Genomic DNA, 57,671 nt, shown 5'->3' on the forward strand with positions numbered 1-57,671 from the left:
GATGGTGTGCTGGTCGCGCGGGATAATCGTCAAAGGGCGTCTATCCTCTGGTGCCGCCACCACGGTTTCCCGGTTCAGCACCTTACGGCAGAAGTTGGCTACTCGGGTAAAAATAGTACACCTCAATAGTAACAAATAAACGGGAGCAACAAAAACAGCGGCTAATCATAGCTCACCCCGGGTGTTTTGAGAACGTTTGGGCGCATGTCGTGCTCGATGGCGAAATCGGTATGGATGCCAGGGACCAATGCATAATAGCCCAGTCTAACATACTCTCAAGGGTCAAATCCCGCCACCCTTGCGCTACCGGTTGATTTAAAAACGCTAATGCGTCGGCAAGCGTTGGCCGCGGATCGCCTTCGGGCAACGGCGGCGCATGATTCTGCTTGGACAGTTTGGCGCCCGTGGGCGTCAGCGCCAGCGGTAAATGAATATATTCCGGTTCTTTATAACCTAATTGACGGTACAGTGCCAATTGCCGCACGGTAGGCTCGATCAAATCGGCCCCGCGCACGATTTCGGTCACGCCGAGCGCCGCGTCATCCACCACCACCGCCAGATTATAGGCGAACAGGCCGTCGCGGCGACGGATGATAAAATCCTCGCGGGCAAGAGCCGGGTCGGCGTGGATATCACCGCGCAAACGGTCGCGAAATTGTACAACGGGGGCCAGTTGGCGCAGACGGATGGCCGCGTTCCGCGCCGGCAGGTCGAGCGCGCGGCAATGGCCGTCGTAAATGCCGCCCAGAGCCTGAATGCGGGCGCGGGCGCAGTGGCAATAATAGCTCAGCCCGCGCGCGCGCAGATCTTCCAGGACGGAAAGGTAAGCGGCGTGGCGTTGGGATTGGTAGCAGACGGGACCGTCCCAGTGCAGGCCATAATGGGCCAACTGGCGTAAAATGGTATCGGCGGCGCCGGGAACTTCGCGGGGAGGATCGATATCTTCGATACGCACCCGCCACTGCCCTTGGGAGGCGCGGGCCTGGAGAAAACTCCCCAAGGCCGCGACCAGCGAGCCGAAATGCAGGGCGCCGGAAGGCGAGGGGGCAAATCGCCCCATGTAGGTGCTGTGCGCAGCCATATCTCGGGAAAGGCGAATCCGTACAGTTACCGCGACGCCGTGGCCTGTTCCATGGGCAGCATCGCGGCAATCTGGATTGATTTTACCCTGCCATCTGCTTTTCGCGGATTTCAGCCAAGGTCTTGCAATCTATGCATAAATCAGCGGTGGGCCGCGCTTCCAGGCGGCGAATGCCGATTTCCACGCCGCATGAGTCGCAGAAGCCGAAATCTTTGTCCTCTACTTTTTTCAGCGTTTTTTCGATCTTCTTGATCAATTTCCTTTCCCGGTCGCGGTTACGCAGTTCAAGACTGAATTCCTCTTCCTGCGCGGCGCGGTCCACGGGGTCCGGGAAGTTGGCCGCTTCATCCTGCATATGCGAAACGGTACGACCCACTTCATCCCTGAGCTGGTTGCGCCATGCGTCGAGGATGCGCTTGAAATGCAGCAACTGGGCCGCATTCATATACTCCTCGCCCGGCTTCTGCTGGTACGGTTCCACCCCGGCGATGGCGAGAATGCTCAAGGAGGATGTCTTACGGTCTTGCCCTTCTTGCATGTTGCTTCTCCTTCATAACACGCACTATCGATCCCCAACGTGGGGAAAAAAACAGGCCGCTATAAATAACAGATGACGTTAAGGTTAGCAATTATTCCTGACGCCCTCTTGACAAGAGTGTGAAGAAAGGCGTATCCGGCCGGCGATTAAGCTAAGGAAAAACCGGATGATTTATCCTTTTTTCCCTAAAAGCCGCCTATGAAATAAATAACGGTACAGCATTTTTTAACACGATACCGTCAGGTGATAATTGCGCGCCATAGCAAAGTACTTCCACGCCATGCTGCTGCGCCTGCAATACCAAATCAGCGTAATGGGGATCAATGTGCCGGGCGGGCGCCACCCGGTGTATTCCGGAGTGCAACACCGCGAAAAACAGTACGGCACGGTGACCCATTGTTGCCATTGCTTGTAGTTCTCGTAAATGTTTTTGTCCGCGTATCGTTACCGCATCGGGAAAATATCCCCACTCCTGTTGCAGTAATGTGACGGATTTCACCTCAATATAGCAGTTTGCGCGATTTTCCGCTGCTAATAACCAATCAATCCGACTATTTTCTACGCCATAACCTACTTCGGCGGTAAGCGTAGTATAGCCCGTCAGCTCGGGAATGGCGTCGGCGCGCACCGCCTCCGCCAGCAGGGCGTTGGCGCGCAGAGTATTCACGCCTATCCATTGACCACCGGCGGTTTCAGTTAGTTCCCAACTGTGCGGATATTGACGTTTACGATTATCGGAGGTGGAATACCACACCGTATCGCCGGGAACGGCGCAGCCGGTCATGGCGCCGGTATTGGCGCAATGAATGGTCATCTCCCCGCCGTCCGGGGTGACAACGTCCGCCAGGAAACGTTTGTAGCGCTGCACCAGGCGGGCGGGTTTTAATACCGGACTGAAATGCATAACATTACCCCTAAGCGCCAAGCGGTTTAATCCCGCCCGTCCGTCTTGGCGAGCGGCCAGCTATCGAGAAGCATATAGCGGGCGCGCCCGTTGTCAAATAGCGAGGCGTACAGGCCGAAACTCCCGACGGTTATTTCCCATCCCGGCGCGCCGGGCGGCAGCGCCACCGCCTGATGGGCCTGGCGCAGCAGCGTGACGTGCGGATGGTACGGCAGCGGGCTTTGATAGCAGCCGTTGCGGGCCGCCTGCGCGCGCAGCCACTGCGCCAGTTGCAACAATCCGCGCGGCGCGCGTTTCATGCCGAGCCACACCACGCCGGAGCCGGGCCAGTGTCCGCAATCGTCCAGGGCAAGGGTAAAGGGCTTTTGTTGCAATCTCATGGCGGCGGCGCGCAGGGCCTGTTCTTTGCCGGCGCCCACCTCGCCCAGGAACGCCAGGGTGATATGCAGGTTGGCCGCCGCCACCGGCCTGCCGGTTTCATGAGGGAACCGGGCGGCGCGCCAGTCGATCACGTCCTGGCGCAGGGCGTCGGGCAGCGCGATGGCGAAAAACAGGCGACGGGTGGATGGCATGGCGGTCCCGGCTGGTAGCGTGGGTGATTCGCCGTTTCCCATGGTCAACCTCAGGTCGCCAATGGCGGGGAAATGCGGCGAGGATTCTGATCTTCGATCAAGCGATGCTACAATGCCCGGCGCAGAATGTTAATCTTTAATGGAGCCGTCGTGACGTCTTTACCGGTCGCCGCCGTAGTCGATGAGTTATTGCACGCGTTGCAAGGCGCCGCGCAGGTTCTGTTGCACGCGCCCACCGGCGCGGGAAAATCCACCTGGCTGCCGCTGGAAATCCTGCGGCGCGCCGGCCTGCCCGGGCGTATCCTTATGCTGGAGCCACGGCGTCTGGCCACCAAAAACGTGGCGCTGCGCCTGGCCGAGCAGCTTGGCGAAACCCCCGGCCAGACCGTCGGCTACCGCATGCGCGCCGAAAGCCGCGCGGGGCCGCACACCCGGCTGGAAGTGGTAACCGAAGGCATCCTGACGCGCATGCTGCAGCAGGACCCGGAGCTGTCCGGCGTCTCCCTGGTTATCCTTGATGAATTCCATGAACGCAGCCTGCAGGCCGATTTGGCGCTGGCGCTGCTGCTGGAAGTGCAGCAGGGACTGCGCGACGATCTGCGGCTGCTTATCATGTCCGCCACCCTGGATGACCGGCGCCTGCTGGCGCTTCTGCCGGACGCGCCGGTCATTCGCTCCGTTGGCCGCGGTTTCCCGGTGGAGCGGGTTTTCCGCCCGCTGCCTTCCCAGGCTCGTCCCGACCAGGCGATTGCCGCGGCGGTGAACGAGATGCTGCTATCCCATACCGGCTCGCTGCTGTTGTTTTTACCCGGCGTCGGGGAGATTCATCGCGTGCTGGCCTTGCTGTCCCAAAGGGTCGGCGCGGAGGTCGATCTTTGTCCGTTGTATGGCGCGCTGACCCTGGACGAACAGCAGCGCGCCATCCGGCCGGCGCCGGCCGGCCGGCGCAAAGTGGTGCTGGCCACCAATATCGCCGAAACCAGCCTGACGATAGAAGGCATTCGCCTGGTGGTGGACAGCGGGCTGGAACGGGTGAGCGATTTCGATGCCAGAAGCGGGCTGAGCCGCCTGGTCACCCAGCGCGTCAGCCAGGCGTCCATGGTGCAGCGCGCCGGCCGCGCCGGCCGCCTGTCTCCCGGCGTTTGCTGGCATCTCTTCAGTCAATCCCAGGCGGAACGCGCGCCGGAACATAGCCGGCCGGAAATCCTGCAAAGCGATCTCAGCGGTTTTTATCTGGAATTACTGCAATGGGGCTGTACCGACCTGGCTAAGCTCAGCTGGCTGGACCTGCCGCCGGAACCCATCCTGGCCGCGGCCCGCCGCACCCTGCGCCAGCTGGACGCCGTCGATGGGGCGGAGCGTCTGACCACCCTGGGGCGTAACATGGCGCAACTGGGCTGTGAACCGCGCCTGGCGGCCATGCTGTGCCATGCGCGGGACGATGACGATAGCCTGGCGACCGCCGCGCTGCTGGCGGCCATTATCGAGGAGCCGCCTCGTGCCGGTTCGCCCGATTTGCGCGACGCGCTGGCGCGCCCGCAGTCCCACTGGCTGCGGCGCGCCAGGCAACTGGCCCGGCGCCTGTCGCCCCGCTGGGGCAAGCCGGACGGCGCGCTGGCGCCCGCCATACTGGCCTGCGGCTTTCGCGATCGCATAGCCCGGCGGCGCGATGCCGCCGGGCGTTATCAACTGGCCAATGGCCTGGGGGCGGCGTTGGCCGCCGACGACGCGCTGACGGCGATGGAATGGCTTATCGTGCCGGGGTTGATGCAACTGGGGCAAAACGCCGATGCGGCCATCCGGCTGGCGCTGCCGGTGGATATCGCCGCGCTGGTGGCCGCCCGCCCCGATTGGCTGACGGTCGCCACCGCCATGCGCTGGGATGAGGAAAAGGGGACCCTGCGCGTGCTCAGGCGCGAGCAGCTTGGGCGACTGATTTTACGCGAGCAGCCGCAGGCCAGACCTTCCGGCGAACTGATGCAACGGGCGCTGCTCAACTGGATTGGCGAGCAGGGTCTGGCGGTGCTCAACTGGGATGGCCCGGCGCAGCAGCTGCGCCAGCGCCTGCTGTGCGCCCGCGACTGGCTGCCGGAAGTGGACTGGCCACGGGTGGACGACGAGGCGCTGCTGGCGGCCCTGCCGCTGTGGCTGCAGCCGTCCCTGCCGGGCGTGCATGACGTGCGCGCCCTGCGCCAGGTCAATCTCGGCGAGGCGCTTTTGCGCCTGCTGGACTGGCGATTGCGTCAACGACTGGATACTGCGCTGCCCAGCCACTACACTGTGCCCACCGGCAGCCGGCTGCCGGTGCGTTACCAGCACGGCGAGCCGCCGGTGCTGGCCGTAAGGATGCAGGAAATGTTCGGCGAACAGGCCAGCCCGCTGCTGGCCGAAGGGCGCGTGGCGCTGGTGCTGGAGCTGTTATCGCCCGCGGCCCATCCGTTGCAGATTACCCGCGACCTGGCGGCGTTCTGGCAGGGAGCCTACCGCGAGGTGCAAAAAGAGATGAAAGGCCGCTACCCCAAGCATGTTTGGCCGGATAATCCGGCCCTGGCGGTACCGACCCGGCGCACCAAAAAGTATCAGCAGGGTTGATTTCAGAGGTTTCCTCTTCCGGTTAAGATGGGAGAGGAACAGAGTGGGCGGGGAATCCGTCGGAAGTATGGAGAATCACAACGATGTCTGGGGATGATCGCGAACCTATTGGACGCCATGGCAGGCCGTCCGGACGTAAAGTGACAAATAAGCCGCCAGTGCGACGTCACCGGGACGACGACGAAATCAATGAAGATGATCAGGATGACTATGACGACCAGGAGGACAACCTAATGCCGCCACGTAAGCCCCCCGCTAAAGGCAAAGCGCGCCCGCCGCGCAAAAGCGGCAAGCGGCGCCTGCTGGCATTGCTTATCAAGATTTTCCTGGTGGTGGTGATTTTGCTGGTGATCTACGGTGTTTACCTGGACGCGCAGATCCGCAGCCGCATCGACGGCAAGGTCTGGCAACTGCCGGCGGCGGTGTATGGCCGCATGGTAAACCTGGAGCCGGGCATGCCTTACAGCAAAAGCGAAATGGTCAACCTGCTGGAAGGGATGCAGTATCGCCAGGTGACCCGGATTACCCGTCCGGGGGAATTCAGCGTTCGCGCCAACAGCATCGATATGCTGCGCCGCCCGTTTGATTTCCCCGACAGCAAGGAAGGGCAGATCCACGCGGTGCTGACCTTCGATCGCGACCATCTGCTGCAAATCCAAAACCAGGATACGCAGCGCAGCTTCGGTTTTTTCCGTCTTGATCCGCGCCTTATCACCATGCTGCAATCCCCCAACGGCGAGCAGCGGCTGTTTGTCCCGCGCGCCGGATTCCCCGATCTGCTGGTGGATACCCTGATTGCCACCGAAGACCGCCATTTTTACCAGCATGACGGCATCAGCATCAGCTCCATCGGCCGCGCCTTCCTGGCGAATATTACCGCCGGGCGCGCGGTACAGGGGGGGAGCACCCTGACCCAGCAATTGGTCAAGAACCTGTTTCTGACCAATGAGCGTTCCCTGTGGCGCAAGGTAAACGAAGCCTATATGGCCGTGATCCTCGATTACCGTTACAGCAAGGATCGCATACTGGAGCTGTATCTGAACGAAGTCTACCTCGGCCAGAGCGGCAGCGAGCAAATTCGCGGTTTCCCCTTGGCCAGTCTCTATTATTTCGGCCGGCCGGTGGATGAACTGAGCCTGGACCAGCAGGCCATGCTGGTGGGCATGGTCAAGGGCGCGTCGTTGTACAATCCCTGGCGCAATCCGCAGATGGCGCTCGAGCGTCGTAACCTGGTGCTGAAGCTATTGCAAAACCAGCAGGTTATCGATGAGGATTTGTATAATATGCTGAGCGCGCGTCCGCTTGGCGTGCAGCCGCGCGGCGGGGTGATTACGCCGCAGCCGGCCTTTATGCAGATGGTGCGCCAGGAGCTGCAGGCGAAACTGGGCGATAAAATCAATGACTTGTCCGGCGTGAAAATTTTCACCACGCTCGATCCGATTTCGCAGGACGCGGCGGAAAAAGCGGTGGAAGCCGGTGTGCCGGCCCTGCGCGCCGGAAGGGGCGTGAGCGATCTTGAAAGCGCCATGGTGGTGGTTGACCGCTTCAGCGGCGAAGTGCGCGCGATGGTGGGCGGTTCGGATCCGCAGTTCGCCGGTTTTAACCGCGCGATGCAGGCGCGTCGTCCGGTGGGGTCGCTGGCAAAACCGGCTACCTACCTTACCGCCCTGAGCCAGCCGGATAAATACCGGCTGAATACCTGGATCGCCGATGAGCCCATTTCGCTCAAACAGCCGAACGGGCAGCTGTGGGCGCCGAAAAACTACGATCGCCAGTTTCGCGGCAAGGTGATGCTGGTCGACGCGCTGGCCAACTCGCTTAACGTGCCGACGGTGAACCTGGGGCTGGCGGTGGGCCTGCCGGATATCGTCGCCACCCTGCAAAAGCTGGGCATCCCCAAAGAGGTGATCAATCCCGTGCCGGCCATGCTGTTGGGGGCCATCAGCCTTACGCCGATGGAAGTGGCGCAGGAATACCAGACCATTGCCAGCGGCGGCAATCGCGCGCCGCTGTCGGCTGTGCGCTCGGTGATAAGCGAGGACGGCAAGGTGCTTTACCAGAGCTTCCCGCAGGCGGAACGCGTGGTGCCGGCTCAGGCGGCATACCTGACGTTATACGGAATGCAGCAGGTGGTGGCGCGCGGCACCTCGCGTTCGCTGGCGGTGAAGTTTCCCAATTTCCATCTGGCCGGTAAAACCGGTACCACCAACGATTTGCGCGACAGCTGGTTTGCCGGCGTGGACGGTAAAGAAGTGACCATCAGTTGGGTCGGGCGCGACAACAACGGCCCGGCGAAGCTGACCGGCGCCAACGGCGCGTTGACCCTCTACCGCCGTTACCTGGAAAACCAGGCGCCGCTGACGCTTAACGTCATCCCGCCGGAGGAGATCAACCAGATGTCCATCGATTATGCCGGTAATTTCGTTTGTAACAGCGACAGCAGCATGCGGGTGATCCCGGTCTGGACCGACAGCCCGCAGGCGCTGTGCCAGGCCAGCCAGGCGGTGGCGCAGCAACCGGCGCAAACGCCGCCCGACCAGCAGCAGTCAGGCCAGCCGCAGCAGCAACAGCCGGAGAGTAGCGACGGCGTCGCGGGCTGGATCAAGGATATGTTCGGCAAATAAATGTCCCGCCGCGGATTGCCCGGGGGCGATAGGTCGCCCCCGGGCATAAACCCGCCGGCGGCCGCAAGCGGTATCCCCGGCAATCCGGCACCGGCGTGGCGTTTTTTTATTCAGCGGCAATCGCCTGGCTTGAATTCCCTTGCAGTCGCCGCAGTCTTCCGCCTATTATTGCTTTTTTGAATAATTATCATTTGCTTTATTGGGCTTATGCAAGATTTCGCGACAGCTTCAGATAACCATTCCTCCGCCACCCAGAATGCGACCTTTGCCTTGCAACGGGTGGAATTTTCGGTACCGGGACGCCTATTGCTCCAGCCGCTGACCTTCACTTTTCCCCAGGGCAAGGTCTGCGGCCTCATCGGTCATAACGGGTCGGGCAAATCCACCCTGCTGAAAATTCTGGGCCGCCATCATCTGGCCAGCGGCGGCGTGGCGCGCCTGAACGATAAACCCCTGGCGGAGTGGGAGAGCAAGGCCTTTGCCCGGCAGGTGGCGTATCTGCCGCAGCAGCTGCCGGCGGCCGAAGGCATGACGGTGCGCGAGCTGGTGGCCCTGGGCCGTTATCCCTGGCACGGCGCGCTGGGCCGTTTCGGCAGCGCCGATCGCCTGCATGTGGAGGATGCCATCGAGGTGGTCGGCCTGCAATCCCTTGCCCACCGGCTGGTGGACAGCCTCTCCGGCGGCGAGCGTCAGCGCGCCTGGCTGGCGATGACCCTGGCGCAGGACAGCCGCTGCCTGCTGCTGGATGAACCCACCTCGGCGCTGGATATCGCCCATCAGGTGGACGTGCTGGCGTTGATAAAACGCATGAGCCAGGAGCGCGGCCTGACGGTTATCGCGGTTTTGCATGATATCAATATGGCGGCACGCTACTGTGATTACCTGGCGGCGCTGCGCGGCGGCGCAATGATTGCCCAGGGATCGCCGCTGGAGCTGATGCGCGGCGAGGTGCTGGAAACCATTTACGGTATTCCGATGGGCATCCTGCCCCATCCGGGCGGCGGCGCGCCGGTGAGCTTTGTGATTTAATGCGGCGTTATCAGCATCAGACCGGCCCGCGCCAAGACCGCGCGTCCCTGGACATCCCGGCAAACGGCGGCTCGCATATCGACGGCGCCCGCCGCCGTTTGCTGACCGCCATGCTGCTGTCGCCCCTGGCCTGGGGTCCGGCGTTCTGGGGGGCCCAGGCCTGGTGTGCGACGGATGCCAGTGCGACGGATAAAGGCGCCACGGACCCGGCGGCAACGGCCGGTTCTGGCCAGGCGAAGTCGTACAAACGCATTATCGCCCTGGAATGGCTGCCGGTGGAGCTGCTGTTCGCCCTTGGCGTGACGCCGCTGGCCGTCGCCGGTAGCCAGGATTACCGGCTATGGGTGCGGGAACCGGTGCTGCCGGCCTCTATTGTCGACGTCGGCCAGCGCACCGAACCCAATTTTGAACTTATCGCCGATCTCCAGCCGGACTTAATCCTCTACTCCCAGGGCTATGGTCCGCGCCCCGAACAACTGCGCGCCATTGCACCGGCCATGGGATTTGGTTTTACCGACGAGCGGGGACGGCCGCTTGCCACCGCGCGCGCCGGGCTGCTGGCCCTGGCGCGGCGCCTGGACAGAATGCCCGCCGCCCAGGCCCATCTGGCGGCTTTTGACCGCGAACTGGCCGAGGCCGGATCCCGGCTGGCGTCATATCGCCGCCAGCCCCTGCTGATGTTTTCCCTTATGGACGACCGCCACGCCCTTATTATCGGCGGCACCAGTTTATTCGGCCAGGTAATGGACCAACTGGCGATAGCCAACGTCTGGCAGGGAGAAAATAATTTCTGGGGCACCGCGGTGGTGGGCATTGAACGCTTGGCGACGTTGCCCCTGGCGCGGGCCATTTGCCTGGACCACGGCGATGCGGCATTAACGTCGCGCGTGGCCGCCACGCCCCTGTGGCAGGCCATTCCCTTTGTGCGCCGGAAAATGTTGCGCACCGTGCCGGCCATCTGGATTTATGGCGCGACCCTGTCCGCCCTGCGCTTTTGCCGCATGCTGCAACAGGTGGAAGAACAGTGGTGAGGCGATGAACCGCGCCGGCGGATTTATTTGGCTGCTCGCGCTGGCGCTGGGCGCGCTGGCGCTCAGCGGGCATAACGCGCTGCAGGTGCTGCCGGGCCGGCTATGGATCGGGGCGCTGTGGCGGCCCGATATGCTGGATATCCGCCAGGTCATTTTCCATTACAGCACCTTGCCGCGCCTGGCGATAGCGCCGCTGGTGGGCGCCGGGCTGGCGCTGGCCGGCGTGCTGTTCCAGCAGGTGCTGCGCAATCCGCTGGCGGAACCATCGACCCTCGGGGTAGCCAGCGGCGCGCAGTTGGGAATAACCGTAACCACGCTGTGGCTGTTGCCTGGCGGACAAATGGCCCAGCAACTGGCCGCGTTGCTGGGCGCGCTGGTCATCGGCGCGCTGGTATTCGGCGTGGCCTGGGGCAAGCGCATGTCGCCGGTGACCCTGATCCTGGCGGGCCTGGTGCTTAGCCTGTACTGCAGCGCCGTCAATAGCCTGCTGGCCATTTTCCACTATCAGCAATTGGAAAACCTGTTTTTATGGAGCAGCGGGGCGCTCAACCAGCAGGACTGGCATCAGGTATGGTTCCTGCTGCCGCGGCTGGGGCTGGGGCTGTTGCTGGCCTTGCTGCTGATTCGTCCCATGACCTTGCTGGGCGTGGATGATGCCGTGGCGCGCAATCTGGGTCTGGGGCTGTCCAGCGCCCGTCTGGCGGCGCTGGCATTGGCCATCGTGCTCAGCGCGCTGCTGGTTAACGCGGTGGGGGTGGTGGGCTTTATCGGCCTGTTCGCGCCGCTGCTGGCGAAATTGCTCGGCGCCCGGCGTCTGTTGCCGCGCCTGCTGCTGGCTCCGCTTATCGGCGCGCTGCTGCTGTGGTTTACCGATCAGGTCATGGTCTGGCTGTCGCAGGTGTGGCGGGATGTGCCCACCGGCGCGGCCACCGCGCTGATTGGCGCGCCGATCCTGCTCTGGCTGCTGCCCCGGCTGCGCCATGCCGTGGCGCCTGCCGCGGCGGACCCTACAGGCGCGTCTCGTCCGGAGCGCGCCGGCGCCGCGCTGTGGGCCGCGGGCGGGTTGGTGCTGCTGCTGATCGGCGTGTGCGTGGCGCTGGCGTTGGGCCGCAACAGCCTGGGATGGTCCTGGGCCGGCGGCGATGAGCTGCTGCGCCTGCTGCCCTGGCGCTGGCCGCGTACGCTGGCGGCGCTAAGCGCCGGGGTCATGCTGGCCGCCGCCGGTACCCTTATCCAGAAGCTGACCGCCAATCCCATGGGCAGTCCGGAAGTGCTCGGCATCAGCGCCGGCGCGGCTTCCGCGGTGGTGTTGATGATGTTTTGGCTGCCGGGGGATGTCTTTATCTGGCTGCTGCCGGCGGGCAGCCTGGGGGCGGCGTTGACGCTGGCCGCCATCCTGCTGGTGGCGGGGCGGCGGCATTTTTCCACCCAGCGTATGCTGCTGGCGGGCATCGCCCTGGGCACCGCCTTTACCACGCTGGTGACCCTGCTGCTGGCCAGCGGCGATCCGCGTCTCGGCGGCCTGCTGACCTGGATTTCCGGTTCGACCTATGGCGTGCGCCCGTCACAGGCGATAACCAGCGCGGCGACGGCGCTGGTCCTGTTGCTGCTGGTGCCCGGGTGCCGCCGCTGGCTTGACGTGCTGCCGCTGGGCGGGGAAACCGCGCGATCGCTGGGCCTGCCGCTGGCGCGCGCCCGGCTGGTTATCCTGCTGCTGGCGGCGGTGCTGACCGCCGGCGCTACGCTGACCGTCGGCCCGTTAAGTTTTATCGGCCTGATGGCGCCGCATATGGCGCGGATGCTCGGCTTTCGCCGGGCGATGCCGCAACTGGTGATGGCCGCGCTGTTGGGGGCGATGCTGATGCTGCTGGCCGACTGGGCCGGGAGAATGGTGATGTTTCCCAACCAGATCCCGGCGGGGCTGCTGGCGACCTTTATCGGCGCGCCGTATTTTATCGTGCTGCTGCGCCGGCAGGGACGCTGATGTATAGGGATGATATGCCGCGCCGGGATGGACGATAGCCGGGCGGCATGGCCGGCGCCGGAGTCGTCCCCGCGCCAGGGGCGGCAGGCGCCAAAGCCATGCCGCCGCCCGCACTACCGCCGCCATCGGCGGCCGGGACCGATTACAGCCGGGCGAAGCTGCGCCGGGCGGCGGCGATCGTCTGCTCCAGATCGTCGTCGCCGTGGGCCAGCGACATAAACCCGGCCTCAAAGGCCGACGGCGCCAGGTAGATCCCCTCGTCGAGCATCATATGGAAAAAGCGTTTAAACCGCTCGACATCGCAGGCCATCACATGCTGATAGCAGGTGACGGCGGGCGCGTCGGTAAAGAAGATGCCGAACATGCCGCCGACGTGATTCACCACCAGCGGAATATTTTCCGCATGCGCCGCCGCCAGCAATTCCCGCGCCAGGCGATCGGTCCGTTCGGTCAGGGCCGGATAAACGCCGGGCCGTGAAATTTCGGTCAGGCAGGCGAAACCGGCGGCCATGGCAATCGGATTGCCCGACAGCGTGCCGGCCTGGTAAACCGGACCGGTGGGCGCCAGCGCCTGCATCACCTCGCGCCGCCCGCCGAACGCCCCCACCGGCATGCCGCCGCCGATGATTTTGCCCAGGCAGGTCAGGTCCGGCACCACGCCGTAATAGGACTGGGCGCCCGCCAGCGCCACCCGAAAGCCGGTCATCACTTCATCGATAATCAGCAGCGCGCCGAACTCATCGCACAGGGCGCGCAGGCCGGGCAGGAACGCCGGCAGCGGCGGAACGCAGTTCATATTGCCGGCCACCGGCTCGACGATAACGCAGGCTATTTCCCGCGGGTACAGCTCGAACACCTGCCGCACCGTATCCAGATCGTTAAAGGTGGCGGTCAGGGTATGTTTGGCGAAGTCCGCCGGCACGCCGGGGGAGCTGGGCTGGCCGAGGGTCAGCGCGCCGGAGCCGGCCTTGACCAGCAGGCCGTCGGCGTGGCCGTGATAGCAGCCTTCGAACTTGATGATTTTATCGCGCCCGGTATAGCCGCGCGCCAGGCGAATGGCGCTCATGGTGGCCTCGGTGCCGGAATTGACCATGCGCACCATATCCATGGACGGCACCAGCGCGGTCACCAGGGCGGCCATCCTGACCTCTATTTCCGTCGGGGCGCCAAAGCTCAGGCCGCGCCCGACCGCCTCGATAACCGCCTCGCGAATCGCCGGATGGTTATGGCCCAGTACCATGGGGCCCCAGGAACCGACATAATCGATATAGGCTTTGCCGTCCACATCATACAGCCTGGCGCCGTCCGCCCGTTCGATAAACAGCGGCGTGCCGCCGACGCCGTTGAACGCGCGCACCGGAGAATTGACCCCGCCGGGGATAAGCTTTTGCGCCTGGGCATACAGCGTTTCGGAATGACTCATGAATCGGCTCCTGAAGGGAAAAATAAAACCTTGACCCCGATAGTGTAATAAACTGGCCGGCAATATGACATCTTTGTCGGCGACAAAGACGCAAACGCGCGGCGTGCCGGGCCCACCGCGCGATCGCACTTAGCGGTAAACAAAATATCGCCAACGCGCAATACTTGAACGTAATTGACGAGTAGCGGATAATGAATGTTCACATCGGGTTGGTGGCTTAAGCCCGATGACCTTGGTTGGGAGCAGAATTCTGGAGTAGAGTAATGAGTGAAACTGCGGTACTGCCACTACAATTCACCGACTCAGCGGCGAAAAAAGTGAAGCATCTGATTGCGGATGAAGAGAACCCGAACCTGAAGCTGCGGGTCTATATCACCGGCGGTGGCTGTAGCGGCTTCCAATATGGTTTTACCTTTGACGATAAGATCAACGAAGACGATTTAACCATTGAAAAACAGGGCGTTGCATTAGTGGTGGATCCCATGAGCCTGCAATACCTGATCGGCGGTTCGGTGGATTACACCGAAGGGCTCGAAGGGTCGCGTTTTGTCGTTACCAACCCCAATGCCAAGACCACCTGCGGCTGCGGGTCGTCGTTCAGCATCTGATTCCCGGGCGGAACAGGCTGCCAATGTTACCGGTACGGCATGCCGCGCCGGTATTTTTATGCGCGTAATTTACCCTGGCGCCGATAGCGGCGCCAAAGGCCCGTCGTCCCGCGGGTCGTGGCTGTCGATGCCCTGCTCGTCGATATTACTCCTTGCCTTCCAGTTCAAACGTCGGCAGTTTCAGATGCCAGCGGATCGCCGCCAGCCGGATGCCAAGCGTAATCGCCATGCCCAATACCGACGCGTGCTGGGCGTCGACATGAAAGACGTGGAAGGCGGTGGTATGCGCGATGCCGCCGATAATGCAGGCGGTGGCGTAGATCTCGGTACGCAGGATCATCGGGATCTCCCGCGCCAGCACGTCGCGGATGATGCCGCCGCCCACGCCGGTAATCACCCCCATGCACACCGCTATCAACGGACCGGTGCCGCTGGCGAACGCCTTGTTGACGCCGATGCCGACAAACACCGCCAGGCCGATGGCGTCCAGCACCGGCAGGATCCATTTTGGCAATTGCCGGGGTTGCCTTATCACCAGTATGGCGACCAGACAGGTGACCATCGCCACCACCAGATCGGTGGGATCGCGCACCCAGAACACCGGCCCGCTATTCAGCGCCATATCCCGAATGGTGCCGCCGCCCACCGCGGTAACCACCCCCAGCACCAGCACCCCGAACGGATCCATGCGCAACTTGCCGGCCAACAGCACGCCGGACACGGCGAATACCGCCGTGCCAAGCACATCGAGAAAACCCAACATCACTGCGCTCCTGTATCAATACGCCGTATACGGCGGGCACCTCAATACACCCCGACCTCAGTGCGCTTTCGTGATGGACATATCCGCCAACTGTTGGCACAAGGCCTGCGCCGCCAGCAAAATGCGCGGCCCGCTGCGGTTAAACCAATCTTCGTTAAGCGCGATAACCGGCACCGCCAGCTGCGGCTGCCAGAAGTCCCTGATGGCGGTGATGCGCTCAGGGTCGCCGGCGACCACGATCACCTGCGGCTTACGGCTTAGCACCTGTTCGCGGCCTACCTGTGGCCAGGGCACCGGGCTGTCGGCAAAAATATTATGCGCCCCGCACAGCGCCAGGACCTGGCTTTGCAGCGTCTGTTTGCCGGCGGTAAACAGCGGCTGGACGCCAAATTGCATAAATACCCGCGCCGGCGCATTGCCGGCGTAGCGGCGTTTCAGGTCCGCCGCCTGCTGGCGCACGGCGCGCGCCGCCTGATGAGCCTGCTCGGGATGGGGGCTGTAGCGCGCCAGGCCATCAAGGGCGCGCGCCATATCCTCCACGCTCAGCGGATCGATATAGACAATGGGGATACCGAAGGCGGCCAACTGGTCCAGCTCACGCTGCGGGTTGCCGCCGCGCCATGCCAGGATAAGGTCCGGCTTCAGCGCCAGCACCCGCTCGACGTTGATGCCTTGCCAGGAGGCAACCTGCTCAAGCTTGCGCGCGGCCGGGGGATAATCAGACCAGCTGCTCGCCGCCACCATCACCTCGCCCATGCCCGCGGCATAGGCCATTTCGGTGGCATGGGGCGCCAGGCTGACCACCCGGTGGACCGCCCAGGCCGGCGGGGCGGTAAACAGCGCCAGCAGCAACAGCCATCCCCGCGCCGCCCTGCGGGTCGACATTACTGCCGCTGTCCGGCCAGGCTTTGCAGCATGGCCGCCACCACACGGCTGGACTGTTCGGCCGCCACAGTCAAAAACTCGTCGAAGCTCAGATGGGACGCCTGGTCCGCCACATCGGAAATAGCGCGCACCACCACGAAGGGCACCGCGAACTGATGGCACACATGGGCAATGGCCGTGGCCTCCATTTCCACCGCAACGGCCTGGGGGAACAGGGCGCGGATACGGTTCAGCGGCTCCGCGCCGTTGATAAACGCATCCCCGCTGACCACCAGGCCGCGCACGGCGTGCTGATCCAACCGGCCGATGCAGCTTTCCGCCAGGGCGATCAGGGCCGCGTCCGCCGCGAAGGCCGCCGGGCACTGCGCCATTTGTCCCGGCTCGTAACCGAAGGCGGTAACATCCACATCGTGATAACGGACTTCGGTGGAGACGACGATATCCCCGACGCTTAGGGATGAGGCCAGGCCGCCCGCGGAGCCGGTATTGATCACGTTATCGGGATGAAAATGATCCAGTAGCAGCGTGGCGCCCAGCGCGGCTGAAACCTTGCCGATACCGGATTTCACCAACGCCACCTCGACGCCATGGAGCCGGCCGCTGTAAATTTCGCATCCCGCCTGCCGCCAGGTGGTGCGACTATCCATCTGGTCGCGCAGCAGCGACACTTCCTGTTCCATCGCGCCGATAATGCCAACTCTCATCTGGTTGTCCTTCTGGTTGAGAAACAGTTGATAATAAATAGTGAATAGTAAACTGGCCGTTTAACCGGCGCCGCCATTCTATCACGGCTGCGGCCCGGAAATAATGACCGCCGCTGTTGCATTTAGCGGCGGGTATGGGTATCACGGTATAAGAAATCATCCCGGGGAACATGATGTCCGTAATCGACTTTAGCAAGAAGCTCAGTTTTCAGCGCCCGTTTAGTCAGCCCATCGTCGCCGAGGATGAATATAGCGTCATCCGCCAGTTTGAAAGCGATCGCGGGCGGATTATCAATTCCGCCGCCATTCGCCGCCTGCAGCAAAAAACCCAGGTTTTTCCCCTGGAGCGCAACGCGGCGGTGCGCTCCAGGCTGACCCACTCCATGGAGGTGCAGCAGGTCGGGCGGCATATCGTCAAAGAGGTCTTTCACCAGCTCAAGCGCGAGCAGCGCATCGCGCCGCTGGGGCTGGAACTGCTGGAGGCGCCGTTTGAAAGCATCGTGGAAATGGCCTGCCTGATGCATGATATCGGCAATCCTCCGTTCGGCCATTTCGGCGAGGCGGCCATCAACGACTGGTTCGGCCAGCGTCTGGACATCGCCGGCCTGGGCAACGAGGCCCAGGGCAACGATCGTTGCCGGGTGGAGGTGCTGCGCCTGCGCGCCGGCGAGAACGACGATAACGCGCTGCGCAGCCGTATCCGGCTCGATCTGTGTCATTTCGAAGGCAATGCCCAGGCCATCCGCATGGTGCATAGCCTGCTGAAGCTCAACCTGACTTATGCCCAGGTGGGCTGTATCCTCAAATACACCCGTCCGGCCTATTGGCGCGGCGCGATACCGGCCGAGTTTAGCTACCTGATGAAAAAACCGGGCTACTACCTGGCCGAGGAAGAGTATGTCAAAGCGTTGCGCGAGCAGCTGGCGCTGGGGGAATTCCATCGCTTTCCGCTGACCTACATCATGGAAGCCGCCGACGATATTTCCTACTGCATCGCCGATCTGGAAGATGCGGTGGAAAAAAAGATCTTTACCGTCGAGCAGCTTTATAACTACCTGCAACAAGAATGGGGCAGGGTGGATAAAGGCGATTTATTTGAAAAAGTGGTCGGCCAGGCGTTTGATAAGATAATGCGCAACCAGGGACTGCGCAGCGGCGATCAGTTTTTTATGTATTTACGGGTAAATACCGTGGCGCGTCTGGTGCCCCATGCGGCGAAGCGGTTTCTCGACAATCTGTCGCCGATATTCGAAGGCTGTTTTAACCAGGCGCTGCTGGAGGACTCCAGCCCGGCTTACCGGTTATTGAAAATATTCAAAGGCGTGGCCTTTAAACACGTGTTCAACCATCCGGAGGTGGAACAGCTGGAATTACAGGGCTACCGGGTCATCAGCGGCCTGCTTGAAATCTACAATCCCTTGCTGGAAATGCCGCTGGCGGCGTTTCGCGAGCTGGCGGCGCAGGATTACCACCGGGATTACATGATCCCCACCCGCCTGTTTCATAAACTTTCCACCAAACATCGCCTGGCTTATGGTGAAGCGGTAGCGCAATTAAATCGCTATCCACCGCGCCAGCAGCCCATGATGGAATTTTATTATCGGGCGAGATTAATTCAGGACTATATTAGTGGCATGACCGACCTGTATGCCTGGGACGAATATCGACGTTTAATGGCGGCGGAGTAAAAGACGGATAACGCAGCTTTTGTAAATAAGTCCAACACTTTTTTACTATTATGGTTTTTTTGCAAATGAACTTCGGGTTATTTGATTAATCTCACAGATACGACCACAGCTATGGGTCCGCATCATTACCTGATTCTTACAGTTGAGATAATGTTAAATGAAAAAAACTCCTTTGGTCCTGAGTGCGCTGGCATTGTGTCTGGGTGTGGCGCTGGCGCCGCTTTCGTCGGTCGCGGCGGAAACCGCCTCGACCAACCAGCAGCTTCCCAGCCTGGCGCCGATGCTGGAAAAAGTGATGCCCTCGGTGGTCAGCATCAGTGTTGAAGGCAGCGCCGCCGTCAGTTCGGCGCGCGTGCCGGATCAGTTACAGCAGTTCTTCGGCCAGGACTCCCCGCTGTGCCAGGAGGGTTCGCCCTTCCAGGCGTCGCCTTTGTGCCAGGGCGGCGGTGAGGGCGGCGGCGCTGAAGGCGACGGCAATACCCCGCCGGCCAAGGAGAAGTTCATGGCGCTGGGGGCGGGCGTGATTATTGATGCCCAGAAAGGCTATGTGGTCACCAACAACCATGTGGTTAACGACGCCACAAAAATCCAGGTACAGCTGTATGACGGGCGCAGGTTCGACGCCAAGATCATCGGCCGCGATCCCCGCTCCGATCTGGCCCTGGTGCAACTGATCGAGTTTAAAAACCTGACCGCCATTAAAATGGCCGATTCGGACCAGCTGCGGGTCGGCGACTACACCGTGGCCATCGGCAATCCCTACGGGCTGGGGGAAACCGCCACCTCGGGCATCGTGTCCGCGCTGGGGCGCAGCGGGCTGAATATCGAAAACTATGAAAACTTTATCCAGACCGACGCCGCCATCAACCGCGGCAACTCAGGCGGCGCGTTGGTTAACCTTAACGGTGAGCTGATTGGCATCAATACCGCCATATTGGCCCCGGACGGCGGCAATATCGGCATCGGTTTCGCCATACCCAGCAATATGGTGAAAAACCTGACGGCGCAGCTGGTGGAATACGGCCAGGTCAGGCGTGGCGAAATCGGCATCCTTGGCACCGAACTCAACTCGGAGCTGGCCAAGGCGATGAAAGTCGACGCCCAGCGCGGCGCCTTTGTCAGCCAGGTGTTGCCTAAATCCGCCGCCGAGAAGGCCGGGGTGAAAGCCGGCGACGTCATTGTCACCATGAACGGCCGGCCGATAAACAGCTTCGCCGCATTCCGCGCGGATGTCAGTTCGCAGCCGGTCGGCACCAAGGTCCAGCTTGGCCTGCTGCGCGACGGCAAGCCGGTGAACGTCGAGGTGATCCTCGAGCAGAGCTCGCAGCCGCAGCTTGATTCCGGCAATGTCTTTACCGGCATCGAAGGGGCGGAGCTCAGCAACCTGGACACCGGCGGCCAGAAGGGCGTTAAGGTGGACAATGTCAAGGCGGGCAGCACCGCGGCGAAAGTCGGCCTGAAGAAAGGCGATATTATTCTGGGTGTTAACCAGCAGCCGGTGCAGAATATCGGCGAACTGCGGAAAATCCTCGATACCAAACCGCCGGTACTGGCATTAAACGTCAAACGCGGCGACACCTCGCTTTACCTGCTGGCGCAGTAGTCCTTTGCCATCGGCGCGGCTCACAGGGATGTGGGCCATGCCCACCCCCGATTTCCCGGAAGAATGTGATATCCCGCACAAAATAAGTGAGTAAGATCACGCTTTGTGCCATTGCACAATGTATGAGCGCCCAGCAGCGGGTATAATAGGGCAAAGGGCTTAACACAACCGAGGCGGGGATGGCAACGTATCATCTTGATGCGAAATTGGCGCAAGAAATTGTGGCAAGAACGATGCAGATTATCGACAGTAACATCAACGTGATGGATGCGCGTGGCCGGATTATCGGCAGTGGCGACGAAGAACGCGTCGGCGAGCTGCATGAAGGCGCCTTGCTAGCCTTGTCCCAGGCCCGGGTGGTGGATATTGACGACGGCGTGGCCCGGCATTTGCACGGCGTGCGGCCCGGTATCAACCTGCCGCTGAAAATCGACGGCAATATCGTCGGCGTTATCGGCCTGACCGGCAACCCCAGCCAGCTGCGGCAATTTGGCGAACTGGTCTGCATGACGGCGGAGATGATGCTGGAGCAGGCGCGTTTGCTGCATATGCTGGCGCAGGACAGCCGCCTGCGCGAGGAGCTGGTGCTGAATCTCATCCGCGCCGAGGAAGTCACGCCGGCGCTGATCGAATGGGCCCAGCGGCTGGGCATTGATATCAACCAGCCGCGGGTTGCGGCGGTGGTGGAGGTGGACAGCGGCCAATTCGGCGTGGACAGCGCCATGGCGGAATTGCAGCAATTACAAACGCTGCTGACCACGCCCGAGCGCGATAACCTGATTGCCATCGTTTCGCTCACGGAAATGGTGGTGCTGAAACCCGCGCTGAACAGCCACGGGCGCTGGGACGCGGAAGAACATCGCCGGCGGGTGGATACGCTGTTTTCACGCATGACCGAAAGCAGCCGCCTGCGGGTGCGCATCGCCCTGGGTAACTTTTTCCCGGGCGCCGGCGGCATCGCCCGTTCCTGGCGCACCGCGCGCACCACCATGTCGGTGGGCAAGCAGCGGCTGCCGGAGCAGCGCCGCTACTTTTATCCCGATCTGATGCTGCCGGTATTGCTCGACAGCCTGCGCGGCGGCTGGCAGGCCAGTGAACTGGTGCGCCCGCTGGCAAAACTCAAGGCCATGGACAACAACGGCCTGCTGCGCCGCACGCTGATCGCCTGGTTTCGCCATAATGTCCAGCCCACGCCCACCTCCAAGGCGCTGTTTATCCACCGCAACACCCTGGAATACCGCCTCAACCGCATCTCGGAGATGACCGGCCTGGATCTGGCCAACTTCGACGACCGGCTGCTGCTCTACATCGCGCTGCAACTGGATGACGAAGCCTGATTTCCATCATGGCAGCCTGCTTGGCCGCCGATAGGCGGTGAGCACGGCGCGCCGCGCCCACCATCATGATGTTAGCGCACCATGGCCGGCCGTTTCCGGTCAAAGGTCCAGCCGGGAATCAAATACTGCATGGCCTGCGCGTCGTTACGCGCCCCGGACGGCATGTGCTTATACAGCTCATGTTGTTTTTCGAGCTGCGCCATATCGATTTCCACCCCCAGCCCCGGTTTACCGTTGAGTTTGATCGCCCCGTCGACGATTTGCAGCGGCTCTTTGGTCAGGTGCTCGCCTTCCTGCCAGATCCAATGGGTATCCAGCGCGGTGGGCTTGCCCGGCGCGGCGGCGCCCACATGGATAAACATCGCCAGCGAAATATCAAAATGGTTATTGGAATGGCAGCCCCAGGTCAGGCCCCATTCATCGCACAGCTGCGCCACGCGGATGGCGCCCCGCAGGGTCCAGAAATGCGGGTCGGCCAGCGGAATATCAATGGCGTTAAGCTGCACGGCGTGGTTAAGCTCGCGCCAGTTGGTGGCAATCATATTGGTCGCCACCGGCAGCCCGGTGGCGCGCTTGAATTCCGCCATCACCTCGCGCCCGGAAAAGCCCTGCTCGGCGCCGCAGGGATCCTCGGCATAGGCCAGCACGCCGCGCATATCCTTACACAGATCGATGGCCTCGTTAAGCGACCACGCGCCGTTGGGGTCGATGGTAATGCGCGCGTCCGGGAACCGCTTGGCCAGCGCCGTTACGGTCTCAATCTCGCTGGCGCCGGCCAGCACACCGCCCTTGAGTTTGAAATCCTTGAAACCATAACGATCCTGCGCGGCCTCCGCCTGGCGCACCAGGGCTTCGGTGGTCATGGCCGTTTCGCGCCGCAGCCGGTACCAGTCATGGGACGCCCGGCCCGGACCGGCCTGATAAGGCAGGTCGGTCAGAGTTCTGTCGCCGACATAAAACAAATACCCCAGCACCGGCACGCTGTCGCGCTGTTTGCCCGGGCCGAGCAGTTCCGCTACCGGCACGCCAAGGTGCTGGCCCATCAAATCCAGCAGCGCCGCCTCAAGGGCGGCCACCGCATTGACCCGCAGCTCAAAGGTCCAGGCGCCCTGGGCGAAGGAATCAAAATCGTTGCTGACATGCCCCTGGTGTACGTCGTGCACTATGCGGTTAAGCGTCGCCAACGGCTGGCCCACGACCCGTTGCCTGGCCTCCAGCAGCGTGTTGAGAATCACGTCGCCGCCCGGCGCCTCGCCGACGCCGGTATGCCCGGCGTTATCGGTGAGGATGACAATGTTGCGGGTAAAATAGGCGCCGTGGGCGCCGCCGATATTCATCAGCATACTGTCATGGCCCGCAACCGGCACCACCTGCATGGCGGTCACCGTTGGCGCGCCGGAAAAATCACTGTGCTCCATTACCTTCTCCTGCTGTTGCAAACTGCTATGTCAAAGAAAATTTCACGCCGTCAACGGCTTAAGCACCAGGCGTTGAATCTTGCCCACGATAAACAGATAACTCAATATCACCACCAGGCCGTTGGCGGCGACGTAAATCAGCGCGCCGTCGAAGGATCCGGTTTTATTGAGGATATAACCGATGACAATCGGCGTGGTGATGGCGCCGATTTGCGTTACCAGGTTAAGCACGCCGCCGCTCAGGCCGACAATCTCTTTCGGCGCGGTGTCCGCGTTGACCGTCCAGCCCAGCGCGCCGATGCCTTTGCCGAAGAACGCCAGCGACATGGCCGCCACCACCACCACATCCGAGGTGGTATAGTTGCAAATCACCATGCTGGTACACATCAGCATGCCGAGAATGATCGGCGTCTTGCGCGCCACCGACAGGGAGAACCCCTTGTTAAGCAGGTAATCGGAGAAAATACCGCCGAGCACGCCGCCGATACAACCGCAGATTGCCGGTAGCGCCGCGACAAAACCGGCCTGGAGGATCGACATGCCCCGTCCCTTCACCAGGTAAATCGGAAACCACGAGAGGAAAAACCAGGTAATGGCGTTAACGCAGTAGTTGGCCAGATAGATACCCAGCAGCATCCGGCTGGACAGCAACTGCTTGATATATCCCATTTGCGGACCGGCGTCTTTTTTGTTGTTGACCGCCGCGTTGTCCATGTCCACCAGGGCGCCGCCGGCGCGTAGATAGTCCAGCTCTTGCTTGCTCACCTTAGGATGGTCAAGCGGACTGTACATGGTCTTGTACCAGACCAGCGACAACACCACGCCCACCACGCCCATCACGATAAACACATATTCCCAGCTCACTTCCTGGGTTATCCATCCCAACAGCGGGTTGAATATCACCAGCGCGGCGTACTGGGAAATATTGAATATGGCCGAGGCGGTGCCGCGCTCCCTGACCGGGAACCAGGCGGAGACGATTCTGCTGTTGGCCGGCATCACCGGCGCCTCGGCGAAGCCGACCATAAAGCGCAGCAGGAACAGCATCATCGCCGCGGAGGCGAAGTAGAGTACAAACCCCTGCATAAAGGTGAATATCGACCAGATCAAAATGGCGATGCCGTAAATCAGTTTTGATCCAAATCGATCCAGCAGCCAGCCGCCCGGCAGCTGCGCCAGGGTATAAGCCCAGCCGAACGCCGAGAAAATATAGCCCATTTGCAGCGGATCCAGCCCTAGATCGGAGGCGACGTGCGGGCCGGCGATGGACAGTGTGGAACGGTCGGCATAGTTAACCGTACTGATGATAAACAAAATTGCCAAGATCCAAAACCTGGAGCGGGTTTTGTGGGTGGCGACGGAAATTGAGTTTTCAGCCATGATTCCTCTTCCCGGTTGGGGAAAGCGATCGGAAGATCGGGTACGTAAGTAAGGCGCCCCACGTTGCTTTAATGATGGTCTTGTTATGGTAGCGCTGTCATTTTGCCGCCGGTAATATCTGGCTCGCCTGGGCAAAAGCAGAGTATAAGGGGTGGGACATGGCCGCACATTGTGCTGATGACTGAATGAAATGCGGCAAAACATAAAGTTTTGTGGCGGAAGTACAGGGTAATGTGACCGGCGTCGGGTATCAACAGGGTTTTGTGACCGGCATAACATATTTATGCCCTGTGGCGCGGCGAACCGCCGACATCGCCGTTTTTAACGCCGGCGATTGCTATTTTAATCATTCCAAGACTCAGCTCACATAAAAATAATCCTGATCGGTGAGCTCTGTCACGGCAAGGCCGGCTTAGCGGTTATTTTTGTCCAGATTAACCGCCAAGGATTATGCATACGCATAATGTCAGGGGCGCGCCATGACGTTATAGTCATTAGCGTCTGCCTTTGCGACGGATTCCCGTCCCCCTATGTTGTGCATCTAGCCAAGGAAAGAGTATGACTCCTGTTATCACCACCATGAAAGTCATTCCGGTTGCCGGCCATGACAGTATGTTGCTTAATCTCAGCGGCGCCCATGGCCCGTTTTTTACCCGTAATATTGTTATTCTCACCGACAACGCCGGCCATACCGGGGTGGGTGAAATTCCCGGCGGGGAAAAAATACGCCGCACGCTGGAGGAAGCCGCCGCGCAGGTGGTGGGCCAGGCGCTGGGCCAGTATAAAAACGTCATGAGCGCCGTGCGCCGGCAATACGCCGACCGGGATGCCGGCGGCCGTGGCCAGCAGACGTTCGATCTGCGTACCACCATCCATGTCGTCACCGGCATCGAGGCGGCGATGCTCGATCTGCTGGGCCAGTTTCTGGACGTGCCGGTGGCGGCGCTGCTGGGCGAGGGGCAACAGCGCGACGAAGTGGAGATGCTCGGTTACCTGTTTTATATCGGCGATCGCCTGCGTACCGATTTACCCTACCGCGACCAGGCGGATGATGCCTGCGACTGGTATCGCCTGCGCCACGAAAAGGCGCTGACGCCACAGGCGGTGGTGCGCCTGGCCGAGTCCGCTTATGAAAAATACGGATTTAACGATTTCAAGCTCAAGGGCGGCGTGCTGGCCGGCCAGGAGGAGGCCGAGGCGGTTACCGCGCTTGCGGCGCGTTTCCCCCAGGCGCGCATCACCCTGGATCCGAACGGCGCCTGGTCGCTGGCCGAGGCCATCGTTCTGGGTAAACGGCTGCGCGGCGTGCTGGCCTATGCCGAGGATCCCTGCGGCGCCGAGCAGGGCTTTTCCGGGCGCGAGGTGATGGCGGAGTTCAAGCGCGCCACCGGCCTGCCCACCGCCACCAACATGATCGCCACCGACTGGCGCCAGATGGGACATACCCTGGCGCTGCAATCGGTGGATATCCCGCTGGCCGATCCGCATTTCTGGACCATGCAGGGCTCGGTGCGGGTCGCGCAGCTCTGCCATGAATGGGGCCTGACCTGGGGATCGCATTCCAATAATCATTTTGATATTTCGCTGGCGATGTTTACCCATGTGGCCGCGGCCGCGCCGGGAAAGATTACCGCCATCGATACCCACTGGATCTGGCAGGAGGGAGACCAGCGTCTGACCAAAGAACCGCTGCGTATCGTCGGCGGCAAAGTCAAGGTACCGGAAAAACCGGGGCTGGGCGTGGAGCTGGATATGGAGCAGGTCATGAAAGGCCATGCGCTCTATCAACAGCACGGCCTGGGCGCGCGGGACGACGGCATGGCGATGCAATACCTGATCCCCGACTGGCGGTTCGACCCCAAACGGCCGGCCTTGGTGCGTTAACCCGGGGCGCGGCGCAAAAAAAAAGGCCGGGAGTTATCCCGGCCAAGCTATCAAAGTTCATTCATACATATCAAAGGGTGGTTCGGTGGTAGTGGTAATTCGGTGGTGGCGGCAATCAGGTCACCGGCGCCGGGTTGAATACCGACAGGGCGTTATGAATGCCCCATTGATCGGACCAGGTTTTTTTGCGGCCGCTGGCGATATCCAGGATCAGTTCAAACAATAGCCAACCCACGTCTTCAATGGTCGCCCGGCCGGTGGCGATGGATCCGGCGCTGATATCCATCAAATCAAACCAGCGATCGGCCAGCGCGTCGCGCGTCGCCATCTTGATGACCGGCACGGCAACCAAACCGTAAGGCGTACCGCGGCCGGTGGTAAATACCTGGATGGTAATGCCGGAGGCCAACTGCTGGGTACCGCAAATAAAATCACTGGCGGGAGTGGCGGCGAAAATCAGACCCTTTTTCGTCGGACGCTGGCCGGGGGAGAGTACTTCCACAATGGCGCTGGTGCCCGATTTTGCAATGGATCCGAGCGATTTTTCCACGATGTTGGCCAAACCGCCTTTTTTATTACCCGGGGTGGTATTGGCGCTGCGATCGCTTTTACCATCGTCCAGGTAGTTATCATACCAAGCCATTTCCTCCAGCATCCGGCGTCCCACCTGCTCGTCAGCCGCCCGCGGCGTCAGAAGATGGATGGCGTCGCGTACTTCGGTGACTTCGGAAAACATCACCGTGGCGCCGCAGCGCACCAGCAGATCGGAGGCAAAACCCACCGCCGGATTGGCGGTAACGCCTGAGAACGCATCGCTGCCGCCGCACTGCGTGCCCACCACCAGATCGGATACCGGGCAGGTTTGGCGCTGACGGGAATTCAGACGGCGCAAATGATCTTCCGCCACCTGCAAAATATCATCCACCATGGACTTAAAGCCCACATGCTTCTCGTCCTGTAACCGGGTGATGCTCACGCCCGGGCGCTCCACCGCGATGGGAACCTGATCATCGGTACCGGCCAGCAGGCGTTCCGGCGGCAATTTTTCGCAGCCCAAGCCGATCACCATGATTTCGCCGCCGAAATTGGGGTTCAGGGCGATGTTATGGATGGTGCGAATCGGCACCACCGCGGCGGGCGCGTTAATGGCCACGCCGCAGCCGTACAAATGGCTGAGTCCCACCACGCCGTCGACGTTCGGGTATTTTGGCAACAGATCGCGTTCAATCAGTTTTACCACGTATTCAACCACGCCGGCCACGCACTGTACGCTGGTGGTGATGCCCAGCAGGTTTTTGGTGCCCACGCTGCCGTCGGGATTGCGGTAACCTTCGAAGGTATACCCTTCCAGCGGCGGCAGTACCGGCGGCACCTTGGTGGCCAGCGGCAGGGTCTCCAGCGCCGGCGCCTTGGGCATTTCGACCAGCGATTCATCTATCCAGCTGCCCAGTTTGATATCACGCATGGCGTAACCAATCACTTCGCCATAACGTATGATATCGCCGCCGGTCGGGATATCGCGCAACGCGACTTTGTGTCCTTGCGGGACATGCTCAATTAACGTCAGGCCGTCCGAAAATCGGGTGCCGGCCGGTAAGCCATTGTTGTTCACGATAATCGCGACGTTATCGTCGACGTGAACTTTGATATACAATGCCTTTTCCGCATTGGTCATTATTGTTGATGACATACACTTCTCCGCAAATACTAATCTGTTGTTATAACCCGAACCAGGGTTCAGCCAGGATAACAATACGGGTGATGAGGATATTATAAGCGGAATGGGAAGACATCTCATTGTGCAAATGCATGATTTTTAGCGGGGATAAACGCCAGATATTTGTCATGTGTACCATAAGATGTGACAAGGCTCACCCTTCCCGCCGACCAAACCCGCCGGCAAAAAATAACGTGACGACCGTCGTGCTTTCACGTGCCCTTGTCCAAAAATATGGTTATTTTACGCTTTATTGTTGTGCTTATGCACAGTGCCATTTTTCATGATGGTTTTTATACTATGGGTGTCAGTGAAATAAGACACCAACCGGCCTGCCGGTGAAATAAAAAGACTCATACGAGAAAATATTAACTCACGATAAAAAAGTGTAACGCAAAAAATAGTGTGGTAATGATTTTTTGTGTTCCCGGAGTTTATCGCCTGATTAGAGCGTATTCCATGACCACTTCACCTCTGGTATCAAGTAAAACAAAGACGCATGTTCGTTATGTCATTTTATTAATTATCTTTCTGGTCACCGCGGTTAACTACGCCGATCGGGCAACGCTTTCCATTGCCGGTTCCGACGTCGCCAAAACGCTGGGGCTGGACGCCGGGCAAATGGGGCAGATATTTGCCGCGTTCGGCTGGGCGTATCTTATCATGCAAATCCCCGGCGGCTGGCTGCTGGACCGCTTCGGGTCCAAACGCGTTTATACCTACAGCCTGTTTTTCTGGTCGCTGTTTACGCTGTTGCAAGGCTTCGTCGGGTTTTTCCCGCTGGCCTACGGCGCGATGACGCTGTTTATCCTGCGCTTTATGCTGGGTTTTTCCGAGGCGCCTTCGTTCCCGGCCAACGCCCGCATCGTTGCCGCCTGGTTCCCCGCCATTGAACGCGGCACCGCGTCGGCGATTTTTAACTCGGCGCAGTATTTCGCTCTGGCGATATTCTCACCCATCCTGGGCTGGCTGACCTTTACCTGGGGATGGGAACATGTCTTCACCGTCATGGGCGTGCTGGGCTTTATCATGACCATGGTGTGGATCAAATATATCCAAAACCCGAACAAGCATCCGAGCGTTTCGCAGCAGGAGCTGGATTATATCTCCGCCGGCGGCGCCATGGTTGATATGGATGCGCCGAAAGACGGCAAAAAAGAAGGACCGAAATGGGATTATGTGAAGCAGATGCTGACCAACCGCATGATGCTCGGCGTATTCTTCGGCCAATATTTTATCAACAGTATTACCTGGTTCTTCCTGACCTGGTTCCCCATCTATCTGGTGCAGGATAAAGGCATGTCGATCCTGAAAGTGGGCCTGATTGCCTCGATTCCGGCGCTGTTCGGTTTCGCCGGCGGCGTCTTGGGCGGCGTGGTGTCCGATATCCTGATCAAACGCGGCCATTCGCTGACCGTGGCGCGTAAAATACCGATCGTGGTGGGCATGCTGCTGGCCACCAGCATTATCCTGTGCAACTACACCAATAATACGGTCATCGTGGTGGCGCTGATGGCGCTGGCGTTCTTCGGTAAAGGCTTCGGCGCGCTGGGCTGGCCGGTGATTTCCGATACCGCGCCCAAAGAAGTCATCGGCCTGTGCGGCGGCATCTTCAACGTATTCGGCAACGTCGCCTCTATCGTCACGCCGCTGGCCATCGGTTATATGGTCAAGGAATTGCATTCTTTCAACGCCGCGCTGATTTTTGTCGGCTGTTCCGCCCTGGCGGCCATGCTGTGCTACCTGGTGGTGGTCGGCGAAATCAAGCGGCTGGTGCTGGTTAAATCCTGATATCGTGGGCCCGGAAAGCTTGGGCCCGCTACATTTTGTTTCATTGCATAGAGGTAAATCATGAACACTCCACTACTGCCTAACCGTTTTCGCCAGGGGTTACTTCAGGGGGAAACCCAGATTGGTTGCTGGTGCGCGCTGGCAAATCCGATTACCACGGAAGTACTGGGCCTGGCGGGATTCGACTGGCTGGTATTGGACGGTGAACACGCACCCAACGACATCACCACCTTTGTCCCGCAGCTGATGGCGCTTAAAGGCAGCCACAGCGCGCCGGTGGTGCGCCCGCCCACCAATGAGCCGGTGATTATCAAACGCCTGCTGGATATTGGTTTTTATAATTTCCTGATCCCATTTGTCGAAACAGAAGAGCAGGCCGTGCGCGCGGTATCGTCCACCCGCTATCCGCCCGCCGGCATACGCGGCGTGTCGGTTTCCCATCGTTCCAATATGTTTGGCACCGTGCCGGATTATTACGCCACCATCAACGATAACATCACGGTGCTGGTGCAGATTGAAAGCCAACTGGGCGTGGACAATCTCGACGCCATCGCCGCCGTTGACGGCGTCGACGGTATCTTTGTCGGCCCGGGCGACCTATCCGCGGCGTTGGGTTACATCGGACAGCCGAACCATGCGCAAGTGCAAAGCGTGATCCGCCATATTTTCGCCCGCGCCAAGGCCAACGGCAAACCCAGCGGTATCCTGGCGCCGGTTGAAGCCGATGCCCGCCGTTATCTGGAATGGGGCGCCACCTTTGTCGCGGTGGGTAGCGATAACGGTGTTTTACGCAGCGGCACGCAAGCGCTGGCCGACAAATTTAAAAAATAACCGACAAGGCGCGTCTGACGCGCCCTACACTTTTTATAGCAAGCGTTAAGAGGTAATAGTAATGAAAATTGGATTTATTGGCTTGGGCATTATGGGAAAACCAATGAGCAAAAACCTGCTGAAGGCGGGTTACTCATTAGTGGTGCTGGATCGCAATACCGAAGCGGTAGCCGACGTGGTTGCGGCCGGAGCCACTTCTGCCGACACGGCGAAGGCCGTGGCCGAACAAACCGATGTCATTATCACCATGCTGCCGAACTCTCCGCATGTTAAAGAAGTGGTACTGGGTAAAGACGGCGTGATTGAAGGCGCCAAACGCGGCACGGTGGTCATTGACATGAGCTCCATCGCGCCGTTGGCCAGCCGTGAAATCGCCGCGGCCCTGGCGGAAAAAGGCATTGCCATGCTTGATGCCCCGGTAAGCGGCGGTGAACCCAAAGCCATCGAAGGCACCCTGTCCGTGATGGTCGGCGGTGACGAGGCGTTGTTCAATAAGCATGCCGATTTGCTGAAGGCCATGGCCGCTTCCGTGGTGCATACCGGTGATATCGGCGCCGGCAACGTGACCAAGCTGGCCAACCAGGTGATCGTGGCGCTGAATATTGCCGCTATGTCCGAAGCCCTGGTACTGGCGACCAAAGCCGGCGTCGACCCGGAAAAGGTATTCCAGGCGATACGCGGCGGATTGGCCGGCAGCACGGTGCTGGAAGCCAAGGCGCCGATGGTGCTGGATCGCAACTTCAAACCGGGTTTCCGCATCGATTTGCATATCAAGGATCTGTCCAATGCGTTGGATACCTCCCACGGCGTTGGCGCACAGCTGCCGTTGACCGCGGTGGTAATGGAGATGATGCAGGCCCTGAAGCAAGACGATTTGGGCAATGCGGATCACAGCGCCCTGGCCTGTTATTACGAAAAATTAGCAAAAATTGAAGTTAAGCGGCGATAAATTGGTCGGGCGCCGGTCCGGCGCCCTATGAGGCGGCAAGATAATTTTTTTGCCGGCTTCAGCTCAACAGGCGCAGGTAGTCTATGAAGATAGTAATCGCACCGGATTCTTACAAAGAAAGTTTGTCTGCCTTGGAGGTCGCAACGCAGATTGAACAGGGATTTCGTGACGTGTTTCCAGATGCCCATTACGTTAAACTGCCGGTGGCGGATGGCGGCGAGGGCACCGTGGAGGCCATGGTGGCGGCCACCCAGGGTGAAATTGTCAACGTCAGGGTCACCGGGCCGCTCGGCGACCAGGTGGACGGCTTTTTCGGCCTGTCCGGCGATAAGCAAACCGCGTTTATCGAAATGGCCGCCGCCAGCGGCCTGGAGCTGGTGCGCGCCTGCGACCGCAATCCGCTGTTGACCACCTCCTTCGGCACCGGCGAACTGATCCGCTGCGCTCTGGATCATGGCGTGAAGCATTGCATTATCGGTATCGGCGGCAGCGCCACCAATGACGGCGGCGCGGGTATGGTGCAGGCGCTCGGCGGCGGGCTGCTCGACGAGCAGGGCAGGCAGATAGGCTACGGCGGCGGCCAGTTGGATAAGCTGGCGCGCATCGATATCGCCAATCTGGATCCGCGAATCAGGGACTGCCGTTTCGAGGTCGCCTGCGACGTCACCAACCCCCTGACCGGCGAGGAAGGGGCCACGGCGATATTCGGCCCGCAGAAAGGCGCGACGGCCGCCATGATCCGCCAGCTGGACGCTTCGCTCGGGCACTATGCCGCCATCATCAAACGCGATCTGGATAAAGATGTCGAGCATATCCCGGGCGCGGGCGCGGCCGGCGGCATGGGCGCGGGCCTACAGGCGTTTTGCGGCGCCGAGCTGCGCAAAGGCATCGAAATCGTTACCGAAGCGCTGGGACTGGATGCCCTGGTCAGGGACGCCACCCTGGTGATAACCGGGGAAGGGCGCATCGACAGCCAGACCATCCACGGCAAAGTGCCGATAGGCGTGGCGCTGGTCGCCAAACGCTATAACAAGCCGGTGATAGGCATCGCCGGCAGCCTGACCGCCGACGTGGGCGTGGTGCATCAGCATGGCCTGGATGCGGTGTTCAGCGTGTTATATGAAATTTGCACGCTGGAGGATGCGCTGGAAAACGCCGCCGCCAACGTGCGTATGACCGCGCGTAATATCGCCGCCACCATCAAGCTGGCCCGCGAAATGGCCTGATCTGGCGCGGCCGGCTAAACGCCGGGACAAACGGGCGGCGCGGCCTAACGGCGGCCGCCCGTTTTTTTTTGCGCGCGCGGCCGGCCGCGACCGGCCTGGGCGCCTAAGGGATTCCCGCCAGAAACGGCTCGGACGCCAGGGTCACATTTTCAATTTCGTCCAGCATTTCCAGCCATTCCGGCTCCAGCGACGGCACCGGCGCGCCGGCGCGCAGCTGGCGTTCGATATCGGCGCACAACCGCCTGAGCCTGGGTACGCCGCTGTAGCTGCAACTGCCGTGCAGCTTATGCACCAACTCGCCGATATGCGCGTCCTCGACGCCGTTGACCACGGCGGTTACCCGTTGTTTTACCTCGATTAAAAAGCCGACCAGCATCACCAGCAGATCTTGGGCCAAATCCGGTTTATTGGCGGCCTGCCGCAGCGCCAGCTGCCAATCCAGGGTGGCGTCCCCCGGCGGCTCCCCGGCCGCCGCGGTCTCCTGCGGCGAGCGGTTAACATTCCCGGCGCCATAGCGCGCCAGCAGTTGCTGCAACATCTTTTCGTCGATGGGTTTGGCCAGGTAATCGTCCATGCCGGCCTCAAGCAGTTCCTCCCTTTCATTGCCCAGCGTATGGGCGGTCACCGCCACGATCGGCGTATGGGCGTGGCGCGGCAGCTGCCGCATCAGCTCGGCCGCGCGCAGGCCGTCGATTTCCGGCATCTGGATATCCATCAGGATCAGGTCCAGGGGGTGCCCGTCGGCATAAGCCAGCGCTTCGCGGGCGTTTTGGCATAATATGGTTTGTCCCACCTGTTCTTGCAGCAGCGCGCCGATAAGCTTCAGGTTGGCCGGGTTGTCATCCACCGCCATGACGGTCAACGGCAGGCGCGGGACGTGGGGCGGGCTGAGCTGCGCCGCCACGGGCCACGGCTGCGCGCGCAGCAAGGGTAAAAAACGGTTGGCCGAGACCGGCTTCGCCAGGCAGGCGAAGGCGCCCATGCGTTTGATTTGCTCCGCCTCCACCATCGCGGGGCTGGGCAAGGCCAGGATCACGCAGCCGGCCATGCCGGCCGCTTCAGCCAGCTCGCGCTTGATGTCGATCAACGAAACGCGCTGCGTCACCGGTTTGCCGATAAGCAAAATATCGTAATGACCCGGCGGCAGCTGCGACAGCGTCGGACTGAAGCTGACCACCAGCGGCGTGGCGCGCAGCATGTCCAGCGTCGCCTGGGCGGCGGCGGCATTGCCCTCGACAAACGCCAGGCTTTTGCCGCGCAGGTGGGCATAATCCGGCGCGCCGTCGCCGTCCGTCCCGCTCAGTTGCAAAGGAATATGAAACCAAAAGGACGAGCCGCGGTTAACCTGGCTGTGGAAACTGATATCGCCGCCCATCTCCCTGATGAGCTTCTGGGTAATGACCAGCCCCAGCCCGGTGCCGCCGTGGCGGCGGGTAATGCTGGCGTCCGCCTGGCGAAACGCCTGGAACAGCTGCGACTGCTCGCGTTCGGCGATGCCGATGCCGGTATCGTGGATCTGCACCTCCAGCTCCATCTGGTTGTTGCCGGCCCCGTGCTTTTCGATACGGATATCGATATTGCCCTGCTCGGTGAATTTTATGGCGTTGCCCAACAGATTGGTAATGACCTGCTGCAGGCGCAGCGGATCGCCCACCACCCCATCCGGCACGTCCTGCTGCACGTTGAGGGTGATCTCCAGCCCCTTTTCGTGCGCGGTCTGCGCCAGCAGGACGCTCACCTCATCCAGGGTAGCGCGCAGCGCGAACGGAATGGCCTCCAGCAGCAGCTTGCCGGCCTCCAGTTTGGAAAAATCCAGCACATCGTTAATGATGCTCAGCAGGTTATTGCCCGAGCGTTCGATGGTCTGCAGATAATCCCGTTGCGTTGGCGACAGCGGCGTTTTCAACGTCTGCCGGGTAAAACCGATGACGCCGTTAAGCGGGGTGCGCAGCTCATGGGACATATTGGCCAGAAACTCTGATTTAATGCGCACCGCCTCCTGGGCGCGTTTTTTAGCCAGATCCAGTTCGACGTTCTGGATCTCCATCTGTTCCAGGGTTTCGCGCAGATCCGAGGTGGCCTGATCAATATTCTGCTGCATCTCCTCATGATACGCCGTCAGCGACATGGCCATGGAGTTGATGCCGTTTTTCAGCATATCCAGCTCACCGAGCATATATCCCTCCACCCGGCTGTCGAGCTGGCCGCGACGGATACGGTCGACGGTACTGACCATATTGCGGATGGGGCCGGTGACATCGCGCATCAGGCGATAGGCGAACAGCATGGCGATACACAGGCACAGCAGCAGCAGCAGCGTCGAGACAAAGGCTTCTTTATATTGCTGCAGCCGTACCGAATCCAGGTCAAGCTCAATGGTAATATAGCCCAGCGGCGCGATGTGGACGTCGGCCTGGTTTGCCGGATCGGGCAAATCATCCTCGGCCCAGATGGGCGCGCGCATAATGAGCGCGCCGCCCAGGCGCGACAGGGTCAGCTCGCCGGGCGGCGGACTGCCCGGCGGCAGTTGCCGCTGAGTGATATTCTGACGGTAGTTGGAGCTGGCGAACAGCTTGTTATCGGCGTCGAACACGCTTATCGAACGCACGATATCGGAGTGATGCCGATGCAGCAGGTTGACCAGGTGGCGCACCGCGTCGCGGTCGTGCAGCGTCATGCCGTAAACGGTCGACACCGCCAGGGGTTCGATAATGCTGGTGCCGGCGTCCACCAGCTGATTTTGCAATTCGTTATAACGATGAACGACAAAAAATGCGCTTAGCAGCAAACCGATCAATAACGTCGGCGCCAGAATCAAGATCATCATCCGTGCGCGCAAGCTGTATTTGGTCATAGCGTTCCAATATGGGAGAATGATAACCCGGCTATTCAGGAAACCTGTAACAAGCAATTATGGCGCAATTCTACTCTGCAAACCGTCGCGTGGCGACCCAGCAAACCCTGAACGTGACCTGTCACGCCCTGGATGGTTTCGGCCACGGCGTGGCGCGCCACCAGGGGAAAACGATTTTTATCCCCGGCCTGTTGCCGGGTGAACAGGCAGAAGTGCGCATTACCGAGGACAAACGCCAGTTTAGCCGGGGCAGGGTAACAAAAAGGTTAAACGACAGCCCGGAACGGGTGACGCCGCGCTGCCCGCATTACGGCGTGTGCGGCGGCTGCCAGCAGCAGCACATCAGCCAGGCGTTGCAACAGCAAGCCAAGGCCGCCACGCTTGGCGCATTGCTGACGCGGGAAACCGGCGCGGCCCTGGACAATATCATGCTCGTGGGCGCGGACGCCTACGGCTACCGGCGGCGCGCGCGCCTGGCGCTGGAATACCGGCATAAAACCCGCTCCCTGGCCATGGGCTATCGCCAGGCCAAATCCAGCGATGTGGTGGATATCAGCCATTGCCCGATCCTGCGCGCCGGGCTGGAACAATTGCTGGCGCCGTTAAAAACGGTGCTGGCGCGGCTGAAGGCGGTAAAGCGCCTGGGCCATGTGGAACTGGTCATGGCGGATAACGGGCCGCTGGTGGTGCTGCGCCATCTGGATGCGCTGGGCGACGACGACCGGCGGCTGTTGCTGGACTTCGCCGCGCGGCACCGGGTGATGATATGGCTGGCCGCCGACAGTGAATCGCTGGAATGCCTGAGCGGGGAGCCGCCGGTTTACCATATCGACGATTTGCGTCTACAGTTCAGTCCAAGGGATTTCATCCAGGTCAATGACGAGGTCAACCGCCGCATGGTGGCGCTGGCGCTGGAATGGCTGGCGCCCGGGGCGGACGAGCGGGTGCTGGATCTGTTCTGCGGCATGGGCAACTTTACCCTGCCGCTGGCGAAGCGCTGCGGGGAGGCTATCGGCGTGGAAGGGGTTGCGGCGCTGGTGGCGAATGGGCAATATAATGCACAACAGAATTTATTGAATAATGTCACCTTCTTTCATCACAATCTGGAAGAGGACGTGACCACCCAGCCCTGGGCCAACCGGGGATTTGATAAAATATTGCTCGACCCGGCACGCGCCGGCGCCCTGGGCGTGATGTCCCGCATCGCCGCCTGGTCGCCCCGGCGTATCGTCTATGTTTCTTGTAATCCGACAACACTTGCGCGGGACAGCAAGGTGTTGATGGCGTCGGGCTATATCCCGGCGCGCGTGGCTATGCTGGATATGTTTCCGCATAGCGGACATCTTGAATCGATGACGTTGTTTTTAAAAGATGCCGGCATCTGTGCAAAGTAGGGAGTGGATATGGTTGCGGTACGAAGTGCGCATTTGAATACAGCGGGCGAGTTTGTCCCCGAAGACTGGGTAGCCAGTCTGGGTCTTTCCAACCCGCAGTCAAGTGAGCGGCTGGCCGAAACCTGGCGTTATTGCGAAATGCAGTGTAAAGAACACCCCGACGCGGCGCTGATCCTTTGGCGCGGCATCGAGATGGTGGAGATCCTGTCCATGCTCAGCATGGACAGCGACAGCCTGTGCGCGGCGCTGCTGTTCCCCCTGGCCGACAGCGACGTGGTGGAAGAGTCGGTGCTGGAGGCGCGGTTCGGCAAGAAAATCGTCGAACTGGTGCACGGCGTGCGCGATATGGACGCCATTCGCCAGTTAAAAGCCACCACAAACGACTCCATGGCGCCGGAGCAGGTGGATAATGTCCGGCGTATGCTGCTGGCCATCGTCGAGGACTTCCGCTGTGTGGTCATCAAGCTTGCCGAGCGTATCGCCCATCTGCGCGAGCTTAAGGACGCGCCCGAGGACGAACGGGTGCTGGCGGCGAAAGAAAGTTCCAATATCTACGCGCCGCTGGCGAACCGGCTGGGGATCGGTCAGCTCAAGTGGGAGCTGGAGGATTTCTGTTTCCGTTACCTGCATCCGGACGAGTACAAACGCATCGCGCAGCTGCTGCACGAACGGCGCATTGATCGTGAGCAATATATCGATGATTTTGTCGCCTCGCTGCGCGATGCGATGAAAGAGGAAGGCCTGAGGGCCGATATTTACGGACGGCCCAAGCATATCTACAGCATCTGGCGCAAGATGCAGAAAAAATCGCTGGAATTCGACGAGCTGTTCGACGTGCGCGCCGTGCGGGTGGTGGTGGAGCGACTGCAGGATTGTTATGCCGCCCTCGGCATCGTCCACACGCATTTCCGCCATTTGCCCGATGAGTTCGACGATTACGTCGCCAACCCCAAGCCCAACGGTTACCAGTCCATTCATACCGTGGTGCTGGGGCCGCGCGGCAAAACGCTGGAAATCCAGATCCGCACCCGGCAGATGCATGAGGATGCCGAACTGGGCGTGGCGGCGCACTGGAAATACAAAGAAGGCGCCACCGCCACCGGCGGCGTGCGCTCCGGTTACGAAGAGCGCATCGCCTGGCTGCGCAAGCTGCTGGCCTGGCAGGAAGAGATGGCGGACTCGGGCGAAATCCTCGACGAAGTGCGCAGCCAGGTGTTCGACGACCGGGTCTATGTCTTTACGCCCAAGGGCGACGTTATCGATCTGCCCGCCGGTTCCACCCCGCTGGATTTCGCCTACCATATCCACAGCGATGTGGGGCACCGCTGCATCGGCGCCAAGATAAGCGGCCGCATCGTGCCGTTTACCTATCAGCTGCGCATGGGCGACCAGGTGGAGATCATTACCCAGAAGCAGCCCAACCCCAGCCGCGACTGGCTTAATCCCAACCTGGGCTATGTCACCACCAGCCGCGGGCGCTCCAAGATCCATAACTGGTTCCGCAAACAGGACCGGGACAAGAATATTCTGGCCGGCCGCCAACTGCTGGACGATGAGCTGGAGCATTTGGGCCTGAGCATCAAGGAAGCCGAAAAGCTGCTGTTGCCGCGCTATAACGTCAATACGCTCGACGAGCTGCTGGCGTCCATCGGCGGCGGCGACGTGCGCATCAACCAGATGATCAACTTCCTGCAGGGCAAGCTCAACAAGCCCAGCCCGGAAGAGCAGGATCGCGAGGCGCTCAAGCAATTGACGCAAAAGCCGTCCGCGGTGCCGCGCTCCAAGGACAACGGCCGGGTGGTGGTGGAAGGCGTCGGCAACCTGATGCACCATATCGCCCGCTGCTGTCAGCCGATTCCCGGCGACGAGATTACCGGTTTTATCACCCGCGGCCGCGGCATTTCCATTCACCGGGCGGACTGTGAACAGCTGGCCGATTTACAGGCCAACGCGCCGGAACGTATCGTCGACGCCGTCTGGGGTGAAAGTTATTCCAGCGGTTATTCGCTGGTGGTGCGGGTGGTGGCCAACGATCGCAGCGGCCTGTTGCGCGATATCACCACCATACTGGCCAATGAAAAAGTCAACGTGCTGGGCGTGGCCAGCCGCAGCGATATCAAACAGCAGCTCGCCACCATCGATATGGATATAGAAATTTATAACCTTCAGGTTTTGGGCCGGGTATTGTCCAAGCTTAACCAATTGCCGGACGTGATCGACGCGCGCCGGCTGCACGGAGAATAATATGACCACGAACGCCGCCGACGCCCAGGCACGGCTGCTGGCCATCATGACCCGCCTGCGCGACCCGCTGACGGGCTGTCCGTGGGATCAGCGCCAGACGTTCGACACCATCGTCCCCTACACGCTGGAGGAGACCTACGAGGTGCTGGACGCCATTGCCCGGCGCGATTATGACGATTTGCGCGACGAATTGGGCGATCTGCTGTTCCAGGTGGTGTTTTACGCTGAAATGGCGCGCGAACAGGGACTGTTTGATTTTGCCGGCGTATGCAACGCCATCAGCGATAAGCTCGAGCGCCGCCATCCGCATATTTTTGCCCGCCGGCCCGGCGAAGACGCGGCGGCGGCTCCCGGCCAGTGGGAACGGCTCAAGGCGCGGGAGCGGGCGGAAAAAGAGCGCCCGTCGCCGCTCGACGATATACCCGACGCCCTGCCGGCGTTAATGAAGGCGCAAAAAATCCAGCAGCGCTGCGCCACGGTGGGATTTGACTGGACCCGGCTCGGCCCGGTGCTGGACAAGGTCTACGAAGAGATAAACGAGGTGATGCACGAAGCCCGCCAGCCGGTGGTCGACCAGGATAAGCTGGAGGAAGAGCTGGGCGACCTGCTGTTTGCCACCGTCAACCTGACCCGCCATTTGGGCAAGAAGGCGGAAACCGCCTTGCAAAAAGCCAACCGTAAATTCGAGCGCCGGTTCCGCCAGGTGGAAGCGATTATCCAGGCCGGGGGGCAAACCCTGCCCGAGGCCAGCCTCGAGCAGATGGAAGCCGCCTGGCGGGAAGTAAAAAAGCGGGAAATCGCCGGGTAAACGCCGCATTGCCGCGCGCGCGGGCGCGCAATTTGCAAAACGAACGTTTGTGGCCGATTCCAGCTTCAGGTATACTGTTTTCCCGTCTTGGTTATTCCGTCTTTACACCTAAATTCTCAGGTTCAGCATGACAACAAATTATATTTTTGTAACCGGCGGGGTCGTTTCCTCATTGGGTAAAGGCATTGCCGCGGCCTCCCTGGCGGCTATTCTTGAAGCCCGGGGACTCAACGTTACCATCATGAAGCTGGACCCCTACATCAATGTGGATCCAGGCACCATGAGTCCCATCCAGCACGGCGAGGTGTTTGTCACCGAGGACGGCGCGGAAACCGATCTGGACCTGGGCCACTACGAGCGCTTTATCCGCACCAAAATGTCCCGTCGCAATAACTTCACCACCGGCCGCATCTATTCCGACGTGCTGCGTAAAGAACGCCGCGGCGACTATCTCGGCGCCACCATCCAGGTTATCCCGCACATCACCAATAACATCAAGGAACGCATCCTTGAGGGCGGAGAAGGACATGACGTGGTGTTGGTGGAGATCGGCGGCACCGTGGGCGATATAGAATCCCTGCCGTTCCTGGAGGCCATCCGCCAGATGGCGGTGGATGTGGGCCGCGAGCACACCATCTACATGCACCTCACCCTGGTGCCCTACATGGCCGCCTCCGGCGAGGTGAAAACCAAGCCGACCCAGCATTCGGTCAAGGAACTGCTCTCCATCGGCATCCAGCCGGATGTGCTGATTTGCCGCTCCGACCGCTCGGTGCCCAACAACGAGCGGGCGAAAATCGCTTTATTCTGCAATGTGCCTGAAAAAGCGGTAATTTCCCTGAAAGATGTTGATTCCATTTATAAAATCCCGGCGCTATTGAAATCCCAAGGCCTGGACGATTATATTTGTAAACGATTCAGCTTGAACTGTCCCGAGGCCAACCTGTCTGAATGGGAGCAGGTGGTATACCAGGAAGCCAATCCGGGCGGCGAAGTCACCATCGGCATGGTCGGCAAATATGTCGAACTGCCCGACGCCTATAAATCGGTTATTGAAGCGCTGAAACACGCCGGGCTGAAAAACCGCCTGACGGTGAATATCAAGCTTATCGATTCGCAGGATGTGGAAACCCGCGGCGTGGAGATCCTGAAAAATCTCGATGCGATCCTGATCCCCGGCGGCTTCGGCTATCGCGGCGTCGAAGGCAAGATCCTGACCGCGCAGTACGCGCGTGAAAAAAAGATTCCCTACCTGGGCATTTGCCTGGGATTGCAGGTGGCCTTAATCGAGTTTGCCCGGCACGTGGCGGGCATGGAAAACGCAAACTCGACCGAATTTGTGCCAGACTGTAAGTATCCGGTCGTCGCATTGATTACCGAATGGCGCGATGAAAACGGCGCCGTGGAAACGCGCACCGAGCAAAGCGATCTGGGCGGTACCATGCGCCTGGGCAGCCAGGCCTGCCAGTTAACCGACGGCAGCCTGGTGCGCGCCATGTACGGCGAGCAGACCATCGTCGAGCGTCACCGTCATCGTTATGAAGTCAATAATATGCTGTTGAAGCCTATCGAAGCCGCCGGCCTGCGCGTTGCGGGGCTGTCGGGGGATAACCGCCTGGTGGAGATTATCGAATACCCGGATCATCCGTGGTTTGTGGCGTGCCAGTTCCATCCCGAGTTTACCTCGACGCCCCGCGACGGCCATCCGCTATTTACCGGCTTCGTCAAGGCGGCCGGCGAGTACCAGAAGCGTCAGCTGAAATAAATTTGAACAGGTGGGCGGCGCGCGGTCAGGGTATTGCGCGTGGTTCGTCAGGAATTTTGTTTTAACTTGTACTGAGGAAATACTAAATGTCCAAAATTGTTAAAGTCATCGGCCGTGAAATCATCGATTCACGCGGCAATCCGACTGTAGAAGCAGAAGTACATCTGGAAGGTGGTTTTGTAGGTTTGGCCGCCGCGCCATCAGGTGCTTCCACCGGTTCGCGCGAAGCGCTGGAACTGCGTGACGGTGACAAATCCCGTTTCCTGGGTAAAGGCGTGACCAAGGCGGTTGCCGCGGTTAACGGTCCCATCGCCGAGGCGGTGCTGGGCAAGGACGCGAAAGACCAGGCCAATATCGACAAGATCATGATCGATCTTGACGGCACTGAAAACAAATCCCAATTCGGCGCCAACGCCATCCTGGCCGTTTCCCTGGCCGCGGCCAAAGCCGCCGCCGCGTCCAAAGGCATGCCTTTGTACGAGCACATCGCCGAACTGAACGGCACCGCCGGCAAGTTCTCCATGCCGTTGCCGATGATGAACATCATCAACGGCGGCGAACATGCCGACAACAACGTCGACATCCAGGAATTCATGATCCAGCCGGTTGGCGCGAAAACCGTCAAGGAAGCGATTCGCATGGGTTCTGAAGTTTTCCATAACCTGGCGAAAGTGCTGAAGTCCAAGGGCCTGAACACCGCGGTCGGTGACGAAGGCGGCTACGCGCCGAACCTGGAATCCAACTCCGCCGCCCTGGCCGCCATCAAGGAAGCCGTGGAAAAAGCCGGTTATGTGCTGGGTAAAGATATCACCCTGGCCATGGACTGCGCCGCGTCTGAGTTCTACAGCAAGGAAACCGGCAAATATGAACTGAAAGGCGAAGGCAAATCCTTCACCTCCGAAGAGTTCACCCATTACCTGGAAGGCCTGACCAAGACCTATCCTATCGTCTCCATCGAAGATGGCCTGGACGAATCGGATTGGGACGGTTTTGCTTATCAGACCAAAGTGCTGGGTGACAAGATCCAGCTGGTCGGTGATGACCTGTTCGTGACCAATACCAAGATCCTGAAAGAAGGTATCGATAAAGGCATCGCCAACTCAATCCTGATCAAATTCAACCAGATCGGTTCGTTGACCGAAACCCTGGCGGCGATCAAAATGGCGAAAGACGCCGGCTACACCACCATCATCTCTCACCGTTCCGGCGAAACCGAAGACGCCACCATTGCCGATCTGGCCGTGGGCACCGCCGCGGGTCAAATCAAGACCGGTTCAATGAGCCGTTCCGACCGCGTTGCCAAGTACAACCAGCTGATTCGTATCGAAGAAGCGCTGGGCGCACGCGCACCGTTCAACGGCCTGAAAGAAGTGAAAGGCCAGGCATAATCGCCCATTCCCGGCTCAGTGCGCCGCTTGACGGCATGCTGACAGGGAATGCGCATGATGTCTTTATCACTTTCCGCTTCTGCAAAAGCCTCATCGTAAAGATGGGGCTTTTTCTTATCGTTCAATATGGATTTAGCCGAAATCCACATCCAGCGCCTGATAGACGGCATAGTGTGTGTCAGTAGTTAGCCATAATAAAAGAATGACATGATAACCCCTTTTATTCCATGGCAGCGGAATAAGCATGTTATCTTTTGGTTTTAATGCTGCCGTGTGCTGCCAGTAGGGGGTTTGCGGGTTCAGCATTTCCCAGAACGGCACCGGCTCAATCTGGTCGCGGGAATAAGGCCATCGTTGCGACCAATCATTCTTAGTGATAAACGCGCGATAGCCCCTGGTGGCGCGCGGGGCGTAATATACCCATTCTACATACAATTCCTGACCGCGGTTTACCCGGATTCTGGGCCAGTTAAAAGGACGGCCTAAATAGAATGTCATATCCTGATCGTCTAAAGACACCAGACCCCGCGTGTCCTGGTGACCACCGCTAAGGATGTAAAGGTCGGCGGGTGGCGTTGAGCTTTCTACATCATCCTGAAATGGCTGGCGAACAGGCCCCGGGAACCGGTCGGGAAAATTTTTGCCCCCGGTCATGGCTTCGGCAAACCAGACTTCAAGATATCCCTGATTGGCAAGAAACTGGGCACGTGAGGGTGGGACCGTCAACCGGCCGAGGCGGGCCCCATAATCCAGGTTTGATTCGCCGGAAAATACCGGATAGCCGGCGCGCTGGATGTTATCTCGCTGATAATGGGCATAGGGTAGATTAAAGAGACGATGGCCATTACCGATACGATTCACCTTGTAACAATATTTAATATTGAAGCTTTTTTTAGGCGGGTCAACGGTTTTTGCTTTATGGCACATAAGTGTCTCCAGATTTCCTCGCAACGGAAAATCTGATTAGTGTACAAATCAGAAAAATCAATGCTCTTTTATATCAATTTTAAAAAACTGATAGCAAATGTTTTTATTATTATGTAAATAATTAATTTAATTATATATATAGGATCAAATCCTGAAGCTGGCTTGTTAATTTCAGGGTTTTAAGCCATTTAATATACAATATTTGAATCAATTTCAATATCGAAAGCCTGATAAACGGCATCTTCAAAATCAGCTATAAGCCACAATAAGACGATGACATGATGCCCTCTTTTATTGAAGGGAATGGAGATTGCATGATGAGTTTTTGGTTGCAAGGCCGCTGGATACCGCCAGTAAGGGATCGCTTGATTAATATCCTGCCAAAATGGAAACGGCTCCAACTGAGCTCTCGTAATACGGGCATTGGGATTCCAGCCGTCGCGGGTAATAAACGCCCGATAGCCCCTGGTAAGCCGTGGCCTGTCGTATAGCCATTCTACGTTTAATAACTGACCGGCGCTCAGCCGTAGCCTGGGCCATTGACGAATAGCGAACAACGTGAGGATAGCGATTTGATTATCGGTTAAATTAACCGTACTAATCTCACCACCCTGGCCGCCACTGAGTATAAAATCATCCAGTGGCGGAGTGGCGCTCCAGACATCATCCTGGAAAGGGGGAAAAACAGGTCCGCCATTGCGATCAGGGAAATTTTTTCCGCCTGTTGCTATATTGATTTGCATGGGGTGAAGCCTGCCTAAATCGACCAAGGTTTGCGCGCGCGAAGCCGGACTAACGATAGGCAAGGGTGGCACTGGCGTATCGTCGCCTGTCGAGTTTATATAACAGCCGCTGTTGTTATAGCGAATATTATTTGACTGTTCCCAATAAAGCGACAAAGAATAACGATCTTGCCAGTCACAGCAGTTGCAATATTCCCTTGGGTCATTATCGTTAGGATTAACTCTCGGTAAATAATATTTAGGTGTGTAATTTTTATTCATAATTTACTCCTGATAATGTGGAATGTAAATAAATATAGTTTTTTCTGATATTTAAGGGTTTTGCTGTCTGTTTAAATATCATCGAATAGGTAGTAAATAAAATATTCTAAAAAAATTGGTTGTAACAAGGGCAACAAGCAATAGTTCCGGCCCAGCTATCGGCAGATATGTCCGCAGCTGGACCTTTGTTCCAGTAATGGATAATTTAACCGAAATCGACGTCAAATCCCTGATAGATAGCAAAAGGCTGATTGGCTATCAGCCAGAGTAAAATAATGACATGATGGCCTCTTTTGTTAAAGGGAAGCGTTAAAGGCAGCGTTATTCGTGGTTGTAAATCGCCTTCGTGCTCATGCCAGGGAACACCCTGATTGAGCGTATTTAAGATCGGAGCGGGTTCCAATTGATTACGCGCAATGCGCTGTGTGGAATCCCAATTATCACGTGTAATAAACGCGCGGTACCCCCTGGTGATTCGAGATATGGTGTTCACCCACTGAATGGTCAAGGTTTGCGCCGGGTTAACCCGTAATCTTGGCCATTGGGTGAAATTGCCGCCAGTCGCGAGTCTTAACTCTTCGTCTGTGCTATTGACGATATCGCGTACATCCCCACTACCGCCGTTGATGATCCGTCCATTAGGCGGGGGATCTGAACTTTGTACGTCTTCATTGAACGGGAACAATACAGGGCCGGCAAATAAGTCAGGGAAATTTTTACCCCCGGTCATTTCATCAACCAGGAACGGTGGTATATATCCATTATTGAGCATAATCACGGCACGCGAAGCCGGTGATACCACACGACCGCTTTGCGGATCGATTGGCTCGTAAAAAGGGTAGGGAGGCGGATAACCATAATTCCGCCGGTAATCTCCCCCCTGACGGTGATCAGGCCGGTAGGGAAGTTGATTATTGTCGATATAACTCATGATAGGCTCCTTTATTATCAGGTAATGGGTAAATAATGCAATAAGCCGGTTACATTAGCCAAAATCCACATCAAATGCCTGATAAAAGGCAAAGGGTTGATCGGCAATGATCCAAAGCAATAGGATAACGTGATGGCCTCGTTTGTTAAAAGGTAATGGCAAATTAAATGTTAAACGCGGCGGTAGACTAGACTGATGAGCAAACCAGGGTCTCGCCTCATTTATTTCATTAAAGAATGGAGCGGGTTCAATCTGCGCTCGCGTTAAGCGGTTATTTTGCGCCCAGTTATCTCTGGTAATAAAAGCACGATAACCACGCGTAATTCGAGGGGCATCTATCAGCCATTGGATGTGCAATGCTTCAGCGGGATTTACCCGCAGTCTTGGCCATTCACTAAACTGAGGGCGAAAATTAGCAAATTCCGCATCGGTGAAATCAATTCTACCGCGCTGATCAAGATTACCGCCACTAAGTATAAAATTATCCGGGGGAGGCGTTGCGCTTTCAACATCCTCCTGAAACGGAAAGGGTACTTGCCCAGCAAATAAGTCGGGAAAATTTTTTCCACCGGTGGTTTGATTTACCGTGAAGAATTCCAAGCCGTTCACATTCAGAAGAATTTGGGCGCGTGAAGCCGGCGACACCACGCGACCGGTTAGCGGGTCGAGCGGCTGGTAAAAAGGGTAGGGCTCCGGATAAATACCGCCACAGGGCGGTTTGACGGAATAAGGATGAGGCGGCTGTTGCGGACAGTCAGGGCGGTAATTTTCAACCGAATTGTGAACGGTGTCGCGATAGGCATCATGGCGATTGGGGTCTTGGTTATAATCTATATGGCTCATACTCAACTCCTGAAATGAAAGGCAATGTGGTTAGAAATAGTGGGGCCGCACCGTTTTCAAAATTATTACACAGTCATTGTAATTGACGGTTTATGCTTAACATGTGATTGCAATCATGAATGTTTTTTGTTGCCAAATGCCTTTTATGCTTGATTACCATTTCGGCTCAACATTGGAATGAGCGCAAATAATGTTAATCCTGTGCCCGGTTGATATAGCCGGTGGCAGGGCATAATTTCATTGCTCGTTTAAATTAATTAATATCCATATCAAATGCCTGATACAGCTATTATTAGTATCCATCCGCGGCCGGATAGGGATTATGGCCTGTATAATTAACTGGATAGTCACGGCGATCCTGGTACTGATCTGATCGTGAATATGCATATGCCACCGCGACGAAATTGGCCCGCGGCGGAGTTACATATTTCACTCAGCCAATATCCACATCAAAGCCCTGATAGAAGCCGTTCGGCGAATCGGCGGTTACCCACACCATGACAATGACATGATGGCCCCTTTTGTTAACCGGTATCGGGGCGCTGTGAAAAACCCGCGGGATTAACTGGTCACGAAAATTATTGAAGGGGACCAGCGGACTAATGTCCTCATAAAAGGGCCTTGATTCGAGCTGCTCGCGGGTAATACGCTGATTAGGGTTCCAGCCGTCCCGGGTGATAAACCAGCGATAGCCCCTGGTGGTATGGCCCATGGAATAAAACCATTCCACATTGAATCGCTGACCCGGCGCCACCCTTAGCCTGGGCCAGCCGGCAAACCGGGGCGCCAGTTGGTTTAGCTCGGCATCGGTAAAATTGACCCGATTACGGTTGCCGGTCCTGCCGCCGCTGATAATAAAACCGTCAGCAGGCGGCGCGGCGCCCCAGGCATCGGTTTGAAACGGCGGGGGAGGTGTCCCGCCGGAGAGGGCAGGAAAGTTTTTGCCGCCTTCCATTTCATTGGCCTCCCAGGCCGCCAACAAGCCCTCGTTAAGCAGAAACTGGGCGCGGGACGGCGGGTTAATCACGCGCCCGTGGCGCGCCTCGACTTCTTGGAAATATTTTATATCAATGTAGCTGTAGCAGTTATCACGCGGAAAATCCTGCCGGCAAGGCGCAGGCGGATAGTCATGACAGCCGCTTTCATCCCGATAAGGAGGGTAGCCGCCTTGCCCATCATGATGGGGATCCGGGTAACCGCTCTCGTCCCGAGGGGAATGAGGGTCGTCATTGTCTTGCTGGCGATGATCAGGATAATTATCTGGTGTTTCGTTATCATAAGTGCCCATATCCGACTCCTGTTAGATCTCAAAATGAAAAGCGGAAGGGTATCCGCGGACTTACTTCTGGTTCAGTCCAGTATTGTTGAACACGCGCAGGCGGGATGTGATGACGCAGAGGAATGGTTTTTAATGCCAATTGCATTTTGTGGTAACGAGAGGAGGAAAGATCGGGTATTGTGCCGCCGGCAAGAGAAATTTGGTCTGCTTCAGCTAAAATGTAATAATCACCGCCCTTATAGCTAGGCAATTAATCGAGAACATCATGCAGTACCCGCTTAACGAGATTTTCCAAACGCTTCAGGGTGAAGGTTATTTTACCGGCGTGCCGGCGATATTTATCCGCCTGCAGGGTTGCCCGGTGGGCTGCAGCTGGTGCGATACCAAACATACCTGGGAAATGGACCCGCGCCGGGAGGTTCCCGCGGGGGACATTCCGTTAAAAACCGCCGACAGCGATCGCTGGGCCACGGTTGCGCCGGAGGATCTGCTGGCGATGATTGAACGGGAAGGTTATACCGCGCGTCATGTGGTCATTACCGGCGGCGAGCCGTGTATCCACGACCTGTATATGCTGACGCAGGTGCTGGAGCAGCAGGGATTCAGCTGTCAGATTGAAACCAGCGGCACCCATGAGGTGCGTTGCACCAGCCAGACCTGGGTGACGGTATCGCCCAAAGTGGGCATGCGCGGCGGTATGGAGATTCTGCCCCAGGCGTTGGAACGCGCCGATGAGATTAAACATCCGGTGGCGCGGCAGCGGGATATCGAACATCTCGATGCGCTGCTGGCTACGCTTGAAGACGACAAACCGCGCATTATCGCCCTGCAGCCCATCAGCAGGCAGGACGCCGCCACGAAATTGTGCATCGCCACCTGCATCGCCCGCAATTGGCGCCTGTCCATGCAAACCCACAAATATCTGAATATCGCCTGAGACATGCCTGCGGTGACGGCTTTCGCCATCGTCCAGGGAACCCATGTCCTGCCGCGTTTGACACGCAACTGCGGGTGCCGCGCCGGTTGAGCGTGGCGCCGCTATATCGAGGGTTGGCGGGCGGCGGAGGTGTGGTTATTCGTCGCCGCGATAGATGCAGCCGGCGGTGCAGGTCTCTTTCACCACGATACCGCTCAGCAGGGGCAGGCTGGGTTTAAGTTGCCGCCAGATCCACTGCGCCAGTATTTCGCTGGTGGGGTTTTCCAGACCGGGGATATCGTTGAGATAATAATGATCAAGCCGGTCGAGGATGGGATTAAAGCACGCCTTGAGCTCGGCGAAATCGACCACCCAGCCGGTGACCGGATCCACTTCACCGGTGATTTCCACCCGTACCATAAAAGAATGGCCATGCAGCCGGCCGCATTTATGGCCGTCCGGGACATGCGGCAAACGATGCGCCGCCTCAAATGTAAATTCTTTAAATAACGTGGTTACCACTATAGGGCCTCTTGTCAAAACAAACGCTGCATGGTACCGAAATGCGGCTTATGATTCTATGCTAACTGCCGGGAACCGATAATAAGTTGGCTAAGGGGTCATCAAAGCACCATGAACGCGGGCAAATATCGTCATTTATTTCTTCGGCCGTGGCTAACCGCCGGGTTCTGGCTGTCATGCTTGCTGGCGGTGGGCGCTTGCCGCGTTAGCGCCGCCGGAGTAGAGACGCTCGCCGTCCCCACGGCCGAAGGCGTAATGTCGGCCTATCTCTATCGCCCCGATGCCGACGCGCGCGATATGCCGGTGGTTATGGTGCTGCACGGGGTAAAACGCGACGGCGCCCAAGCCCGGGATCAATGGATCGCCGCGGCCAATCGCTACCATTTCCTGATTATAGCCCCCGAATTCCCCGGCGCGCGTTATCCCGGCGCGCGCGGCTATATGTTGGGCAATACCGCGGAGGGAACAAAGGGTTCGGGCGTGACCCGTCCGGTTGCCCTGTGGTCTTATTCCCGTATCGGCGACATCTTTAACGCGTTGCGGCGCGACGGCATTACCCGCCGCCGTGACTATCTCCTATACGGCCACAGCGCAGGCTGCCAGTTTGTCCACCGTATGCTGATGGCGCTGCCGGATGCGCCGGCCAGGGCGGCGGTCTGCGCCTCGGCCGGCTGGTGGACGCCGCCGGATGCGCGCAGGCCCTGGCCCTATGGCCTTGCGGGCGCGCCTTTTTCCCTGGATGCCGGCGGCGAAGCCGGGTTTTTTGCCCGCCCGACGCTGATTATGGTCGGTGACCGGGATACGCGCACCCGGCGCACCGCGATGCGTAAAACGCCGCAGGCCCAGGCGCAGGGCGCTACCCGGCTTGAACGCGCCGGCTGGTATTATCAGCGCGCGCAATCCCTGGCAAAACAGCAGCCTACGCCGTTTAACTGGCAATTTATCATCGTGCCCGGGGCCGGGCATCAAAGCCCGCTGCTGGTGGATGAGGCGGCGCGCTTCTTTAACCAGTTTAAGTGATAAGTTTAACCAAAATAACTCTTTAGGCTATTTAGTTATTTTTTATTACCATCCCATCCTTTATTGATTGCCTCGCACTGAGTAACCTTACAAACTCTGGTGATCTCTTTATTCGCGCCCGGCCAAACCGCTACGCACAAGGAAATTCGAACAGCAATGACGACTCAGGCTCCACCTACTTCTTTGCTCCCCCTCAATCCGGAACAATTAGCCCGCCTGCAGGCTGCCACCGGTGATTTTTCACCGCTGCAAATGGCCTGGGTATCCGGTTATTTTTGGGGACAAATCAACCAGACGACCGTCGCCGCGACCAGCCCTGCGCCCGCTCAGGTTCAGGCGCAGGCGATTACATTGCTGTGTGCGTCGCAAACCGGTAACGCCCGCCGGGTGGCGGAACAGCTGCGTGACGATCTGATTGCCGCCAAACTCGATGTCGCCCTGGTAAATGCCGGCGAGTATAAATTTAAACAAATCGCCCAGGAAAAACTGCTGGTGATCGTCGCCTCCACCCAGGGCGAGGGCGATCCGCCGGAAGAGGCGGTAGCGCTGTATAAATACCTGTTCTCGAAAAAAGCCCCCCAGCTTGCCGCCACGCAGTTTGCGGTATTGGGCCTCGGCGACACCTCGTATGAGCATTTCGCCAAGATAGGTAAGGATTTTGACGCGCGCCTGGCCGAGCTCGGCGCCCAGCGCCTGCTGGACAGGGTTGACGCCGATGTGGAATATCAGCCGGTGGCGCAAGCCTGGCGCCGGGATATCCTGGAGGTATTGAAAGCGCGGGTGCCGCAGGAGAGCGCGGCCCGGCAAGCGTTGACCATCAGCGGCGCGGTGGATGAAGTCGACTCCACGCCATATACCAAGGAGCAGCCGCTGGTGGCCGAGCTGGCGGCGTCACAAAAGATTACCAGCCGCAGCTCGCTGAAAGACGTTCGCCATATCGAAATCAGTCTCTGCGACTCCGGCCTGCGTTACCAGCCGGGTGATGCCCTGGGCGTCTGGTATGAAAACGACCCGGCGCTGGTGGATGAACTGTTGAAGCTGCTCTGGCTGGACGGTGGGCAAACGGTGACGGTAGAGGGACAAACCTTGTCCCTCGCCGATGCGCTGCGCGCTCATTACGAACTGACCCAGAACACCACGCTCATCGTCGGGGAATATGCCGCCATCGCCCGCGACGAGGCGTTGCTGGCGTTGACGGCGGATAAAGATCGCCTGCAGCGTTACGCTCAATCGACGCCTATCGTGGATATGGTGCGCCAGGCGCCGGTGGAATTGGGCGCGGATCAACTGCTGGCGTTGCTGCGTCCGCTAACGCCGCGGCTGTATTCCATCGCCTCGTCGCAGGCGGAGGTCAGCGACGAAGTACATATCACGGTGGGCGTGGTGCGCTATGAGGTGGATGGACGGCCGCGCACCGGCGGCGCCACCGGCTACCTGGCCGATCGCCTGGCCGAGGATGACCAGGTGCGCATATTTATCGAACACAATAATAATTTTCGCCTGCCGGCCGATGGCGACACGCCGGTGATTATGATTGGACCGGGCACCGGTATCGCGCCGTTCCGCGCTTTCATGCAACAACGGGAAGCGGATGGCTCCACCGGCAAGAACTGGCTGTTTTTCGGCAATCCACATTTTACCGATGATTTCCTCTATCAGGTGGAATGGCAGCGCTATAAAAAACAGGGCCTGCTGACGGCGATTGATTTGGCCTGGTCGCGGGATCAGCCGGAGAAAATCTATGTACAGGATCGGCTGCGGCAAAAAGGCGCCGAAGTCTGGCGCTGGATAGAGCAGGGGGCGCATATTTATGTTTGCGGCGATGCCAACCATATGGCAAAAGACGTTGAGCAGGCATTACTGGACGTGGTAGCCGGGCACGGTGGCATGGACACCGAGCAGGCCGACGAATTTTTAAGCGAGCTGCGCATTGAGCGCCGTTATCAGCGGGACGTCTATTGATGAGTGAAAAACAACCTACTCCCCCCTTATCCGATAATGAACGGCTGAAAGGGGCCAGCAATTTCCTGCGCGGCACCATCGCCGAGGATTTGCACGACGGGCTGACCGGCGGTTTTAACGGCGATAATTTCCAGCTGATCCGTTTTCACGGCATGTATCAGCAAGACGATCGCGACCTGCGCGCCGAACGTACCGAACAAAAGCTCGAGCCGTTGATCAATATGATGCTGCGCTGCCGCCTGCCGGGGGGCATTATCACGCCGCGGCAGTGGCTGGGCATCGAGGCCTTTGCCGCCGAGCATACCCTGTACGGCAGCGTGCGCCTGACCACCCGCCAGACGTTTCAGTTCCACGGCGTGCTCAAACCCGATCTGAAACAGATGCATCAACTGCTGCACAGCCTGGGTCTGGACTCCATCGCCACGGCGGGGGACGTCAACCGTAACGTGCTGTGCAGCGCCAATCCGGTGGAATCGGTTTTGCATCAGCAGGCCTATGAGTGGGCGAAAAAAATCTCCGAACATTTGCTGCCCAAGACCCGCGCCTACGCCGAGATCTGGCTGGACGGCGAAAAAAGCGAAACCACCGACCAGGAGCCGATCCTCGGCCCCACCTACCTGCCGCGTAAATTCAAGACCACGGTGGTGGTGCCGCCGCTGAACGATGTCGATCTGCATGCCAACGATCTGAATTTCGTCGCCATCAGCGATAATGGCCAACTGGTCGGGTTTAACGTGCTGGTGGGCGGCGGCCTGGCGATGACCCACGGCGATAATTCCACCTATCCGCGCAAGGCCAGCGAATTCGGCTATATCGCGCTGGAACATACCCTGGCCTTCGCCGAGGCGGTGGTGGGCACCCAGCGCGACTGGGGCAATCGTTCAAACCGCAAAAACGCCAAGACCAAATATACCCTGGAGCGGGTCGGCGTCGACACCTTTAAAGCGGAAGTGGAACGGCGCACCGGCATTCAGTTCGCGCCGATCCGTCCTTATCATTTTACCGAGCGCGGCGATCGTTTCGGCTGGGTCAAAGGCATTGAAAATCGGTGGCATTTAACCCTGTTTATTGAAAACGGCCGCATCCTTGATTATCCGGACCGGTTGCTGAAAACCGGCATGGCGGAAATTGCCCGCATCCATAAAGGGGATTTCCGGCTTACCGCCAACCAGAACCTGATCGTGGCCGGCGTGCCCGCGCGGGATAAAGCCAAAATCGAAGCCCTGGCGCGCAAGTACGGCCTGATAAACGACGGCGTTTCCCCGCAGCGTAAAGCGTCCATGGCCTGCGTGGCCTTTCCCACCTGCCCGCTGGCGATGGCCGAGGCCGAGCGCTTCCTGCCGCAGTTTGTCAGCAAAGTGGAGGACATTATGTCCGCCCACGGCCTGGGCGATGACGAAATCATCCTGCGTGTGACCGGTTGCCCGAACGGCTGCGGCCGCGCGATGCTGGCGGAAATCGGCCTGGTGGGCAAGGCCATCGGCCGCTATAACCTGTACCTGGGCGGCGATCGTTCCGGTGAGCGCATCCCGCGCCTGTATCGGGAAAATATCACTGAAGACGAGATCCTGGCCGTGATCGACCAGACCGCCGGACGCTGGGCGGGAGAACGCCAGCCGCAGGAAGCCTATGGTGATTTTGTTATCCGCGCCGGTATCGTCAAGCCGGTGGTTAACTCAGCCCAGGATTTTTATGACTAACCCGAGGGGCGACCTATGAGCAGCCTGAACCTGACCGAACTGAATGTGTTGCCGAAAGAGGAACAAACGGCGGCGCTCGCCGATACGAACCGTCAGCTTGAAGCCCTGACGGCGGAAGAGCGCGTGGGTTGGGCGCTGGCAAACCTGCCCGGCGAAACGGTATTATCGTCAAGCTTCGGCATCCAGGCCGCGTTGTGCCTGCATCTGGTGACCCGCCAGCGGCCGGATATCCCGGTGATCCTGACCGATACCGGCTATCTGTTTCCGGAAACCTATCAGTTTATTGATGAGCTGACTGACAAGTTGGGCCTCAATCTGCGGGTATTCCGCGCGGAACTTTCCCCCGCCTGGCAGGAGGCCCGCTACGGCAAACTGTGGGAGCAGGGGGTGGAAGGGATCGAGAAATACAACCAGATCAATAAAGTCGAACCGATGAACCGCGCCTTAAGCACGCTAAAAGCGCAAAGCTGGCTGGCGGGGCTGCGCCGCGAGCAGTCCGGCAGCCGCGCCCATCTGCCGGTGCTGGCCATCCAGCGCGGGGTATTTAAACTGCTGCCGATAATCGATTGGGACAATAAGCAGGTGTACCAGTATCTCAAGGCGCACGACCTTGGCTATCATCCGCTGTGGGAGCAGGGCTATCTGTCGGTGGGCGATACCCATACCACGCGCAAATGGGAGCCGGGCATGAGCGAGGAAGAAACGCGCTTTTTTGGTTTAAAGAGGGAGTGCGGTCTGCACGAGGGGTAAGTTGCCAGGTATCTCTATCAATGCGCGGTTGATCAACGTCTCCCTTTTACCTAAGGATTGTGGATAAAGAGACGCGCTGAACAATACACCCTCATTCCGCGGGCATGCGGTTTTAACGCCGCATGTTTCACCTGTCAACTTATCTACGGCTTTTCCCCCTGGGTCAACCCTTGCAGCAGCGGCCATAATAACCGCATGCTGTCGCGGGCGCGTTTGCCGATTTGCCCGGTCAGGTGGCTATCAAGATACTGCACATTATCGCGCTGACCCTGGTAACGCACCATGCCCTGGGGAAAATTGGCGCTGGGCTTACGCTGGCGGCAACCGTCGCCGATGGTGCCCGAACCCACGTCCAGCACCGCGAATCCCGCCTTGGCGAACGGCAGTGCGTCGCTGGCGCAATCGGCGGAGGTTCTGACGCCGGGACTCAAAATCAGCGGAATACCCGCCTGGCGCGCCCGTGCGCCCAGGTTTTTGACCAGTTCCTGTATGCGGATGTCGCCGCTGTCCGGGCTATAATTGACGCGCAGCTTGTCGCCGGCCACCAGGCTGTCGAGATTAATCACCAGCAGCGTATTGCGCTTTTCCTGCGCCGACATGCGCTGCAGGTAATCATCCACTCCCAGGGTTTCCGGCTCCCCGGCGCTAAGCGCCACAAAACGCACCCCGACCACAAGCGGGCCGCGGCCGAGCTGCTGCGCCAGGCCGAGCATCACGCCGAGGCCGGAGGCGTTATCGTCCACGCCCTGCAGCGTCAGGCCGCCTAAATTATTATTGAGGTCCGCCACGCTTCGCGGCATAAAGGTATCCATATGGGCCAGGATCAGCACTTCGCCGGGGGCGCTGCCGGCCCGGGCGGCAATCACCGAGGTGGCGGTGATTTTGCGCCAGTCGGCCTTGCCGGCGCCGCCGTGAAACAGATAGCGGGTATTAAAGCCGCGCAGATCGCTGTGGAAGCCCAGCTCGGTGAAACGATGCTGGAGGTAGTCCGCCGCCATCAGCTCCGCGGGGCTGCCCGCCATGCGACCGGGGAAATAGGTGGCGATATAACGAATCTGCTCCTGCGCGTACTGGCCTGGCGTGAAGGCGGCGGCGGGCGCGCAAAACGCCAGCAGGCCGCCGAGGCTCAGCGTTAAACGGGCGCGTCTGCTGCGACCGGGGTGAAACATAAAACAGTATCCTTAATCGATGGGAACGGTATTGGTTTTTGCCGCTTAACCCGGCGCTATAGTATGAGACCGCCACGCGGGCAATACAATTTGTACCCAGAGGCGCGAACGGACAACCGCACGATTCGTTGCCGGTCTCTGCGCTGGGCGGGAGGGGGAAACGCGGCGTTATTCCATTAAAGCAATTGTAATTCCAATTAACTATTTCATAGAACCTAATCGCAAGACGTATAGTCACATTATTGCTAAGCCAACTCATCAAAGGTAGCTGTGGATTATTTACCTCTTTTTGCCGATCTCAGGCAGCGTCCGGTACTGGTGGTCGGCGGGGGCGAGGTTGCCGCACGCAAAATCCTGCTACTGCGGCGCGCCGGCGCACAGGTCAGGGTCGTCGCGCAAAGCCTTTCTCCCGAACTCGATCTGCAGGCGCAAAGCGGCCATATTCATTGGCTTGGCGAGACGTTTGCCGCCGGCATGCTGGACGGCGTGTTCCTGGTGATCGCGGCCACCAACGATCGGGCGCTTAACGCCGAGGTCTATGCCGCCGCCGAACAGCGGCACATCCTGGCCAATGTGGTGGACGATCAGCCCATGTGTTCGTTTATCTTTCCCTCCATCGTCGATCGATCGCCCATCATGGTGGCGATTTCCTCCGGAGGGGCGGCGCCGGTACTGGCGCGCATCCTGCGCGAAAAACTCGAATCCCTGCTGCCGGCCTTTCTTGGCCCGATGGCGCAGATGGCCGGCGCTTTTCGCGAACGGGTAAAGCAGCATCTTCCCGGAATGGACGCGCGACGACGTTTTTGGGAGCGGGCGCTGAACGGGCGGTTTGCCGGCCTGGTGGCGCAGGGGCGGCTTGACGGCGCCCGGGACGAGCTGGAGCGGGAGCTTAGCGCGCCCGCCGGACAGGCGGGCGAAGTGGCCCTGGTGGGCGCCGGCCCGGGCGATGCCGGCCTGTTGACGCTGCGCGCCTTGCAACTCATGCAGCAGGCGGATGTGGTGCTCTATGATTACCTGGTTAGCCCTGAGGTGCTTGAACTGGTGCGGCGCGATGCACAACGGATTTGCGTCGGCAAACGCGCCGGCGACTTTTGCATGCCGCAGGAAGAGATCAACCGGCGGCTTATCGAACACGCCCGGCAGGGTAAACGCGTGGTGCGCCTGAAAGGCGGCGACCCGTTTATCTTCGGGCGCGGAGGCGAGGAACTGCAGGCGGTGGCCGCCGCCGGCATTGCTTTCCAGGTGGTGCCGGGGATAACCGCCGCCGCCGGGGCCACCGCCTATGCCGGAATTCCCCTGACCCACCGCGATCATGCGCAAAGCGTGACCTTTATTACCGGCCACGCGCGGCGCGGCGGCGGCGATCTCGATTGGCCGGCGCTGGCGGCGGGCCGCCAGACCCTGGCTATTTATATGGGTTTAATGAAAGCGGAGGACATCAGCCGGCGGCTTATTATGCACGGCCGTTCGCCCATGACGCCGGTGGCGGTGATAAGCCGCGGCACCCTCGCCTCCCAGCAGGTGCTGACCGGAACCCTGGATCAACTTGACGTCTTGGCGAAACGGGCCTCGACTCCGGCTTTGCTGGTGATTGGCGAAGTTGTCACCCTTCATGATGAAATCGCCTGGTTTG

The 57,671-nt window shown here is 59.3% G+C and carries 44 protein-coding genes (1 of these 44 running past the window's edge); 25 read left to right on the plus strand and 19 right to left on the minus strand.

Translation table 11 applies throughout. The features are described 5' to 3' along the window. Positions 1-172 precede the first annotated feature (172 nt). From gluQRS to thpR, 4 genes are all read right to left on the minus strand, one after another. Complete coding sequence (gluQRS, locus tag VGC33_RS19065; RefSeq protein WP_331122355.1) at positions 173-1,081, minus strand: tRNA glutamyl-Q(34) synthetase GluQRS; 909 nt, start codon at positions 1,079-1,081, stop codon at positions 173-175. Between the two features lie 82 nt (positions 1,082-1,163). Next, the gene (gene dksA, locus VGC33_RS19070; RefSeq protein ID WP_162363932.1) at positions 1,164-1,619 is read right to left on the minus strand and encodes an RNA polymerase-binding protein DksA; all 456 of its coding nucleotides are present in this window, start codon (positions 1,617-1,619) and stop codon (positions 1,164-1,166) included. A 196-nt stretch (positions 1,620-1,815) separates the two neighbouring features. Continuing rightward, on the minus strand, positions 1,816-2,523 hold the full coding sequence (sfsA, locus tag VGC33_RS19075) for a DNA/RNA nuclease SfsA (RefSeq protein ID WP_331122356.1): 708 nt from the start codon (positions 2,521-2,523) through the stop codon (positions 1,816-1,818). A 26-nt stretch (positions 2,524-2,549) separates the two neighbouring features. Beyond that, entirely contained in the window at positions 2,550-3,095 is a 546-nt protein-coding gene (thpR, locus tag VGC33_RS19080; protein ID WP_331122357.1) for an RNA 2',3'-cyclic phosphodiesterase, read from the minus strand. Between the two features lie 126 nt (positions 3,096-3,221). Between thpR and hrpB the strand changes: the two genes are divergently transcribed. The 5 genes from hrpB to fhuB all read left to right on the plus strand — a co-directional run bounded on the left by hrpB (position 3,222) and on the right by fhuB (position 12,355). Further along, positions 3,222-5,687, plus strand: coding sequence for an ATP-dependent helicase HrpB (gene hrpB / locus VGC33_RS19085; RefSeq protein WP_331122358.1), 2,466 nt, complete (start codon positions 3,222-3,224; stop codon positions 5,685-5,687). Between the two features lie 83 nt (positions 5,688-5,770). Continuing rightward, a complete protein-coding gene (mrcB, locus tag VGC33_RS19090) occupies positions 5,771-8,311 on the plus strand; it encodes a bifunctional glycosyl transferase/transpeptidase (protein WP_331122359.1) in 2,541 nt (846 codons plus the stop codon). A gap of 207 nt (positions 8,312-8,518) precedes the next feature. Further along, complete coding sequence (gene fhuC / locus VGC33_RS19095) at positions 8,519-9,340, plus strand: Fe3+-hydroxamate ABC transporter ATP-binding protein FhuC (RefSeq protein ID WP_331122360.1); 822 nt, start codon at positions 8,519-8,521, stop codon at positions 9,338-9,340. Positions 9,341-9,393: 53 nt separating this feature from the next. Then, entirely contained in the window at positions 9,394-10,371 is a 978-nt protein-coding gene (fhuD, locus tag VGC33_RS19100; protein WP_414636964.1) for a Fe(3+)-hydroxamate ABC transporter substrate-binding protein FhuD, read from the plus strand. Positions 10,372-10,375: 4 nt separating this feature from the next. Continuing rightward, entirely contained in the window at positions 10,376-12,355 is a 1,980-nt protein-coding gene (fhuB, locus tag VGC33_RS19105; protein ID WP_331122362.1) for a Fe(3+)-hydroxamate ABC transporter permease FhuB, read from the plus strand. A gap of 142 nt (positions 12,356-12,497) precedes the next feature. On the opposite strand, the gene hemL is transcribed toward fhuB, so the two are convergent. Then, complete coding sequence (gene hemL, locus VGC33_RS19110; RefSeq protein ID WP_331122363.1) at positions 12,498-13,778, minus strand: glutamate-1-semialdehyde 2,1-aminomutase; 1,281 nt, start codon at positions 13,776-13,778, stop codon at positions 12,498-12,500. A 263-nt stretch (positions 13,779-14,041) separates the two neighbouring features. On the opposite strand from hemL, the gene erpA reads away from it, so the two are divergent. Then, on the plus strand, positions 14,042-14,386 hold the full coding sequence (gene erpA, locus VGC33_RS19115; protein WP_331122364.1) for an iron-sulfur cluster insertion protein ErpA: 345 nt from the start codon (positions 14,042-14,044) through the stop codon (positions 14,384-14,386). 145 nt (positions 14,387-14,531) lie between these two features. On the opposite strand, the gene VGC33_RS19120 is transcribed toward erpA, so the two are convergent. Genes VGC33_RS19120 through mtnN form a run of 3 tightly spaced genes read right to left on the minus strand, consistent with a single transcriptional unit; the run spans position 14,532 to position 16,738 of the window. Continuing rightward, on the minus strand, positions 14,532-15,149 hold the full coding sequence (locus VGC33_RS19120; protein WP_414636961.1) for a TRIC cation channel family protein: 618 nt from the start codon (positions 15,147-15,149) through the stop codon (positions 14,532-14,534). A 57-nt stretch (positions 15,150-15,206) separates the two neighbouring features. Then, positions 15,207-16,034, minus strand: coding sequence for a vitamin B12 ABC transporter substrate-binding protein BtuF (gene btuF / locus VGC33_RS19125; protein WP_331122366.1), 828 nt, complete (start codon positions 16,032-16,034; stop codon positions 15,207-15,209). Beyond that, the gene (gene mtnN / locus VGC33_RS19130) at positions 16,034-16,738 is read right to left on the minus strand and encodes a 5'-methylthioadenosine/S-adenosylhomocysteine nucleosidase (RefSeq protein WP_331122367.1); all 705 of its coding nucleotides are present in this window, start codon (positions 16,736-16,738) and stop codon (positions 16,034-16,036) included. Before mtnN ends, btuF begins: the two co-directional genes overlap by 1 nt. A 173-nt stretch (positions 16,739-16,911) precedes the next feature. Here mtnN and dgt point away from each other — a divergent pair, with 173 nt between their 5' ends. From dgt to VGC33_RS19145, 3 genes are all read left to right on the plus strand, one after another. Continuing rightward, the gene (gene dgt, locus VGC33_RS19135; RefSeq protein ID WP_331122414.1) at positions 16,912-18,426 is read left to right on the plus strand and encodes a dGTPase; all 1,515 of its coding nucleotides are present in this window, start codon (positions 16,912-16,914) and stop codon (positions 18,424-18,426) included. Positions 18,427-18,583: 157 nt separating this feature from the next. Beyond that, positions 18,584-20,029, plus strand: coding sequence for a serine endoprotease DegP (gene degP / locus VGC33_RS19140; RefSeq protein ID WP_331122368.1), 1,446 nt, complete (start codon positions 18,584-18,586; stop codon positions 20,027-20,029). A 179-nt stretch (positions 20,030-20,208) separates the two neighbouring features. After that, complete coding sequence (locus tag VGC33_RS19145; RefSeq protein WP_331122369.1) at positions 20,209-21,366, plus strand: CdaR family transcriptional regulator; 1,158 nt, start codon at positions 20,209-20,211, stop codon at positions 21,364-21,366. 71 nt (positions 21,367-21,437) lie between these two features. Here VGC33_RS19145 and VGC33_RS19150 read toward each other — a convergent pair whose 3' ends face one another. Together VGC33_RS19150 and VGC33_RS19155 are read right to left on the minus strand one after the other, a co-directional pair. Then, a complete protein-coding gene (locus tag VGC33_RS19150; protein ID WP_331122370.1) occupies positions 21,438-22,784 on the minus strand; it encodes an enolase C-terminal domain-like protein in 1,347 nt (448 codons plus the stop codon). A 42-nt stretch (positions 22,785-22,826) separates the two neighbouring features. Then, complete coding sequence (locus VGC33_RS19155; RefSeq protein WP_331122371.1) at positions 22,827-24,164, minus strand: MFS transporter; 1,338 nt, start codon at positions 24,162-24,164, stop codon at positions 22,827-22,829. A 558-nt stretch (positions 24,165-24,722) separates the two neighbouring features. On the opposite strand from VGC33_RS19155, the gene gudD reads away from it, so the two are divergent. Beyond that, positions 24,723-26,048: a glucarate dehydratase gene (gene gudD / locus VGC33_RS19160; RefSeq protein WP_331122372.1), complete on the plus strand. Its 1,326-nt coding sequence runs from the start codon at positions 24,723-24,725 to the stop codon at positions 26,046-26,048. Between the two features lie 115 nt (positions 26,049-26,163). Here gudD and garD read toward each other — a convergent pair whose 3' ends face one another. Further along, entirely contained in the window at positions 26,164-27,738 is a 1,575-nt protein-coding gene (gene garD, locus VGC33_RS19165) for a galactarate dehydratase (RefSeq protein WP_331122373.1), read from the minus strand. A gap of 486 nt (positions 27,739-28,224) precedes the next feature. Between garD and VGC33_RS19170 the strand changes: the two genes are divergently transcribed. The 4 genes from VGC33_RS19170 to VGC33_RS19185 all read left to right on the plus strand — a co-directional run bounded on the left by VGC33_RS19170 (position 28,225) and on the right by VGC33_RS19185 (position 32,562). Then, positions 28,225-29,556, plus strand: coding sequence for an MFS transporter (locus VGC33_RS19170; protein WP_331122374.1), 1,332 nt, complete (start codon positions 28,225-28,227; stop codon positions 29,554-29,556). Positions 29,557-29,616: 60 nt separating this feature from the next. After that, a complete protein-coding gene (gene garL / locus VGC33_RS19175; RefSeq protein ID WP_331122375.1) occupies positions 29,617-30,387 on the plus strand; it encodes a 2-dehydro-3-deoxyglucarate aldolase in 771 nt (256 codons plus the stop codon). Between the two features lie 55 nt (positions 30,388-30,442). Further along, positions 30,443-31,336, plus strand: coding sequence for a 2-hydroxy-3-oxopropionate reductase (gene garR / locus VGC33_RS19180; RefSeq protein WP_331122415.1), 894 nt, complete (start codon positions 30,443-30,445; stop codon positions 31,334-31,336). Positions 31,337-31,419: 83 nt separating this feature from the next. Continuing rightward, complete coding sequence (locus tag VGC33_RS19185; protein WP_331122376.1) at positions 31,420-32,562, plus strand: glycerate kinase; 1,143 nt, start codon at positions 31,420-31,422, stop codon at positions 32,560-32,562. Positions 32,563-32,665: 103 nt separating this feature from the next. Here the strand turns inward: VGC33_RS19185 and barA are convergent, their stop codons facing one another. Continuing rightward, positions 32,666-35,416 (minus strand): two-component sensor histidine kinase BarA, encoded by a 2,751-nt coding sequence (gene barA / locus VGC33_RS19190; RefSeq protein ID WP_331122377.1) that lies wholly within the window; start codon positions 35,414-35,416, stop codon positions 32,666-32,668. A gap of 59 nt (positions 35,417-35,475) precedes the next feature. Here barA and rlmD point away from each other — a divergent pair, with 59 nt between their 5' ends. The 5 genes from rlmD to eno all read left to right on the plus strand — a co-directional run bounded on the left by rlmD (position 35,476) and on the right by eno (position 43,015). Continuing rightward, the gene (gene rlmD, locus VGC33_RS19195) at positions 35,476-36,810 is read left to right on the plus strand and encodes a 23S rRNA (uracil(1939)-C(5))-methyltransferase RlmD (protein ID WP_331122378.1); all 1,335 of its coding nucleotides are present in this window, start codon (positions 35,476-35,478) and stop codon (positions 36,808-36,810) included. Between the two features lie 9 nt (positions 36,811-36,819). Next, positions 36,820-39,054, plus strand: coding sequence for a GTP diphosphokinase (relA, locus tag VGC33_RS19200; RefSeq protein ID WP_331122379.1), 2,235 nt, complete (start codon positions 36,820-36,822; stop codon positions 39,052-39,054). A gap of 1 nt (position 39,055) precedes the next feature. After that, positions 39,056-39,862 (plus strand): nucleoside triphosphate pyrophosphohydrolase, encoded by an 807-nt coding sequence (mazG, locus tag VGC33_RS19205; RefSeq protein WP_331122380.1) that lies wholly within the window; start codon positions 39,056-39,058, stop codon positions 39,860-39,862. A 127-nt stretch (positions 39,863-39,989) separates the two neighbouring features. Further along, positions 39,990-41,627 (plus strand): glutamine hydrolyzing CTP synthase, encoded by a 1,638-nt coding sequence (gene pyrG / locus VGC33_RS19210; RefSeq protein ID WP_331122381.1) that lies wholly within the window; start codon positions 39,990-39,992, stop codon positions 41,625-41,627. A gap of 86 nt (positions 41,628-41,713) precedes the next feature. Beyond that, a complete protein-coding gene (eno, locus tag VGC33_RS19215) occupies positions 41,714-43,015 on the plus strand; it encodes a phosphopyruvate hydratase (protein WP_331122382.1) in 1,302 nt (433 codons plus the stop codon). A gap of 132 nt (positions 43,016-43,147) precedes the next feature. Here the strand turns inward: eno and VGC33_RS19220 are convergent, their stop codons facing one another. The 5 genes from VGC33_RS19220 to VGC33_RS19240 all read right to left on the minus strand — a co-directional run bounded on the left by VGC33_RS19220 (position 43,148) and on the right by VGC33_RS19240 (position 48,008). Next, positions 43,148-43,942, minus strand: a complete 795-nt coding sequence (locus VGC33_RS19220) for a lytic polysaccharide monooxygenase (protein WP_331122383.1) — start codon at positions 43,940-43,942, stop codon at positions 43,148-43,150. A gap of 188 nt (positions 43,943-44,130) precedes the next feature. Beyond that, a complete protein-coding gene (locus tag VGC33_RS19225) occupies positions 44,131-44,946 on the minus strand; it encodes a lytic polysaccharide monooxygenase (protein ID WP_331122384.1) in 816 nt (271 codons plus the stop codon). 205 nt (positions 44,947-45,151) lie between these two features. Then, positions 45,152-45,877, minus strand: a complete 726-nt coding sequence (locus tag VGC33_RS19230) for a lytic polysaccharide monooxygenase (protein WP_331122385.1) — start codon at positions 45,875-45,877, stop codon at positions 45,152-45,154. 54 nt (positions 45,878-45,931) lie between these two features. Beyond that, entirely contained in the window at positions 45,932-46,720 is a 789-nt protein-coding gene (locus VGC33_RS19235) for a lytic polysaccharide monooxygenase auxiliary activity family 9 protein (protein ID WP_331122386.1), read from the minus strand. A gap of 433 nt (positions 46,721-47,153) precedes the next feature. Further along, positions 47,154-48,008, minus strand: coding sequence for a lytic polysaccharide monooxygenase auxiliary activity family 9 protein (locus VGC33_RS19240; protein WP_331122387.1), 855 nt, complete (start codon positions 48,006-48,008; stop codon positions 47,154-47,156). Between the two features lie 256 nt (positions 48,009-48,264). On the opposite strand from VGC33_RS19240, the gene queE reads away from it, so the two are divergent. Next, the gene (queE, locus tag VGC33_RS19245; RefSeq protein ID WP_331122388.1) at positions 48,265-48,936 is read left to right on the plus strand and encodes a 7-carboxy-7-deazaguanine synthase QueE; all 672 of its coding nucleotides are present in this window, start codon (positions 48,265-48,267) and stop codon (positions 48,934-48,936) included. A gap of 135 nt (positions 48,937-49,071) precedes the next feature. On the opposite strand, the gene queD is transcribed toward queE, so the two are convergent. Further along, positions 49,072-49,440: a 6-carboxytetrahydropterin synthase QueD gene (gene queD / locus VGC33_RS19250; RefSeq protein WP_331122416.1), complete on the minus strand. Its 369-nt coding sequence runs from the start codon at positions 49,438-49,440 to the stop codon at positions 49,072-49,074. Positions 49,441-49,548: 108 nt separating this feature from the next. On the opposite strand from queD, the gene VGC33_RS19255 reads away from it, so the two are divergent. The 4 genes from VGC33_RS19255 to VGC33_RS19270 all read left to right on the plus strand — a co-directional run bounded on the left by VGC33_RS19255 (position 49,549) and on the right by VGC33_RS19270 (position 54,869). Next, complete coding sequence (locus tag VGC33_RS19255; protein ID WP_331122389.1) at positions 49,549-50,457, plus strand: alpha/beta hydrolase family protein; 909 nt, start codon at positions 49,549-49,551, stop codon at positions 50,455-50,457. A gap of 156 nt (positions 50,458-50,613) precedes the next feature. Next, positions 50,614-52,419 (plus strand): NADPH-dependent assimilatory sulfite reductase flavoprotein subunit, encoded by a 1,806-nt coding sequence (cysJ, locus tag VGC33_RS19260; RefSeq protein WP_331122390.1) that lies wholly within the window; start codon positions 50,614-50,616, stop codon positions 52,417-52,419. Next, positions 52,419-54,119 (plus strand): assimilatory sulfite reductase (NADPH) hemoprotein subunit, encoded by a 1,701-nt coding sequence (gene cysI, locus VGC33_RS19265; protein WP_331122391.1) that lies wholly within the window; start codon positions 52,419-52,421, stop codon positions 54,117-54,119. The genes cysJ and cysI overlap by 1 nt, the downstream gene beginning before the upstream one ends. Before the next feature lie 15 nt (positions 54,120-54,134). Beyond that, complete coding sequence (locus VGC33_RS19270; protein ID WP_331122392.1) at positions 54,135-54,869, plus strand: phosphoadenylyl-sulfate reductase; 735 nt, start codon at positions 54,135-54,137, stop codon at positions 54,867-54,869. 143 nt (positions 54,870-55,012) lie between these two features. Here the strand turns inward: VGC33_RS19270 and VGC33_RS19275 are convergent, their stop codons facing one another. After that, the gene (locus VGC33_RS19275) at positions 55,013-56,038 is read right to left on the minus strand and encodes an aminopeptidase (protein ID WP_331122393.1); all 1,026 of its coding nucleotides are present in this window, start codon (positions 56,036-56,038) and stop codon (positions 55,013-55,015) included. A 270-nt stretch (positions 56,039-56,308) separates the two neighbouring features. On the opposite strand from VGC33_RS19275, the gene cysG reads away from it, so the two are divergent. After that, positions 56,309-57,671: the 5' portion of a siroheme synthase CysG gene (cysG, locus tag VGC33_RS19280; protein WP_331122394.1), read on the plus strand. 53 nt of this gene lie beyond the right edge of the window; 1,363 of the gene's 1,416 nt are visible here — the first part of the coding sequence; it begins with the start codon at positions 56,309-56,311; its stop codon lies beyond the right edge, outside the window.

Source organism: Acerihabitans sp. (assembly GCF_036398755.1).
Lineage (GTDB): Bacteria > Pseudomonadota > Gammaproteobacteria > Enterobacterales > Enterobacteriaceae > Acerihabitans.

What these genes read in the sequence shown, in the direction of transcription:
- gluQRS (WP_331122355.1), bottom strand. Translation starts at nt 1,081, where the DNA reads ATGGCTGCGCACAGCACCTACATGGGGCGATTTGCCCCCTCGCCTTCC.
- dksA (WP_162363932.1), bottom strand. Translation starts at nt 1,619, where the DNA reads ATGCAAGAAGGGCAAGACCGTAAGACATCCTCCTTGAGCATTCTCGCC.
- sfsA (WP_331122356.1), bottom strand. Translation starts at nt 2,523, where the DNA reads ATGCATTTCAGTCCGGTATTAAAACCCGCCCGCCTGGTGCAGCGCTAC.
- thpR (WP_331122357.1), bottom strand. Translation starts at nt 3,095, where the DNA reads ATGCCATCCACCCGTCGCCTGTTTTTCGCCATCGCGCTGCCCGACGCC.
- hrpB (WP_331122358.1), top strand. Translation starts at nt 3,222, where the DNA reads ATGTTAATCTTTAATGGAGCCGTCGTGACGTCTTTACCGGTCGCCGCC.
- mrcB (WP_331122359.1), top strand. Translation starts at nt 5,771, where the DNA reads ATGTCTGGGGATGATCGCGAACCTATTGGACGCCATGGCAGGCCGTCC.
- fhuC (WP_331122360.1), top strand. Translation starts at nt 8,519, where the DNA reads ATGCAAGATTTCGCGACAGCTTCAGATAACCATTCCTCCGCCACCCAG.
- fhuB (WP_331122362.1), top strand. Translation starts at nt 10,376, where the DNA reads ATGAACCGCGCCGGCGGATTTATTTGGCTGCTCGCGCTGGCGCTGGGC.
- hemL (WP_331122363.1), bottom strand. Translation starts at nt 13,778, where the DNA reads ATGAGTCATTCCGAAACGCTGTATGCCCAGGCGCAAAAGCTTATCCCC.
- erpA (WP_331122364.1), top strand. Translation starts at nt 14,042, where the DNA reads ATGAGTGAAACTGCGGTACTGCCACTACAATTCACCGACTCAGCGGCG.
- VGC33_RS19120 (WP_414636961.1), bottom strand. Translation starts at nt 15,149, where the DNA reads ATGTTGGGTTTTCTCGATGTGCTTGGCACGGCGGTATTCGCCGTGTCC.
- btuF (WP_331122366.1), bottom strand. Translation starts at nt 16,034, where the DNA reads ATGTCGACCCGCAGGGCGGCGCGGGGATGGCTGTTGCTGCTGGCGCTG.
- mtnN (WP_331122367.1), bottom strand. Translation starts at nt 16,738, where the DNA reads ATGAGAGTTGGCATTATCGGCGCGATGGAACAGGAAGTGTCGCTGCTG.
- dgt (WP_331122414.1), top strand. Translation starts at nt 16,912, where the DNA reads ATGTCCGTAATCGACTTTAGCAAGAAGCTCAGTTTTCAGCGCCCGTTT.
- degP (WP_331122368.1), top strand. Translation starts at nt 18,584, where the DNA reads ATGAAAAAAACTCCTTTGGTCCTGAGTGCGCTGGCATTGTGTCTGGGT.
- VGC33_RS19145 (WP_331122369.1), top strand. Translation starts at nt 20,209, where the DNA reads ATGGCAACGTATCATCTTGATGCGAAATTGGCGCAAGAAATTGTGGCA.
- VGC33_RS19150 (WP_331122370.1), bottom strand. Translation starts at nt 22,784, where the DNA reads ATGGAGCACAGTGATTTTTCCGGCGCGCCAACGGTGACCGCCATGCAG.
- VGC33_RS19155 (WP_331122371.1), bottom strand. Translation starts at nt 24,164, where the DNA reads ATGGCTGAAAACTCAATTTCCGTCGCCACCCACAAAACCCGCTCCAGG.
- gudD (WP_331122372.1), top strand. Translation starts at nt 24,723, where the DNA reads ATGACTCCTGTTATCACCACCATGAAAGTCATTCCGGTTGCCGGCCAT.
- garD (WP_331122373.1), bottom strand. Translation starts at nt 27,738, where the DNA reads ATGTCATCAACAATAATGACCAATGCGGAAAAGGCATTGTATATCAAA.
- VGC33_RS19170 (WP_331122374.1), top strand. Translation starts at nt 28,225, where the DNA reads ATGACCACTTCACCTCTGGTATCAAGTAAAACAAAGACGCATGTTCGT.
- garL (WP_331122375.1), top strand. Translation starts at nt 29,617, where the DNA reads ATGAACACTCCACTACTGCCTAACCGTTTTCGCCAGGGGTTACTTCAG.
- VGC33_RS19185 (WP_331122376.1), top strand. Translation starts at nt 31,420, where the DNA reads ATGAAGATAGTAATCGCACCGGATTCTTACAAAGAAAGTTTGTCTGCC.
- barA (WP_331122377.1), bottom strand. Translation starts at nt 35,416, where the DNA reads ATGACCAAATACAGCTTGCGCGCACGGATGATGATCTTGATTCTGGCG.
- rlmD (WP_331122378.1), top strand. Translation starts at nt 35,476, where the DNA reads ATGGCGCAATTCTACTCTGCAAACCGTCGCGTGGCGACCCAGCAAACC.
- relA (WP_331122379.1), top strand. Translation starts at nt 36,820, where the DNA reads ATGGTTGCGGTACGAAGTGCGCATTTGAATACAGCGGGCGAGTTTGTC.
- mazG (WP_331122380.1), top strand. Translation starts at nt 39,056, where the DNA reads ATGACCACGAACGCCGCCGACGCCCAGGCACGGCTGCTGGCCATCATG.
- pyrG (WP_331122381.1), top strand. Translation starts at nt 39,990, where the DNA reads ATGACAACAAATTATATTTTTGTAACCGGCGGGGTCGTTTCCTCATTG.
- eno (WP_331122382.1), top strand. Translation starts at nt 41,714, where the DNA reads ATGTCCAAAATTGTTAAAGTCATCGGCCGTGAAATCATCGATTCACGC.
- VGC33_RS19220 (WP_331122383.1), bottom strand. Translation starts at nt 43,942, where the DNA reads ATGTGCCATAAAGCAAAAACCGTTGACCCGCCTAAAAAAAGCTTCAAT.
- VGC33_RS19225 (WP_331122384.1), bottom strand. Translation starts at nt 44,946, where the DNA reads ATGAATAAAAATTACACACCTAAATATTATTTACCGAGAGTTAATCCT.
- VGC33_RS19230 (WP_331122385.1), bottom strand. Translation starts at nt 45,877, where the DNA reads ATGAGTTATATCGACAATAATCAACTTCCCTACCGGCCTGATCACCGT.
- VGC33_RS19235 (WP_331122386.1), bottom strand. Translation starts at nt 46,720, where the DNA reads ATGAGCCATATAGATTATAACCAAGACCCCAATCGCCATGATGCCTAT.
- VGC33_RS19240 (WP_331122387.1), bottom strand. Translation starts at nt 48,008, where the DNA reads ATGGGCACTTATGATAACGAAACACCAGATAATTATCCTGATCATCGC.
- queE (WP_331122388.1), top strand. Translation starts at nt 48,265, where the DNA reads ATGCAGTACCCGCTTAACGAGATTTTCCAAACGCTTCAGGGTGAAGGT.
- VGC33_RS19255 (WP_331122389.1), top strand. Translation starts at nt 49,549, where the DNA reads ATGAACGCGGGCAAATATCGTCATTTATTTCTTCGGCCGTGGCTAACC.
- cysJ (WP_331122390.1), top strand. Translation starts at nt 50,614, where the DNA reads ATGACGACTCAGGCTCCACCTACTTCTTTGCTCCCCCTCAATCCGGAA.
- cysI (WP_331122391.1), top strand. Translation starts at nt 52,419, where the DNA reads ATGAGTGAAAAACAACCTACTCCCCCCTTATCCGATAATGAACGGCTG.
- VGC33_RS19270 (WP_331122392.1), top strand. Translation starts at nt 54,135, where the DNA reads ATGAGCAGCCTGAACCTGACCGAACTGAATGTGTTGCCGAAAGAGGAA.
- VGC33_RS19275 (WP_331122393.1), bottom strand. Translation starts at nt 56,038, where the DNA reads ATGTTTCACCCCGGTCGCAGCAGACGCGCCCGTTTAACGCTGAGCCTC.